The following is a 57,671-nucleotide window of genomic DNA, read 5'->3' as shown; positions in this document are numbered from 1 at the left end:
GGCCGTCCGTCCGCTGCTGGTGGCGCTGAACGCCGTGGTGCGCGGACGGCTGAGTCCGGACGAGGCCATGCGGCTGGCCACCGGCCCACTGGGCGGGCTCGATCCGGTCTCGCTGCGCTCGCTGCTGCGCACCTGGCGAGCCGCGCAGGAGGCCGCCGTGGTCGCGCCGCCCGCCGCTCAGCTGGCTCAACTGCTCAATGAGCCGGGCTGGCTGGCCGAGGCCGACCAGACCCCGGCCGTCCAGGCGGCGCGACGACTGGCCGAGCTACTGGCCGAGGTGTCCGAGTCGGTGGCCGCCGGCGGCCGGGTGGATCAGCTGTGCTGGCGACTGTGGCAAGGCACTCCGTGGCCGTCCCGGCTGGCCAGAGAAGTGGCTGCCGGCGGAGCCCTTGCGGCCCGGGCCGATGCCGATCTGGACGCGGTCTGCGCGTTCTTCGAGCTGGCCGCCGCAGGGGATCGCCGCGGCGGAGCGGCCGGAGTTCGGGCCTTCCTGGCCGAACTGGCCGCACAGCAGATTCCGGCCGACCATGAGCGCGAGTCCCGTCCGCGCGGACGCGGAGTGCCGGTGATGACCGCGCACCGGGCCCGCGGTCAGGAGTGGCCGCTGGTGATCCTGGCCGGTGTGCAGGAGGGGGTCTGGCCGGTCGGACGCCGGGTCAGCACGGTGCTCGACCCGGCCGTGCTGGATGCCGGCGGACTGCCGGTGACCAGCCACCGCGAGCGGCTGGCCGCCGAGCGGCGCCTGTTCCACCTGGCCTGCTCGCGGGCCAGCCAGCGGCTGGTGGTGATGGCCGCCAGCGGCACCGAAGGGGAGGCCGATGCGCCGTCCCGGTTCCTGGCCGAGCTGGGCGTCGAAGCCGGACGGCCCGACCCGGAGCCGGTCGGGCTGAGCCTCACCGGCCTGGTCACCGAGTTGCGGCGGTGGACGCTCAACCCGGCGGTGACCGCAGAGGAGCGCACCGTGGCCGCCGCCGAGTTGGCCCGGCTGGCCCGGCTTCGCGATCCCGGCGGACGCCCGCTGGCCCCGGCCGCCGATCCGGCCACCTGGTGGGGGATCGCCGAGCTCAGCCGTCCGGCCGAGCCGTTGGCCGCCCCGGCCGTGGTCCGACTCAGCCCCAGCCAGGTGGGCTCGGTGCTCACCTGTGCCCGCCGCTACTTCCTGTCCCGGCAAGCCCGGGCCGACCAGGATCCGGGCCTTCCGGCCGCACTGGGCAGCCTGGTGCACCGGCTGGTCCAGCAGTCGGTGGAGCACGGCTGGGGTCCCGACGAGTTCGCCGCCGAGCTCGATCAGCTGTGGCATCGGCTGCCGATCGAGGCCGCCTGGTTCTCCGCGACCGAGCGGGCCGAGATCGAGGCCGCGCTGGGCCGGTTCCTGGCTTGGCGGTCGGCGCGTGCGTCCGAGCTGGTCGGAGTGGAGTTGCCGTTCACGCTCAGTCTCGAGCTGCCGGAAGCCACGGTGGTCCTGGACGGCCAGGTCGACTGGCTGGAGCTGGCTCCCACCGGTGCCCGAGTGGTCGACTTCAAGACCGCCCGCCGGGCCCCGACCAAGGCCGCGGTGGCCGAGCTGGAGCAGCTGGGCATCTACCAACTGGCGATCAACGCCGGCGGCTTCGGGGATCGGCTGCCGGCCGGAGTGGCCAGCGTGGGGGCCAGTGCGGTCTACCTGCGGGTGGCCGAGCGGGCGTCCGGGCAGCCCAAGGAGTTGCTCCAGCCGGCTCTGGACGACGGCCCGACCTGGGTGCATGAGCGGGTGGCCCAGGCCGCAGCCATCGTGGTCGAGGGCAGCTATCCGGCCAGTGCCGGACCGCACTGCCGCGGCTGCGCGTTCGCGCCAGGCTGTCCGGCCCTGATCGAGGAGCCGCGGCGATGACGTTCTCGAACCCCGAACAGCTTTCGGCAGCCCTCGGTCTGCCGTTCTCCGAGGAGCAGCTGGCCGCGATCAGCGCACCGCTGGAACCGGGGGTGATCATCGCCGGTGCCGGCTCGGGCAAGACCACGGTGATGGCCGCCCGGGTGGTCTGGCTGGTCGGCTCCGGGCAAGTGCGTCCCGAGCAGGTGCTCGGCCTGACGTTCACCCGCAAGGCGGCCGGCGAGCTGGGCCTGCGGGTGCGACGCGCGCTGACCGGGGCCGGCGTGCTGGAGGATCAGGAGGCCGGAGAGGAGCTGATCCTCACCTATGACGCGTTCGCCGGACGCCTGGTCGCCGAGCACGGCCTGCTGCTCGGCGTGGAGTCCGACGCCCGGCTGATCACCGGAGCGGCCCGCTACCGGCTGGCGGCCCGGGTGGTGAACAACGCCTCCGGACCGCTGACCCAGTTGTCCCGACTGCGCCCGGCCATGGTCGTGGAACGGCTGCTGCAGCTGTCCGGCGAACTCCGCTCGCATCTGGTCGAGCCGGACGACGTGATCGCCCATGCCGCCCGGGTGCGCGAGCAGGTGGCCGCCGCGCCCCGCAACAACCGTGGCGAGGTCTATGCCGACCTGAAGCTGGCTCAGGCGGCCGCGGCCGAGCGGGTCGAGCTGGCCGAACTGGTCGCTGACTACGAACGGCTCAAGCGTGAACTCGGCTATGTGGAGTTCGCCGACCAGATGGCCACCGCTGCGGCTTTGGCCCAGCAGGTGCCCAGCGTGGGCGCTGCGCTTCGCCGAGAGTTCGCGGTGGTGCTGCTGGACGAGTACCAGGACACCTCGGCGGCCCAGGCCAGCCTGTTGCGCAGCCTGTTCTCCGGCTCGGAGCCGGACCGCGGTCAGGGCCACCCGGTGACGGCCGTGGGCGACCCCTGCCAGGCGATCTACGGCTGGCGCGGAGCGGCGGCCAACAACATCCTCGACTTCGCCCGCCAGTTCCCGCGGTCGGACGGACGCCCGGCGGCCGCCTACGCGCTGACCGTGAACCGGCGTAGCGGCCAGGAAGTGCTGGACGCCGCCAACCACCTGGCCGCCACCGTTCGGGCTGATCCGGCGCTGGCCGCCCATGGGCTCAGCCTCGATCTGGTGGCCCCTGCCGACACGGCACCGGCCCGGGTCGAAGCCGAGTCGTTCCCGACCTGGCCGGACGAGGTGGCCGCGATCGCCGACCGAATCGTCCGGCTGCACGACACCGGCGCGGTGGCGAGTTGGTCACAGATCGCCGTGCTCGGTCGCCGCAACAGCCAGGTGGCCGCGGTGTATGCCGCCTTGGCCGAGCGGGATGTGCCGGCCGAGATCGTCGGCTTGGGTGGACTGCTCGAGCTACCGATCGTCTCCGAGGTGGTCGCGACCCTGGCCCTGCTGGACGACCCCGGGGCGAACCCGGCCGCGGTCCAGCTGCTCACTTCGCCGCGCTGGGCCATCGGGCTACCCGATCTGGCCGCGCTCGGACGGCGTGCCCAGGAGCTGGTCGGCCAGACCGAGGAGCGGCCCAGCCTGCTCGAAGCGGCCTCCGACCTGGGCGCCGGCCGGTTCAGCCCGGTGGCTCGGCAGCGGCTGGCCCGGTTCGCCCGGGAGTTCCAGAGCCTGCGCCGGCACGCCGCCGACCCCGTCCCCGAGCTGGTCACTCGAGTGATCGCCACCCTGGGCTCGGTGGTCGAGGCCGAGGTGGCCGTGCGCGGCGGCAGCCGGCCGCTGGCCCGGTTCGTCCAGGCGGTCAGCGACTACGCCGAGGTGGACGCCGAGGCCGGGCTGTCCGGCCTGCTGGCCTATCTCGACGCCGAGCGTGAGTACGGCACCGGGCTCGAGCAGGGCCTGGCCAGCCAGCCCGACGCGGTCCAGGTCCTGACCGTCCACAAGGCCAAGGGCCTGGAATGGGAGGTGGTCTTCGTCCCGGGACTGGCCACCGATGTGTTCCCCAGCGATCGGGTCAGCGGCAACTGGCTGCGCAACGCTGCCGTGTTGCCCTATCCGCTGCGTGGGGACGCCGTCTCGCTGCCGGAGCTGCGCAGCCTCGACCCGGCCGAGCTGAGCAGCTTCGGTGCGGCCCTGGGGGAGCAGCAGCGGTTGAGCGAGGATCGGCTGGCCTATGTGGCCGTCACCCGGGCCCGGCGGCTGCTGGTGGCCACCACCCACACCTGGGAAGGGACGTTGATCAAACCGCGGGCCGAATCGGACTACTTCGCGGCCATCACCGAGCATGCGCAGCGAGTGGAGCGCGCGGAAGTGACCGAGGACGCCAACCCGCTGCTGGCCGACGTGGCGCCGCGGCATTGGCCGGTGCTCGGCGATCCGGAACGGCTGCGGCTGCTGCGAGAGGCCGCGAACCCGGCGGACGAGCCGCAGCCGGGGCTGCTGTCGGTCGATGCGGCCGAGCGTGCCCGCAGTTGGCGGCAGGCGGCCGAACGCCTAGTGACGGCCGAGTTGGCCGAACGGGAGCAGGTCCGCCGGCAGGTGCCGGCCTATCTGTCGGTGACCGCGCTGGCCCGGCTGGTCAAGGATCCCGATGGGTTCGCCGCGCAGCTCAGCCGGCCGCTGCCCCGACTGGTCACCGAGGCGCAGCGCTGGGGGATCAGCTTCCATCGCTGGTTGGAGGGACGGTTCCGCGACCAGCTGCCGCTGGTCGACGACGTCGAGGATGCCGAGTTGGCCGGAGCCGAGTTCGAGCGGCAGCGGCAGGCATTCGAGGCCGGTCCCTACGGGGCGCTGCAGCCGCTGGCCGTGGAGCATCCGTTCACGCTGGTGCTGGGTGGTCGGCTGATCCGAGGCCGGATCGATGCGGTCTTCGCCCTGCCTGATGGACGCCACCAGGTGGTGGACTGGAAGACCGGCGGCGCGCGGACGTCCGACCCGCTGCAGCTGGCCTGCTACCGGCTGGCCTGGGCCGAGTTGAACGGGCTGGAGCCGGCCGATGTCGATGCGGTCTTCTATGACCTGCAGGACGGCTCGATCATCCGTCCGGAGGCTTTGGGTGGACGCGCTGAGCTGACGGCGTTGGCCGGTCGGTTCGCGGACTAGCCTGAACCGGTGATCGATTGGACCTTGACCAGCCGCCTGGATCGGGCGCTGGAAGCACGAACCATCCCCGGCGGACTGGCATCGCTGTGGGCCGAGCCGGGAGCTCGGCTGTTGAGGGTGGGCAGTGGACGCGTCCGGCTGGCCGAGGCGGGGCTGTCCTGGGAGCCGTGCGCCGGCCCGTACGACCCGCAGCGGCACTTCTTGCTCGGCCTGGTGGAAGGCAGCCCGGTCTTCGTGGCAGCCGGTGCCGACGATGCGCCGAGCCTGCGTGAGCGGATGGAAGGCCTGCCCGACCCTGAGCTCGAACTGGCCTTCGCGGCCGTGGGCCTGGTCGGCTGGCATCTGCGTTCGACGTTCTGCGCCGAGTGTGGCGCGCGCACCGAGGCGATCGCCGGTGGCCAGGCCCGACGCTGTACCGGCTGCGCAGCCGAGTCCTATCCGCGCACCGATCCGGCCGTGATCGTGGCGATCACCGATCCCGACGACCGGTTGCTGCTGGGCCGCCAGGCGAGCTGGGCGCCGGGGCTCCATTCGGTCTTCGCCGGTTTCGCCGAGATCGGCGAGTCGCTGGAGCAGACGGTGCACCGGGAGATGGCCGAGGAGGTCGGCCTGGCCCTGACCGACGTGCGCTACCTGGGCTCGCAGCCGTGGCCGTTCCCGCGCTCGCTGATGGTCGGGTTCGCGGCGCGGACGGCGTCCGCGGAACTCACGGTGGCCGAGGAGGAGATCGAAGTCGCCCGTTGGTTCAGCCGCGACGGCCTGCGGGCCGCCTTCGCCAGTGGTGAGGTGCTGCCGCCCTCGACCACCTCGATCGCCGCCCGGATGATTCAGGCCTGGCTGGACGACGACTTGTCGCCGGAGGGGCTGTCCGGGGCGAAGATCTCGAACAGCGAACTGGTCACGTCGTAGTAGTCCTCAGTGAGGCCCAGCGGCGTCATGCCGAGCCGCAGGCAGACCGCCTGCGAGGCCTGGTTCTGCGGATAGGTGACCGCGAGCACCCGGCTCAGGCCGTGTGACCAGGCGTGGGTGAGCAGCCGGTCGGCCGCCTCGGTGGCATAGCCGTGGCCCCAGAAGTCGGGATGGAGATGCCAGCCGACCTCGGTGTGCTCCGACGGCTCTCCCGAGCCGCTGTGCGGGAGGAGCTTCAGCAGCGCCGTACCGATCGGACGTCCATCCAGCCGGATGGCCCAGACTCCGTGCAGCGGCCCGGGGTAGGCCAGCCAGCCGGCGATCTTGGCCTCGGCCTGATCCAACCCGGCGAGCACCTGCGGATGGGCACCCAGGTAGCGCATCACTTCCCAGCGGGAGTACAGGTCGAGGACGGCGGCGGCTTCGTCGGGCTGCCAGGGACGCAGAGTCAGCCGTTCGGTGGCCAGGTTCTCGATCATGACCGGCAGCCTATGACCAGTGCGGCTAGAGCCGTCCGGCCAAGCCGGACGCGCGTTGCGCACTGTTGACCACGGCGTGCCGGAGGGACTCGACCGAGCCGATCAGGGTCACTCCGGACTTGGCTCGGGTGATAGCCGTGTAGAGCAGCTGTCGGGTGAGCAGCGGTGAGTCGGGGGTCGGCAGGATCACGCTGACCTGCTCGAACTGGCTGCCCTGGGCCTTGTGGACGGTCATGGCGTGGATGGTCTGGACGCTGTCCAGCAGGAACGGGGACACGTCGTGGTGCAGCTGCCCGCCGCGGCCGAAGCAAACCCGCAGGCCGTCGTCGGCGGCCACCACCACGCCGGTGTCGCCGTTGAAGACGCCGAGTTCGGGGTTGTTCTGGGTGACCAGCACCGGACGTCCGGGGTACCAGGTGTCGAAGGGGTCGAAGCCGGCCCCGGCGGCCAACAGCCAGTCCTCGACCTGGCGCGACCACAGGGCCACCCCGAAGGGTCCGCTGCGGTGGGCGCACAGCAGTCGGTGCTGATCCACGGCGGCCAGGGCGTCGGCGACGCGTCCGGCGCGGGCGGCGTCGATCATGGCCAGGCCCGACTCGGTGACGGTCTGGCGCAGCCCGGTCTGGGCGGCCGAGCCGGCCAGGGTGATGCCGTCCAGGCCCGACTCGATCAGCTCGACGACCTGATCCGGGTCGCCGACCCGGACGGCCTCGGCCACGGTGGCGATGGCGGCCCGGGAGCGGTGGTTGCGGCGCAGTCGGACCACCGGCACTGCGGGGCCCTGGTCTGGGACCGGAGCGGCGACGATATCGGCCAGCACCGCACCGGCCTCCACCGGGGCCAGCTGATCCGGATCGCCGACCAGCACCAGCCGGGCCTGCGGACGCAGCGCCTCGAGCAGCCGGGCCATCAAGGTGACGTTCACCATCGAGGTCTCGTCGATCACCACGATGTCGTGCGGCAACGGGTTGCCGGCGTGGTGGGCGAACCGATGCCGTCCGCCGGGCACCCAGCCGAGCAGCCGATGGATGGTGGTGGCCTGCAGCCGGCCGAGTTCGGCGCCGAGATCGGCGGGCAGGTCGGCGGTCTCGCCGGCCAGCGCCTCCTGCATCCGCATGGCGGCCTTGCCGGTCGGGGCGGCCAGGGCGATCGAGACCGGGCCGGGGAGCACCCGCAGCAGCACGGCCAGCAGCCGGGCCAGGGTGTGGGTCTTGCCGGTGCCCGGTCCGCCGGCGACCACGGTCACCGACGCCAGGGCCGGGGCCAGGGCGGCCAGGCGCTGATCGGCATCGACCCGTTCGCTGAGCAGTTCCCGGTCGGCCGCGTCCAGCAGTTCGGCGCTCACCGGGGCCGGGGCACTGGCTCGCCGAGTGCGAAGCTGCTCGGCCACCACCGACTCCTCCTGCCAGTAGCGCTCCAGGTAGAGCAGGTCGCCCACCAGGCGCAGCGGACGTTGGCCGAGCCCATCGGGGCCGAGGGTGACCAGCGGACTGGCTGCCAGCAGCTCGCGCCACAACTCCAGCGGCGGCAGCAGCTCCACCGGCACCAGGGCGTCCGCTTCGTCCTCGGTGACCACACTCAACTCGTGGGCGTGGCTCAGCTCCAGGCAGGTCGAGCCGGCCCGCAGCGCCCGCACCGCCAGGGCCAGGCCGAGCTGGACGCGCTGGTCGGACTCGCCGAACAGGTGGCCGAGCTTCTGGGCGACGTGGACGTCGGCCCAGGACAGCGCGCCGGCCAGGTGGACGTCGGCGAGCAGGCCCGGGCGAAGCGAGGTGGCCGGATCGATCATGGACGCCCCCGATCAGCCAGCAGCTCGGACAGTTCCACGACCAGACCGGCCGGCGGGAACCAGCTGAAGTTGCCGGTGGGGCCGCCGCCCTCACCGGCCAGCCCGCGGACGAACAAGTAGCCGACCCCGCCCAGGTGCAGCTCGGGCCGATAGCCGCTCACTCGCTGGCCCAGGAAGCGGTGCAGCGCCACGCAGTACAGGATCGCTTGCAGCGGATAGTGGGTGCGGATCATCTCCTCGGTCATGGCCTCGAGGCTGTAGTGCTCCAGGGTCAGGTCGTCCCCGCCGAGCCGGTTGGTCTTGTAGTCGATCACCACGAACCGGGGCTGATCGGCCGGACCGATCCGCAGTACGGAGTCGATGCTGCCGGTCAGGAAGCCGCGCAACAGCTGGCCGGACAGGCTGGGGTCGGCCAGGGCGTCCGGGTAGCCGGCCAGCGGGTCGTCGGCCGGCAGCCAGCGGCGCAGCACCTGGGCCACCTCGGCCAGCGTGGTGGTGGAGTCGGCGCGGCCCAGCGGGAACTCGAAGCCGAGTTCGCTGAGCCGATCACCGATGGAGATCGCGGCCAGTGGACGGTCGTCGGTCAGCCGGCCTAGGGGAGTGAGCAGGCCGGGCAGCAGCGCCTCGGCCAGGGCCGGAGAGGTCACCCCGGGCACCGCGAACCTGGCGTTGGCGGCGTCGGTGGCGGCCAGCAGCCGCTCGGCCAGCGCGCCGCGGTCGGCCGGGGTCGGAGCGAACCAGTCCAGGTTCTCGAAGATCTCGTGCACCAGGGATCCAAAACCGGTGCCACCGGGCAGGGCGGCCATCGGCGAGGGACGCCCGGCCGGCACCGCAGCGGCGTCGGCCGCAGGGTCGGCCGGCGGTTCGTCGAGGTGCTCCAACTCGGCGTCCGCAGCGAACGGCGAGCGGGCGTGGACGGCCTCGGTCAGCCCGGAGTACGACGTCCGGCGCCAGGACTGGTCGATGCTGCGTTGCCAGGCCAGCGGGCCGTGCTGCAGGGCCGTCCGGGTGGGGGTGAGGTGGGCATCGGCGATCAGGCTGGGGCACTCCTCGACCACCACGCCGGCCGCAGAGAGCCAGGCAAGCTCGCGGGGGTGGCCGTCGCCGGGCGCGCTGTCCAGCGGGTAGCCAAGCTCCGGGGTGCCCGGCAGTTCGCGGCGCCGGAACAGCAGCCGGTGCAGCGGGGACGCCGCCGTGTTCCGCCAGGTCCGGGTCCACCACATGGTGACCTGACTCTGTGCCCTGGTCAGCGCCACATAGAGGGCGCGGAGCTGATCCTCGCCACGCTCGGCCTGGTACTGAGCCAGCCGCTCGAACCGGCCCGGGGCGGTGGCGCCACCCACGTCGAGCACCCGCACCTCGCCGTCGTGGTAGTCCAGGCAGGCGCCGTCGTCGGTGTCCGGCACCCACAGGTCAGCGGCCTCGGGCAACAGCACCACCGGGAACTGCAGCCCCTTGGCCTTGTGCACGGTGAGGATCTGGACGGCCTCGCGGTCGGTCTCCAGCCGGCGCAACCGGTCGGTGGTGGTGGTCGACTCGGTGACCTGCTCCTCCAGCCAGCCGACCAGCGCCGCGCCGCGGATGCCTTCGGTGTGCTTGGCGTGCAGCAGTTGGGCCAGATGCCGGTAGTCGGTCAGATCCCGTTCCCCGCGCGGACGACGCAGCACCCGGACCGGCAGGGGATCCTCCGCGGCGCCGACGGCTGCGAACAGCCCGGCCACTCCGGCCTCGGCCAGCAGATGCGACCACGACTGCAACTGCCCGGCCCAGGCGGTGAGCTGCGCCGAATCGGCCGTGGCCAGGTCGGTCAGATCGGCCCCGATGAAGTCGGTGAGGAAGGCGGCCCGCAGGTTCGCCCGTTGCGGCTGGTCGATGGCCCGCAGCAGGGTCAGCCAGTCGCCGGCCGCATGGCTGGCGAAGATCGAGTCGGCTCCGCCGAAGGAGACCGCAACGCCGGCAGCGGTCAGGGCATCGGCCAGCTCCTTGCCGCGCCGGTTCCGAGTGACCAGCACGGCCACGTCCTTGGGCTGCAGCGGACGCGGCCCGTCCGGAGTCACCACCTGCAGCCCGCTGCTGAGTAGATCGACCACCTGAGCGGTCAGATCCTGGGTGATCAGTCGCCGTGCCTCCTCGGCACTGGCCGGACGGTTCGGCGCATGGCATCGCAGTCGGGCCGGTGCCCGCCACGGCGATCCGTCCGGGGCGATCAGCCGGGACGCCGGCTGGGCGCACTCCACCGGCGGCACCTCGATCCCGGCACCCAGGCTGACCCCGGCGAACAGCGCGCTGACGGCGCTCACGACCCCGGGATCGGAACGCCAGTTCACAGCCAGCGAGTAGTGCTCGGCGGCGTTGGCCACGGCGTCCCGGTAGGCCTCGACATCGGCACCGCGGAAGGAGTAGATCGACTGCTTGGGGTCTCCGATCAGCACCAGCGGGACGTGGCCGTGGAAGGTCTGACGCAGGATCGCCCACTGCACCGGATCGGTGTCCTGGAACTCGTCGACCAGCACCACCCGGCAGCGCCGACGCAGCCGTTCGGCGCAGACCTGCCCGGTCGGGCCTTGCAGTGCCTGTTCCAGGCGCAGCAGCTGATCGTCGAAAGTGAACAGGCTGGCGGCCTGCTTGCGCCGCTCGAACTCGGCCCGGACGGCCAGCGCGAACTCACGCCGTTCGCCGGGGATGCCGTCGACGCCGCTGGGCCGCAGCTCGCTGGTCAGCCGCTCGACCGCCTCCCGGGCCAGGCTCTGGGCGATGGCCAGCGGGAACGGCGCGCCGTCGGGGTGCCGGGCGTAGCGGGCCAGGTACAGATCGGCGCAGACCTGGCCGAGCAGCCGGCTGAGATCCTCGGTGAGCCGGGCCTGGGTGTCCACCGCAGCCTGGACGCCGAGCTCGGCCAGCATGGCCTGGCAGAACTGGTGAATGGTCATGATGGCCGACCGGTCCAGTTCGGTCGCAGCCGCCTCCAGCCGGGCGATCCGCTCAGCCACGACCTGCGGCGTCCCGGTGGCCAGCAGCCGGTCGGCCGGGTCGGGGGTGAGGTCCGGGCTGCCCTGCAGGCAGGCGATGGTGCGGACGATCCGCTGGCGCACCTTGGCCCGCAACTCGGCCGAGGCGATCCGGCTGAAGCTGATCACAGCCAGCTCGTCGGCTCTCACCACGCCCTCAGCCAGGTAGCGCACGGCCAGGGCGCCGATGGCATAGGTCTTGCCGGTGCCGGCGCTGGCTTCCAGGACGGTGGTGCCGGTGGGCAGCCGACCGGCCGGATCGAACGGGATCATGGCGCCACCTCCCCGGCCAGGATCGGCGTCCAGATCGCATCGGCCAGGGCACCCAGCAGCCGGGGTTCGGCCGGATCGGCACCGGGGATCTCCACCTCACGCTCGACGCTCAGCACCGACGGGTAGCTGAAGAAGGCGTTCCAGGCAGCATCCTGGTCGTACTCCCAGTTGGTCCGATAGGCGGAGTCGGGCACCTCGTGCGGATTGCGTCCCGAGACCAGATAGCCGGCCCACTGCGCACCGAGCCTCGGCAGGGCCGGAAGCGGACGGCTCAGGCCCAGCTGGTAGAGCTCGAGGTAGCGGCCGAGCAGTTCGAGGGCGATCTCGGGTGCCGGGGCCTGGTAGGCGGCTCGGCGGCCCTTGCCGATCACGCGGGCCCGCCACGGTCCCGGTTCGGCCGCGGCCAGGCAGAGCAGCCGCAGCCAGGCCACCAGCCGGTGCCGGGCCTGCAGGCTGGAGAACTCCACACCGAGCAGCTCGTTGCCGTGGCTGACCACCCGTCCCGACAGCGGGACGAGCCGGTCGCCGACCGGCACGGCCAAGGCAATCTCATGCAGGGTCGGCTCGCCCAGTTTGGCGGGCAGTACGGCCACCGTCGAGCCGGCCTGCTCAAGCACCGAGTGCAGCTCGCGGCTGCCCAGCTCGAACGGCGGCACCTCACCACGCAGCCATTCGGCCCGCTGGACGGCCTCGAACGGCTGGCCGTCGCGCAGTCGCTGCAACACCCGGTTGCCGACCTGCCAGCGGGCCAGGTGATCGGGCTCGATCGGCAGGTCGTCCCCGGCCTGCGGTCGGTCACCCAGGCTGAGCCCGGCCCGGACCCGCAGCAGCGCTCGGGTCGGGTGGGCGAAGAAGCCGGTGAGCTCGTCCAGGCTGACTCCCTGGTCGAGGCTGAGCGGCGGCAACGGGTCGAGCTGGAACCGTCCACGGGTGCTGGTCAGCGGCTGCTCCTGGCCGGCCAGAGCGGCGCGATAGGCGTTCCGGTCGGCGCTGACCAGCCGGGATCGAGACGGGTCGGCGCCGAAGTAGGCCGGATCGTGGGGCTGCAGCGGGTGCTGGATGCTGATCGCCTCGCTGGCCCGGACGCCGGTGCCGGTGGCGGCCACGTCGTCCACTGCGGCCAGCAGGTCGAGCACCGGTCCGGCCAGCGGCACCTGCTCATTGGTGGCCTCGCTGCGAGCCCGGCAGATCACGATCAGCTGCTGCCGGGCGGCCTGGACGGCGTCGTGCAGCACCTGCCGGTCGAAGGCGGCCGGGTCCGGGTCGGTGGGCTGTGGATGCCGTCGCAGCAGGTTGTCGCCGTCGCGCGGGGCACTGCGCGGATAGTGCTCGGCGTCCCAGCCCAGCAGCACCACGACCCGGTGTGGGACGTGCCGCAGCGACTCCAACCCGGCCACGATCAGCGAGCCGTTGCCGAAGGTGGCTCGGGCTCGGGTGTTGGTGAACTCGTGCTCCACCACCCGGCGGAAGTCGCCGCGTCCGACCGGTCCGGGGCCGGCCGATCCGCTGAGTCGGGCCAGGCCGGACCACAGGTCGGCCAGCTGCCACTCGTCGGCGGCGGACGGGGCTGCCAGCGAGCCGATGGCCGCCCGACAACGCTCCACCCACTCGGCCACCGAGGCCGGCTGGCCGAAGGTGTCGACCACCCGGACGATCCGTCCGATCAGTTCGGTGAGTGCACCGATCAGCTCGACGTCGGTGGACTCGACGTCGTCCAGTGGCAGGACGGTCTTGGCCGTGACCAGGCCGGACTCGTCCAGGGCCACGCCGAGCAGCATCCGCTGCAGCCCGGCGAACCACGTGTTCTGCTCGAAGCCGACCAGGCCGAAGCGCTCCCTATGCCGTGCCGACAAGCCCCAGCGGATGCCGGAGGACTCGACGAGTTCGACCAGCCGGTCGCGCCGATCGGCGGCCAGCCCGAACTTGCGGGCCACCGCCGGACGCAGCGCCAGTTCAAGCACAGTGGACGCCTCGGCGCGCGAGTCGGGCAGCTGCAGCAGGTCCAGCAGCAGCCCGGCCAGCGGGTTCACCTGGCTGACCGAGCGGTCCGCCAGCTGGACCCGGAACCGATGCGCCGGATGGTCGGGGACGGCGAACGCGGCACCGATCAGCGGAGCGAACAGGTCCGGGGTGGGAGTGAGCACCGCCACGTCCCGCGGCTCCAGCCCGGGATCGGCGGCGAAGGTGGCGGTGAGCACCTCCCGCAGCACCTCGACCTGCCGATCGGGGCCGTGGGACAGATGCACCTGCACCGAGGCGTCGCCGGCCGGCAACGGCATGGACGTCCCGGCAGCGCCGGCCAGGTGGCTCTGCAGCCGACCGAGCAGGTGGTCACCGGCGGCCGAGTCGGCCTCGGGGGTGAGCAGCAGCAGATCCACCTCATGGTGGTTGCCGAGAGCGGTCAGCAGTTCGTCCGCGGCCGGGTCGAGCGGAATCGGGGCCAGCACGGCGATCCGCCGGGGCAGGCCGGGAGCCGGACCGTCGGAGAGTCGGGTCAGGGCCTCGCCGCGCCACTGGAGCGGATCGACGCCAGTGGCCTGGCCGAGCAGGCGGCAGAGATGCGCCTGCCAGGCGTCCTCCCGCAGTGGTTCGCCGGCCTCGTCGCTGTCGCCGCCGGCGAGCCAGCCGCCGATCAGCGCCGGACGATGCCGCAGGTAACCCGCGAACTGGAAGGCGATCCGCCGGCAGGCCGAGTAGTGCTCCGGCGCGGCGTCCAGGTGGCGGCGCAGCACCGCCAGCGCCGGGTCTTCGGCAGCCTCCCCGTCGACCAGCGACTGGATGGTCCAGGCCAGCTTCTCCGGTCGCCACGGGTCATCGGGGAGGATCCGACGCTCGAGGGCGGCCCAGCTGGCGAACTCGACGCCCGCGCAGATGCCCGGGTCGGCGCCGTACAGCGACAGCTGCTGCGAGATCCACCGCTGGAAGCCCGCTCCGGGCACTACGGCCAGGTCGAAAGCGAACGGATCCAAGCGCGGGCCGGACCACAGCTCGCCGAGCCGAGCCGCCAGGGCTTCGGCCGTCGGCAAGTGGTGGATCCGCATGATGAAGCTCACCCTAGGGGGCCGGACCGACGAAATGTCGTCCCGATTGCCTACAGTGGCAGGCGTGTTAGCCGATCCGGAAACGTTGCTGAGTGGTCTCGACCCTGAACAGCGGGCGGTGGCAACCACCTTCGGTCAGCCGCTGGTCGTGATCGCCGGGGCCGGAACCGGAAAGACCAGGGCGCTGACCCATCGGATCGGGTACGGCGTGGCCAGCGGCCACTTCCAGGCGTCCGCCGTGCTGGCCGTGACCTTCACCACCCGGGCCGCCGGTGAACTCCGCTCCCGGCTGCGCGGCCTCGGCATCCCGGCCGTCCAGGCCCGGACGTTCCACTCCGCGGCGCTGCGCCAAGCCCAGTACTTCTGGCCGAAGGCCTATGGAAGCGAGCTGCCGCCGGTCAGCACCGAGCGGCTGGGGATGGTGGCCGACGCCGTCCGGCGCCTGCGGCTACCCAACCCGGACACCGCGACCCTGCGCGACCTGGTCAGCGAAGTGTCCTGGGCCAAGGTGTCCAACGTGCTGGCCGCCGACTATCCGCAGCTGGCGGCCGGTGCCGGGCGGGAAGTCTCCGGGATGGATCCGGCCACGGTGGCCAAGGTCCTCGGCCGCTACGAGCAGGTGAAGACCGAGCGCGGCGTGATCGACTTCGACGACATCCTGCTGTGCACCGTGGCCCTGCTCAGCGACAACGCCGACATCGCCGAGCAAGTGCGCAACACCTACCGCCATCTTCTGGTCGACGAGTATCAGGACGTCAGCCCGCTGCAGCAAAGCCTGCTCGACCTGTGGTGGGGCGAGGGGAGCGACCACTGTGTGGTCGGCGACCCGGCTCAGACCATCCACTCCTTCGCCGGGGCGACGCCGGGCTACCTGACCGGCTTCAGCGTCCGGCATCCCGGTGCCGCCGTGATCCGGCTGGTCCGCGACTACCGCTCCAGCGAGCCGGTGGTGAAGTTGGCCAACCAGCTCTCGGTGAGCTCGCGGATCGCGGCGGTCACTCTGGAGTCGCAAGCCGGTCCCGGCCCCGAACCCCGCTTCGTGGGCTGCTCCAGTGAGGCGGACGAGGTCGCGGCCGTGACCTCCTGGCTGGTGGCGCGGCACGAGGAGGGAGTGCCCTGGCGTGAGCTCGCCGTGCTGTATCGGGTGCACGCCCAGTCGCCGGCCTATGAGGCTGCGCTGACTCAGGCAGGGGTGCCGTTCACCGTCCGCGGTGGGGAAGGCTTCTTCGACCGGCCCGAGGTGCGCCAGGTGATCTCCGCGCTGGCCGACCGGGCCCGCAAGGAGCCGGCCGCCGACGCCCTGACCGCCTGCCGGGCGGTGCTGAATGCCACCGGCTGGACCGACCAGGCCCCGTCCGGGCAGGGCCGGGTGCGGGAGCGCTGGGAGTCCCTGGCAGCCGTGCTGGCGCTGGCCGAGGAACTGGTGGCCGCTGGCAACGCCGACCTGGCCGGCCTGATGACCGAGCTCTCCGAGCGGGCCCAGGCCGAGCATCCGCTGGCCGCCGACGGGGTCACCTTGTCCACCCTGCACGGGGCAAAGGGCCTGGAGTGGCATTCGGTGGCCCTGGTCGGAGTGCAGGAGGGGACGCTGCCGCTGGCTCAGGCGGCCGGGCCCGAACAGCTGCAGGAGGAGGCCCGGCTCTTCTACGTCGGGATCACCCGGGCTCGTCGTGGGCTGCTGATCACCTGGTCGCGGTTCCGCAATGGCGGCGTGCGCCAGCCGTCCCGGTTCCTCAACGGGCTCACCGCGGCGGCGTCCCGCAACGTCGGTGCGCGACCGGCCCGTCGCGTCAAGCCGAAGACCGAGATGAGTGCTCGCTGCCGGGTCTGCGGCGGCGCGCTGAGCACCGGGGCCGAGCGTAAGTTGTCGCGGCACCTGAGCTGCGCGGTCGATTTCGACGAGGCGCTCTACGAGGAGCTGACCGGCTGGCGCAGTGCCGTGGCGGCGAAGCGATCATTGCCGGCCTACTGCATCTTCACCGACGCCACCTTGCTGGCGATCGCCGAGCAGTTGCCCCGCGACGAGCAGGCGCTGCTCGCGATTCCGGGAGTCGGCAAGGCCAAGTTGGAGTCCTATGCGGCCGACTTGCTGGCGCTGATCGCCAACCGCAGCTAGCCCTTGGTGAGTTCGAGGTCGACGATCAGGTCTCGCTTGAGGTCGGACTTCAGGCTGGCTGTGGCGCCGTTCACCGTCACGGCAACCGGGTCGCCGCCGCCGGGACGCCAGGTGGCCGTCCCCGAGCTGAACCGCCAGCCGTCGGGCGCCTGCACCTTCAGTCGGAACGCCGTCTCGGCCAGATCGGCCTGGCGAACCACCAGCAGTCGATAGCGGGCGGTGTTGCCGTCCGGAGCCGGAGTGAGGGCCTTCTCGACCCGCGTCTGCAGTTGCACGGATTGCTTCGCGCCGGGGGCCAGCTCGAAGGAGGTCGCGAAGACCGGACGTCCGTCCTCGGGGCGATCGACGAAGCCGGAGCCCTCCGAAGTCAGCTGAGTGCCGGGGGACCGGTAGACCCGCAGGTAGTCGCTGAACAGCTGGGTGGGCAGCCCGGGGTAGACCGCGGTGGTCTTGGCGAAGTCCAGCCGCAGTCGGGTGTCGGCCGAGCCATCGGCGGCAAGGGTGACCTGGTAGTCCATGGCCTTGCTCACCCCGAGGTTGGACTTGCTGGCCCGCACCATGGCGTTGCTGGACACCAGCAGATCGGTGGTGTCGGCCGGCGGGTTGATCGCCCCACCCAGGGCCAGGTCGACCAGCGCAGTTTGAGCGGTGGGGTCGGTGCTGAACAGCTGAATGTGCTTCTCAGCGGTGAGTTCGAGGATCACCTTCAGCAGTGGCTGGACGCGGTCGGCCGGCACCTTCTCGATCCGCTCGAGCATGGCCTTGACCAGGGGCACCAGCCCTTCGGCCTTGGCCACGCGGCCTTCGGAGGCCCGGTCGAACTCGACGAACTCGGTGAGCCGCTGCACGGCGTTGTCCGCGGTCAGCTTCTCGCTGGTGCCGGGTAGCTGCACCGGGCCGAAGACGGTGAGGAGTTCCTTGAGGGTGACGACGTCGATGGCGACCAGGCCGTCCACCTTCGGCTGCTTCATCGAGTCCCACAGCTGGAGCAGCTGCCGGGCGCTGGTCGGCAGGTCGATCCACCAGTTGGCGTCGCGGAACCGCAGCTGTTTGGTCATCCGCGCACCGGCCGGCGCCTCAAGGTTCAGGGTGTCGGAGGGGAGCCGGTAGATGCCCTGGTACTTGTCCAGGCGGAACCCGTCCGGGCCGATGGTGACCAGGCCGTAGGTGCCGACGAAGCCGCCGACCGGACGAAGCTCGGCGCTGTTCTGGGAGAGCAGGACGAACTGATGCTGGCTACCGAACAGGTAGTGCACCAGGTCCCGGGCCGGTCCGGCCGCGTCGAAGATGCCCTGATGGGACGCCACCAGGGACTTCAGCGCGGTGATGGCATCGGCCAGCGGTGGCACCAGGCCGTCGGTGGACAGACCGTCGACTCGCTGCCCGACCTCGGCCAGGTCGCCCAGCGCCGGCTCCAGGTGGGTCGGGGCGAGGCCGGCGATGGTGCGTAGCCGGTTGGTGTCACCCGAGTCGCCGATCCGGACGAGCAGGTCGGCCAGCTGCGCGCCGGCCGTGGATCCGGTGTCACCGATCTCGGTGAGTTGTGCGGCGGCGGCCACCTGAGGGCCGGCCCACGGGACGCCCCGGAGCCAGTCCGGGCCGAGCAACCCTCGCGCTCTGCGGAACTCCTGGCCGGCCACGGTGAACTGGTCCTTGGCCCGGGGTGCGTCGAACGTCGCCAAGGCGTCCACTCCGGCGCTGGCGGCCCTCTTCCCGGCGCTGGCCGCGTCCTGGAACTGGCCCTGCCACCACCAGCCCGCGCCGAGCACAGCGGCCAGGGCCAACGCCCCGATCACCGGCCCGAGCCACTTCCAGGAGATCCTCACGCGCACCACCGTAGCGAGGCGGGCCAGCCGTCCGGCTCAGGCCTGGCTGTCGGAGAAGCCGGGCAGATGGTCGCGCAGGACGCTGGCGAAGTCGGCCTGGACGTCCAGCTGGGCCAGTACCGCGATGCCGCCCAACCAGACCCGGTAGATCAGCAGGTAGTCCGGGGGCAACGAGATCCGGGTGGCCACCGAGCCGTCGGCCATGGCGTCCTGGACGCGCTGGAACTGCTGCCGGGCCCACTCCCGGTTGAAGCTGAACTCCGAGACCTGGGCCGGCTCCACGAACGGGGCCAGGTAGTCCAGCACCTCGGCCGCGTCCACCTCGGGGCCGATGAAGCCCTCTTCGATCAGGCCGGCCCGCATCAGCTCGGCCTCGCCGGCCACGGCCAGCCGGATCAGCCGTCCCATCGAGGTGGGCAGGCCGTTGGGGAGCCGACTGACCAGCCCGAAGTCGACGACGCCGAGGCGTCCATCGCTGGTGAGTAGGAAGTTGCCCGGGTGCGGATCGGCGTGCAGGATGCCGGCCAGTTCCGGGCCGGAGAACAGGAAGCTCACGTAGTCGAGGGCGGCCTGGTTGCGTTCGGCCTGCGGACGTCCGATCACGCTGGTCAGCTTCCGGCCCTCGATCCAGTCGCTGATCAGCACCCGGCGGGTGGCCTGATGGACCCGCGGCACCAGATAGCGCGGATGACCTTGGGTTCCTGCGGCCATGGCCGCCTGGTTGGCGGCCTCGAGGGTGTAGTCGACCTCCTCGGAGACCCGCAGCGACAGCTCCTTGCTGAGCGCGACCAGATCCAGGCCGCCGGTCAGGGTGCTGGCCACCCCGGACAGCCGCTGCATCTGCCGCAGGTCACTGGACAGCGCCACATCGGCACCGGGGTACTGGATCTTGACGGCCACCTCGGTGCCGTCGGCCAGCCGTCCGCGATGCACCTGGCCGATTGATGCGGCTGCCGCCGGGCGCTGATCGAGTTCGGGGAGCAGCCGACGCCAGTCGGCACCCAGCTCTGCCTTGAGGACGGCCTGAGCCCGGGCCGCCGGCATCGGCGGCGCCGCGTCCTGCAGTGCCCGCAGCCGGTCGCGGAACGGCTCGGCGATCTCCTCGGGCAGCATGGCCTCGAACAGGCTGAGCGCCTGGCCGAACTTCATGGCGCCGCCCTTGAGTTCGCCCAGCACCGAGAACAGCTGTTCGGCCGCGGCCTGCCGGGAGCGGGCGGCCACCTCCTCAGCCGGACTGCCGAGCAGCCGCCGACCCAGGTCGGCACCGGCCCGAGCGGCCGCGCCCAGCGGCAGGCTGAGCAGCTTGGACGCGCGGCCGAGGCTGCCTTGGGGCAGCACCGGAGGTTCGTTGGATGGGCCAGTCACCCTGCCAGTGTGCCAAGGAGCTCCGCATGCCGAGGCTGCCGACAGCGGCAGTCCGGATCCGCCGGCCAGCCGGTGGTGGCCCGGGTGAAGCCGGGGAGGCTGAGTTCGAGGGTCCGTCCGGCCAGTTCCGGTGCCTCGCCGGCCTGCCAGCGGGAGACCTCGGCGACCGCTTCGCCGGCGAGCCATTCCCGCACTCGCGGATCCGGGCTGACCGGAGTCCGGCACAGCTGGGCGAGCAGTCGGGGCCATTGTGGGTCGAGGTCGCTGCGGCGCAGATCCAGGCAGCGCAGGCAGGGGGTGTGTGGCGGCTCGATGAACGGGCCGATGGTGCCGTGGTCGGGCGCGGCGCGGACCACCAGGGCCGCCCGTCCGGCCTCCAGGAGTCGGTCGGTGAGCCACCGGTCGGGCTCGGCGGTCCGGCCGGCCAGCACGATCAGCGGCTGACCGGCACCCGTCCAGCCGCGTTGGCCCAGCGGGAGTGGGTGCAGTTCGGCGCGCTGCAGGGCCGCATGGACGCGCTCGGCCAGTGGCCCGCTGCCCCAGACCACCACCGGACGCACCGACTCGGCTCGCCAGGGACGGACCAGGCCGGACTCGGTCAGCCGGTCGACCACCCATTCCAGCCAGTCTCGGCCGAGCTCAGGGCAGAGCTCGGCGAGTTGGTCGATGCTGTGCGGTTGGCTGAGCATCCCGAGCACACCGAAGACATCGGACGGGACGGGCTCAAGAATCACCGCCGTTGGACCCACTCCGACCTGCAGCGACTGCTCACCGCGCCACACGCCGGTCAGGGGCCGGACCGCCTGCAGCAGTCGGCCGGTGGGGTTGCTCATGGCGCACAGTCTGGTGCGCTGCACGCTCGGTTCGGACGGCTTCAACGAACCGACAACATCACGCCGATCCGGACAACACCGTCCGGCTCAGCTAACGCGAAACGCCGGCCACCAGGGGCCGGCGTTTCGCAAGTGGTTCAGGCCTTGGGCAGGAACCGCGTCAGATTGGTGCTGCAGACCGGGCACTTCGCCTTGGCGATCCGGGTGCCCTTGGCGTTCACGACGACCTCGCCCTGAGCCTCACGGTGGTCCTTGCACTTCACGCAGTAGAACGATCCGGTGTAGGTGTCCTCAGCCACGTAATCCTCCTGTAGTTCGGCCAACCCACAACCGGGCCGGCGCTCAATGCTGGCTGGAGTCTATGCCCGAGTGGCCAGCCAGCACGGTTACCACGGCGGGGAGCAAGGAGAACCCCCAGTTAGCGGTGCGCTTGCCTTCCCCTGCGAGCGACCACCCCTGGGGGCCTCGGTAGAGAACGTAGTGCCCGCTCAGGTCGTGGTCAACTGGGCTGTCATTGCCGTGTCGTAGGGTGCGTGCTGTGACTGGTCAGGAGCCGATTGAGGTGCGTCGCAGCCGACGCCGCACCCGCACGCTCACCGTCTTCCGTGAGGGCGGACGGTTGGTCGCCGTGGTGCCGGAGCGGATCTCGGCTCGGGAGCAGAACGAACTGATTCCGCCGCTGGTGCAGCGCTTCCTGCGCCGCGAGGCGAAGAGGGGATTGCCGCAGGCTCCCGATGAGCTCAACCGGCGCGCTCTGGAGCTGTATCGCCGCTACCTGCGGCCGCTGACCGGAGAGGATCCACCCGGTTTCTCGGTGACCTGGAGCAGCCGTCAGCAGCACCGCTGGGGTTCCTGTTCGGCCTGGTCAGGCGAGATTCGGCTGTCCGCGCGGCTGCAGACCATGCCGTCGTGGGTCAGTGACTATGTGCTGCTGCACGAGCTGGCCCATCTGCACCAGCCGAACCACTCCGCCGAGTTCCATCGGCTGCTGTCCGGCTACCCGGACCGGGACCGGGCCAAGGCCTACCTGCTCGGCTACCAACACGGAGCCGGGATGGGGGAGTCCGAGACCCCGGACGCCGAGGACGACTACTCCTGATCGTCGCTCTCGTCGAGCAGCCGGGCCAGTTCCTCGTCCAGCGCGTCGCTCGGCGTGGCGGACGGCTGGAAGCCCAGCGGGTCGTCCAGGTCGGCCGCCGTGGGCACCAGATCCGGGTGTTGCCAGACAGCGTCTCGCGCCGCGCTTCCCTGCTTGGCCCGCAATGCCGCCCACAGATTGGCGGCGTCTCGGGTGCGGCGGGGCCGCAGCTCCAGCCCGAACAGGGTCTTCAGCGCCGACTCGGCCGGGCCACCGGTCGCCCTGCGGCGCCGCAAGGTCTCGGTGAGCGGTGCCGCGGCGGGCATCCGGGCTCCGGCCACCTGGGCCACCACTTCGTCCACCCAGCCCTCGATCAGGGCCAGCAGGGTCTCCAGCCGACCGAGCACCTCACGCTGGGCCTCGCTGGTCAGCGGGGCGAACAGGCTGCCGGCCAGCGCCTGACCGGCAGCTTCCAGCTCTTCGGGTGAGTTCACCGAGCCCAGTCGGCTCTCGATGGCCTGCTCCAGGGCGGCACCGTCGACGCTGATCTCCCGGGCGTAGTGATCGACCAGGGCCAGCAGCTGCGGGCCCAGCCAGCCGACCGCTCCGAAGAGTCGCTGACGCGCGGTCTCGCGGATCGCCCAGTACAGCAGCAGATCGGCTTCGGACTGCTCCAGACCTTCGCCGAAGGCGGCCAGGTTGGTCGGCAGGATCGCCACCTGCGGGCGGGCGGTCAGCGGGAGCCCGATGTCGCCCACCGAGACCACCTGTCCGGCCAGTTGGCCCAGCGCCTGGCCGACCTGGCCGGCGAACATCCCGGCCACCGAGAGGCGCAACATGTGCTCCAAGCCGGGGACCTCAGCGTCCACGAGTTCACGCAGCGCCCGGGACAGCTGGGTCACCACCGGACGCAGCAGCTCCTGCCAAGCGTCGAAGGTGTGATCCACCCAGGCCTGTCGGGTCCAGGCACTCGGTGCACTGGTCAGCCGCGGGAAGGCGATCTCCTCGTCCAGCCACAGGTCGGCCAGTCCGACTGCGTCCTTCAGCCGGGCGAGCAGAGCGGCGTCCGGCTCCAGATCCAGGCCGGACGAGCCGGCCGTGCGCTTGGCGATGTCGCGAGCGAATCCCCAGTTCATTCCGCTGGCCGGATCGGCATTGCCGAAGCCGGCCAACTGGGTCGAGAACGACGTCATCAACTGCTGCATCCGCGCCATCAGCTGGGCAGGGTCGAGCTGTCCATCAGCGCCGGGGGTGATCCCGAACTGGGCCAGGAAGCGCAGCAGCGCGTCGTCGTCCGGACTGCCCGGCTCGGTCATGTCATCTCCTCGGTGGATCGAGTCTCCATTCTCTCCCCGCCAACAAGCTTTCGCGGGCCACGAGCGGGTAGGGTTTCGAGGACGGGCCGCGGGCATCCGCCGTGGCCGGAGCATTTGCGAGGGGATTGATGACCAGGCAGACCTGGACGGCGACGCTGTCGGCGATCCTTTTCGTCCTGCTGGCCGCTGTCATCGCGCTGGTTCCGGTGCCGTACGTGACCTGGGCGCCCGGCGCCACTCACGACCTGCTCGGCCAGGTGGACGGCAAGGATGCGATCTCGATCACCGGCATACCCACCCGGCATCCCAGCGGCAAGCTGCGGCTGACCACGGTGGCGGTGACCTCGCCCGGAGGGGTGCTGAGCCTGCCGGAGGCGCTGATCTCCTACTGGCTGCCCTCGCGTGAGGTGCTGCCGCGCGACGTGGTCTACCGCCCGGGAGTCTCGGACGCCGACTTGACCTCCCAAGAAGCCGAGTTGATGACCGACTCGCAGACCACCGCGGTGGTGGCGGCCCTGCGGGCGGCCCGGGTGCCGGTCACCGAGATGCCGATGATCGCGGCCGTGCTGAACTCCGGGCCCGCGAACGGCATTCTCAAGCCCGGCGACTTGATCGAGTCGGTCGACAATCGCCATGTCGAGAGCAAGGAGAACGTCACCGAAGCCGTGCGGGATCGCAATGTCGGCGAACCGGTGACCATCACCTACTTCCGCGACGGCCAGCGCAAGCACTCCACGATCGTGACCCGGGCCACCGAGGCGGCCCCGAAGGAGCCGATCATCGGAGTCAAGCTGGCCACCGGCTACAGCTACGCGCCGAAGGTCACCTTCGCCGTCGACCAGAACATCGGCGGCTCCAGCGCCGGCCTGATGTTCTCGATCGCGATCTACTCCATGCTCAGTGATCAGGACCTGATCGCCGGGCGGGATATCGCCGGTACCGGAACGGTGGACGCCGAGGGCCGGGTCGGCGCGATCGGCGGGATCCAGGAGAAGCTGGCTGCGGCCGCTCGCGATCAGTCGAAGATCTTCTTGGCGCCGCGGGCGAACTGTGTCGATCTGGGCGCGATCCCGGACACGATCTCGGTGGTCGCGGTGGACAACCTGGGTGATGCGGTCTCGGCGCTGCAAGGCGGCGGTGTGGGGCCGACGGGAACAGTAACGGGGTGCGAGTGAACGACGCTTTGGTTGCCGCGCTGATCGAGGTGGAGCGCCATGTGGGGCGCTCCGGCTGGGACCAGCCGGCTCGGATCTTTGCCCTGGTCCCGACCAGGGAGTTCGTGGCTGCCGAGCCGTCCCTGGCTGCGCAGTTCGCTGCCGCGAACCCGGACGGATTCACCTCCATCGAGCAGGACGACTTCCACGCCGGGGACGACCTGGGTGAGACCCTGGCCCGGCTGGTCTGGCCGCCCTCGGTGAGCGGCTGCGTGCTGGCTTTGGAGCGGGCGTTCCTGCCCGCCGGATCCGAGGCCGAGCTGCCCGACGACCCGGCCCAGGCGGCTCGAGTGGTGGCCGAGCATCCCGACCGGCTCGACCTGCGAGTCGTAGTCGGTGTGACCAGGGACGGCACCCGGCATGCGGTGGCCCGGCTGCGCTCGGACGAGCAAGAGCTGCTGGAGGGTGCCGAGTTGGTCCCGGCGCTGGCTGATGCGCTATCGCATACATTGGAGTGACAACGACAGACGAGCCGGCCACCGCCGTGCCGGATGAGGAGACCAGATGAGCTCGAATGCCGTAGCCGGACTAAACAAGCGATGGTTACCGACCATCGCCATCCTGCTCGGACTGGTGATCGTGGGCTCGGTGTTCACCGAGCTGTGGACGCGCAAGCTCTGGTTCGATTCGCTGGGTATGCCGGTGGTGTTCGACGTTCAGTTGCTCACTCAGGTGTTGCTGTTCGTGACCTTCTTCGCCCTGATGGCGCTGGTGGTCGGGCTGAACATGTGGCTGGCCTTCCGGGCTCGTCCGCTGGCTCGCCGGACCGGTCAGAGCGCCATCCTTGATCGCTACCGGGATCTGTTCGAACTGAACCCCTGGCTCAGCATCGGGGTGCCGGCGGTCGCCATGGGAGTGATCGCGGGTCTGTCCGCGTCCGGCGACCCGCTGGTCTGGCTGGCCTGGTGGAATCGGACGCCGTTCGGCAACGCCGATCCCTACTTCGGGCTGGACGCCAGCTTCTACGTCTTCGACTACCCGGTCTACACCCAGCTGCTCGCCTTCGGAATGGGTGCCGTCTTCTTCGGCGCGATCGCGGCCTTGCTGGTGCACTTCGCGGTCGGTGGCATCGTCACCGGACGCGGCCGTACCCGCGGCGTGGACGGACGCGCCGCCCGGCTGCACCTGTCGATCCTGGCCGGCATCCTGCTGGCCCTGTACGGCGTGCAGCAGCTGCTGGATCGCTACGGGATGCTGGTGTCCCAGGGCAGCCTGTTCACCGGCATGCAGTACACCGACGATCATGCCCGGCTGACCGCCAAACTGGTGATCGCCATCATCGCCTTCATCTGCGCCGGGCTGTTCTTCGCCAACGGCTTCCTGAAGCGATGGACGCTGCCGATGGTCGGCCTGATCCTGATGCTGGCGTCGGGCTTGATCCTTGGCCTGATCTACCCGGCCATCGTCCAGTCGTTCACGGTCAAGCCGAACGAGCCGGACAAGGAGAGCACCTACATCCAGGCGAACATCGACGCCACCCGGAAGGCCTTCGACATCGCCGACGCCAAGGTCACCGACTATGCGGCCGTGGTGAAGGTGAGCCCCGGCCAGCTGAAGGAGGATGCCGAGGCGCTGCCCGGGATCCGGCTGATCGACCCGGCCGTGGTCTCGTCCTCCTTCGATCAGCTTCAGCAGGTCAAGGGCTACTACAGCTTCCCGGACGCCCTCGACGTCGACCGCTACCAGCTCGACGGTCGCGAGACCGATGTGGTGGTCGCGGCCCGCGAACTCGACTTGAGCCGGGTCGACCAGAACTGGAACAACCTCCACACCGTCTACACCCACGGCAACGGGCTGGTGGCCGCCTACGGCAACCGGCGCAGTGCCGGCGGTGACCCGGTCTGGATCGAGCACGATCTGCCCTCGACCGGCCAGCTGGGTGATTACGAAGGCCGGATCTACTTCGGTGAGGAGAGCCACAACTTCGCGATCGTCGGACGCGAGCCCGGCCAGGCGCCGATCGAGCTGGACACCCCGGCCGGCGGCGCGAACGGGTCGGAGGCCTACAACACCTACACCGGAACCGGAGGGGTGCCGATCGGCAACTTCTTCACCCGGATGCTGTACGCGGCCAAGTTCGCCGACCTGAACATCATCCTGTCCGACCGAGTTGGTTCGGCGTCTAGGATCCTTTACGACCGCACTCCCAAACAGCGGGTGGCCGAGGTGGCCCCGTGGCTGACTCTGGATTCGAACATCTACCCTGCCGTGGTGTCGGGACGGCTGGTCTGGATCGTCGACGGCTACACCACCAGTGCCACCTACCCGAACAGCCAGCTGGAGTCGTTGCGGGATTCGACCACCGACGCGTCCTCTGCGCTCACCGGGCGCCAGGTGGACGAGCAGGTCAACTACCTGCGCAACTCGGTCAAGGCGGTCGTGGACGCCAGTGACGGCAGCGTCTCGCTGTACGCCTGGAACGAGGCCGATCCGATCCTGCAGACCTACATGAAGGCCTTCCCGGGCACGGTGCAGCCGCGCAGCGCGATCAGCGCCGACCTGCTGATGCACCTGCGTTACCCGGAGGACCTGTTCAAGGTGCAGCGCCAGGTGTTGGCCCGCTACCACATGACCAACCCGGCATCCTGGTTCCAGGGTTCCGACCTGTGGCAGGTGCCGGCAGATCCGGCGCAGTCGGGTGGGTCGACCGGCAACGGGCAGAGCTCCCCGGCCTCCACTGGGGTGGCTGAGCCGCCGTACTACCTGTCGATCAAGTGGCCCAACGACACCTCGGCGGTGTTCAGCCAGACCGCGGTGTTCGTCCCGTATGCCCGCTCGAACCTGAGCGCCTACCTGTCGGTGATCTCCGAGGCGACCAGCCCCGACTACGGCAAGATGCGAGTGCTGCGGATGTCCGGCACCGTCCAGGTGGACGGCCCTGGCCAGACCTTCAACGCCATGACCAACGACCCGCGCTTCGCCGAACTGCTGCGCTCCTACCTGAACCAGGGTTCGGCCGAGGCCAAGTACGGCAACCTGCTGACCCTGCCAATGGGTAGCGGCCTGCTGTACGTGATGCCGATCTACACCACCCGTACCGGCAGCGTCGGTTCGTACCCGGTGCTGCGCTTCGTTGCGGCTCGTTTCGGCGACCAGGTCGGGATCGGGGAGACCCTGCAGGAGGCGCTGGACAAGGTCTTCGCCGGGGACGCCGGTGCCAACACCGGCGAGCAGCCGACCACCGATCCGACCACGTCGCCGACGACATCGCCGACCACGGGTCCGACCTCAAGTCCGACGGGGACGCCGTCTGCGCAGCCAACGTCCACTCCGACCGGCGGCGGTCCGGTGGACCAGGCCGGTGCGCAGGCTGCCATGCAGCGAGCCGACACGGCCTTCCAGGCCGCGGAGACCGCGCTGAAGTCCGGCGACCTGGCCGAGTATCAGCGCCAAGTCGAGTTGGCCAAGAAGGCTGTCGAAGAGGCGCTGGTCAAGCTCGGCAAGAAATAGCTCAGGCCTTCACGCTGACCGGCCAGCCGGCCTCCACCAGGGGCTGGTGCAGCCGGTCGGCGTCGCCGACCACGACCAGGGTCAGCTGATCGGGCGGGAGCAGCTCGGCCAGCGCTGCGGTGGCCGACTCGGGCGTGACCTGGGTGATGGCGTACGCGTTGGCGTTGACGAAGTCCACCGACACCCCGGCCGCGGTCAGTTGGGCGATCCGCTCGGTGACCGCCTGGGCCGTGGAGTAGCGCAGCGGGGCCACCCCGTTGGTGAAGCTCACCGCATCCTGCACTTCGGCCACGGTGATCGGCGCCGACACCACGTCCAGCTGCCGCCGGGCCAGGTCGAGAGCCTCGGGCAGCACCTCTGTGCGGAACGAGCCCTGGACGGAGATCAGGCCACCGTCGCGCAGGGGAGTGTTCACCAGGTGCACGCCATAGGTGAAGCCCTTCTCCTCGCGTAGCACCTTGTTCAGCCGGCTCAGGAAGGCGCCGCCCAGCGCGTGGGTGCCGACCTGGATGTCGGCCCAGCGGGGATCGCTGCGGTCGATGCCGAAGCCGCCCAGCCGCAGATCGGCCTGCACCGAGCCGGGTCGGTCGACCAGCCACAAGTGCGGACGACGCGGCGCCGGAGTCTGGTGCAGGAAGGCCGGTCCGGGCTCGGGCAGCCAGTCGCCGAAGGCGTCGGCGGCCAGAGCCGGCAGGTCGCGTCCGAAAGCACCGGAGATGACCAGCGTGGCGCCCTCGGGACGGTAGTGGCGGGCGTGGAACTCGACAACGTCGGACGGCTCGATGGCCGCCACCTGCTCGCGGTCGCCGCCCGGAGCCTCGGCAGCGCGGAAGCGGCGCTGGATGCAGGCGGCCCGGAACGACAGGTTCGCCCGATGTGCCGAGTTGGACTCGGCCTGCTCGATCTCGGCCAGCCGGAGCTGCTGATGGCGCCGGACGTCGGTGGGATCCAGCAGCGGCTCGCGCACGGCCTCAGCCAGCAGGGCCAGGCCTTCGTCCAGCCGGGCCACCGGGACGTCCAGGTAGAACTCGGTGGCCGAGAAGCCGGCCGCACCGGACAGTTCCGCCCCGATGTCCTCCAACGCCTCACTGAAGGCGGGGCCGGGGTGAGAGACGGTGCCCTCGTCGACGCAGCGCTGGGTGATGGTGGCCACCCCGTGGCGTCCGGACGGTTCCAGGCTCAGCGGACTGTCCAGCAGCAGGGCCACCGAAGCGATGTACTGACCTTCGCGGTGAGCCAGCAGCAGCTGCATCCCGTTGTCCAGCCACAGCCGGTCCGGCTCGCGGAACTGCCAGCGCATCGGGGGCTTCACTTCGGGGCGACGCTCGGGCCTACGCATCGGCCACCTCCGGTCGGTAGTTGAGTTGGGCCCGCTGTTCGGGTCGCAGATACTGCGCGCAGGCCTTGGTGACGTCGGTGCAGCCGAGCGACTCGATCTCGGACAGCCGCCAGTTGATCCGTTCCGGGTCGCCGTGCAGCAGGGTGTAGCTGCTGATCAGGTCGGCGCGGGAGTCGAAGCGGGCCAGTTCGGTGAGCCACTCGCGCTGGTACTGCGCCTTGACCCGGTCGAGTTCGGCCGGCGTGGGGCCGTCCTCGGCCATCCGCTGGAGTTCCTCGGCGAGGGCGTTCAGGGCCGGCTCCGGGTCGGTGCCGGGCAGCGCGCGCAGGCTGATCACGGCCATCGAGTTGCCGCCGACCAGGGGCAGCATGGACGCGTGGACGGCGGCAGCCAACTGCTCGTCGCGGACCAGCCGGCGGTGCAGGCGGGCGGTCTGACCGCTGCCCAGGATGGCCAACCCGAGCTCGGCGGCGTCAGCCTCGGCGGTGTCGCGGACGGGCAGTCGCCAGCCCAGGTAGCTCGCCGGTGCCGGGACGTCCACGTTCAGCGTGCGCTGGGGGAGCCCGTCGATCGGGCCCAGGGCCTTCGCAGGCTGCCGGGGCTTGGGGTTCCAGGACGGGAGACCGCCGAAGAAGCGATCGGCCTTCCGGAAGCCCTCCCGTGGAGTGAGGTCGCCGACCAAGGTGAGGACGGCGTTGTCGGGGCGGTAGTGCCGAGCGAAGAAGGCGGCGGCCTGCTCGGCCGTGGCCCGGTCCAGATCGTCCATCGAGCCGATGGTGGTGTGGCCGTAGGGGTGGTCGGCGCCGAAGATCAGCTCGACCAGGTTGGTCATGGCCTCGCCATAAGGGACGTTGTCGTAGCGCTGCCGCTTCTCTTCCTTGACCACCTCGCGCTGGGTGTCCACCTTGGCCTGGTCGAGGTGCTCGGCCAGCGTGCCCAGCCGGTCGGCCTCCATCCACAGCGCCAGGTCGAGCGCGCCCACCGGAAGGGTCTCGAAGTAGTTCGTCCGATCGAACCAGGTGGTGGCGTTCACCGAGCCGCCCAGAGCCTGCAGGGAGTTCAGATGCTCGCCGTTGCCGACCTGAGCCGAACCGGAGAACATCAGGTGCTCGAACAGGTGCGCCCAGCCGAACTCACCGGGCCGCTCGTCCCGGGAGCCGACGTCGTACCACAGGTTCACCGCCACCATCGGGACGCTGTGATCAGGGCTGACCACCACTCGCAGGCCGTTGTGGAGTCGGCGCTGATGGATCGGATAGCTCAGGTTGTCAGCAGCTGGCACATGGTCCATCTCATCACAATCAGCAAGCCACGCCCTGCCGCGGTCGCCTCGGCGGGGCCTAGATTGGTGCCGCCACTTGGTGAGAAAGGGACTCGACGTGTCTGAACTGGCTGATCAACTGCGTGCCGAGGACGCTGAGCTACGCTTCGCGGACTTCACCTTGGCGGACGCCTGGGAGCTCGGCTCGCAGCTGCGGGCCGCTGCGGTAGCGCAGAACCTGCCGATCGCGATCGGCATTCAGCTGGGTCAGCAGCGGGTCTTCCACACCGCTCTGCCCGGCAGCAGCGCCGACAACGACAACTGGCTGGCCAACAAGACCCGGGTGGCCCTGCACTTCGGCCAGGCGTCCCTGGCCGTGGGGGAGCAGTTCCGGGAGCGTGGCCGCGACTTCGACACCGGCTCCCGGCTGGATCCGCGCCTGTACGCCGCCCACGGCGGAGTGGTGCCGCTGAAGCTGGTGAGTGGCACCGTGATCGGTGCCGTCGGGGTCTCCGGACTGCCGCAGCTCGACGATCACGCCTTCGTCGTGGCGCAGCTGCGGGTCTTCCTGGCCAGGTAGCCTGGGCGCTGCACATACCCAGAGGAGTACCCGATGAAGATCTTCACCCCTGTCACCGCGGACGGTCAGTCCGGCTCCCACTTCGGACGTGCCCACTGGGCTGCCGTGGCCGAGGTCGCTGACGGTGTGATCAGCGACTGGCAGGTGCACGAGATCGCTTGGGATGTCGCCCACGACCAGGGCACTCACGGTGCTCATCACGCCCGGGTGGCGCGCTTCTTCAAGGAGCAGGGGATCGAGGCAGTGGTGGCCTCGGAGATGGGGCCGGGCATGGTCCGGATGCTCACCACCATGGGTCTGCCGATCCTGCCCGCTTCGCCCGGCGATGCGCAGGCGTCCGTCCTTGCCGGGATCGAGGCCGGCCCGATCACCGTCGCCGCTCCCGACCCGCGCGAACTCACCTTGAAGGCCAAGCCCGTCGAAGGCTGCTAGTTGGCCTACTCGCGCAGGATGTGCAGAGGTGGGTGGGCGGACGGGCCCCGTCGCGACCTTAGTGGACATCCCACGGGGCGGGCTCGATAGACGGACCGCCAGATGCTGCGGACGCGCTGATCAGGTGTCGAGGCTGCCTGGTTCACATACGATCACGGCGTCACCCCAGACCACTTTGACGCCTTGAGGCACCGGCGAACCCGACACATACGCAGCCAGCTCGAACTGCGCGACACCATCCAACGGCACCGAGACCAACTGTCGCTGCCCAAGCGACGTAGTAGCGAGTTCCTCCGCCGGACCTCCATCCCGACTTATGGTGAAAGTCACCTGACCTGCCCCCGAAGAGTCATCCAGGCCGACTGTCGCATCGAGCGCCGAACAGCTGTTGACCGAGTTCCACACCGCGCGGCTTCGGCGTCCATCGCCAGCAACACCCATTAGGTAGCTTCGGGGAAAGACCGAACCCCCAATATGGCCGGGGCCGGGCGCAAAGCCTGTGCATCCCCCGGTGCATGAGCCAACTCGGCCTTCTTTCTCCTCTTCGATCCGGCGGAGATTGACGAGGTAATACCGACCGCTCGGTTGTTCAATGCTGGTTGCAGCCTGGGTCGGTTCATCCTCCGGAGGGCCATCCGTATCCTCGACGGGTGCGGAGTTCTCGACCGGGCTACTTGACGGCACCGGCTCAGGCTCCTCCGCAGGTGTGCTGGGCGCAGGAGAGCCGCGATTCCCTGCTTGCGGCGGAATGGCGGGTGAATCGACCTGAGGAAGGGCAGAGCCGCCTGTTGAGGCATATGTCTGCCCGATCGCCTGAACAAGCACCGCAACCACAATTGCGAACACGACTCCGCCACCCACAGCAACGCCCTTGCTGACGCGTGCTGACGCCACTGAGACTAGAAGTCCGAGGACCGCGCCTGCGGCCCCTGCCACCAAGAACCACCAGAATGCCACGGGTGAAGTGAAGCAGAAATCTAGACGAGACGGGGGCAAGTATCGGCAGACGTTCCGACCGCCGGTGCCTTTCGACGGATCTGGTCTTCGGGTGAGGTTGCGGCTTTGACCGGTGAACGAGAGCCAACAGCCTTAGTCGTCGCACGGACGGCCCGCGAGCATGGAAAGCGCCGATTACGTGCCGCGTGCGCAACTGGCGGCCACTAATCCTGCGCCTCGCGGACAAGTGTCCTCGTGTGTTCCTACGTGACTAATGTGCCCCCAACTGCGCCCACACGACTCCGACGTCAGATCGTGAGTTCGCTGAGAACTCGCATCAAAGGCTTGGTAGCCTCTGAAGATGAGTGGCTCAACCGACGCGCAGTCCCGCCTTGAGGCAATACTCCTAGAGTTCGCAGGAGAGGTTCATCCCACCTGGCTGAAGGCCCAAAGCCTGGATGAGTATCTGAACTCGGGACCGTGGATGCACTCCGGCGAACACAGGAACGACGAGGTGCAGTCGCTCCTCAAGGAGGATCCACTCCTTGCCGCCATGCATCCTTCGCCGTACGTCGAGCACTTGGGGCCTGCGCATCGCCGGGTGAGGCGGGCAGAATCGGCAGACCCATCGTGGTGAGCATCCGGACCGTGCCCGGACCCATCTCCGAGGCCACCACTGCCATCGAGATACTCAGGGAGTTGGTCGAGCATTACCCTGACTTGATAGCGCTTAAAGCTGCGCCCGAGCGAAGTAAAGCCTTGCTGCTCACGGGAGACGCCTGCCGGAGACCTTAGCGGTCAAGATCCCACAGGGCTTCTTTGGATCCTGGGTCAACCCGGTGTTTGCGTTCTCTCGTCGACCTGGGATGCGACGACCTTGCGAGCTTCACGGCGCGACGTGCACGCAGAGGCACGATGGTCTGGCTGGTGACGATTACGCGGCTGGCAGGTCGAGGCGAGCGATCGAGCGAAGGATGCCGGCGGGGTGTTCGGCCTCGTGCCAGATGAACACGGGCTCGTCCGGCCGATCCAGGAACTCACCGACTGATGCGGCGTCGTCCACGACCGAGCCCATGTCTAGCTCAGGTGTGGCGTACGCAGCAGTGGCGGCGCTCAGCGGGACGTTCCAGTAGAAGTCAGTCCTTGAGGTGCACGATCGCACCGAGCTGCTCTTCTATCGCGTCGAGGAGCCGGGTCATCGCGGCCCGCAGGTCGCTCACTCGAAGGTTAGTCGTCGGCATGCCGCAACCATGACACGGACTCTGCGTGGGCGCACAGGGCGCCACTCCATGAGTCCCGACCACAGGCGTCGGGCTGGAAGGGCGTGGCTTCATAGGCCCGCCAGAGAGCAGGCAGTTACCCGTGCTCAGTGGGCTGCGGTGGCTGAGGTTGCCGATGGTGTGATCAGTGACTGGCAGGTGCATGAGATCGCTTGGGATGTCGCCCATGACCAGGGGACGCATGGTGCTCATCACGCTGATGCAGATGAGTCTGCTCCACCGTCTTGCCGGGAACCTATGCTGGCTCGCGGAGTGTCCCTAAGCTGTGCGCAAGGGGGAGTATCCATGTCGGAGACGCCGAAGGCCCAGGATCCAGATCGGCTCATGCTTGAGTTGGGTGGAGCTGAGGTGTTGAACCTTGAGAACGAGGTTCGAACACTTGAGCGGCACTCTCGAAACGTGCTGGGCGCGGGCTTCGCCGCCGCCACCGTCTCGCTTGCGTTTGCCTCACAGATGTCTCTCGAGGTCGGCTTCGTGCTCCTAACCCTGCTTTGGGGCTTGGCAATCGCGTGGCAGTTCAACTTGGCGGCTGAGGCCGCCGCGGTAGCGGAGGCGAGAGACTGTCTGGCCAGTAAGGTCAACGAGAAGCTCGACTTCCAGATCTACCAGAAGGAGCTAGTAGGCAACGTCGGCAGGGGTTCATTCGGCACCTGGATTGCATCAAGCCTGATCGCTTTCCTGTTTATTGGGAGTCAGGTCGCCGCTTACGTCAACATAGGCCACCCTTTCACCTTCGTCGACAACAACAACTCTCCAGTCAGCCACCTCCGGCGCGATGTTGCATTGTGGATTCAAATCCCTTCCACCATCCTGGCCACATTTGCCGCCCTCTGGACCTGGCTGGAGGTGTTCAGGTATAGATACCGCGCGCGACTGGATCTTCCGTATCGTGACAACGAGGTGCCCGACTGGGCGAAGACCCTGTTCCGGTGGCGCAAGGAGGGTGGCCAACGCAAGGCAGGCGAGTCCGCGAGTCTCGCGGATGCCGATCCCCAGCATTGAGTGGCCCTGTGAACACTCGATTCGTAGACCGTGTGCTCCTTGGGTGTGGCATCGTCGCACCCTGGATGATGGTTGGCAGCCTCTCGCTGATGACCTGGCGCCAGCGTGAGTTCCTAAGCGGGCTGGGTTGGTCGCCAACCCACCGCAACCCGATCCAGTGGCCAAGCATCCTGCTCTTGGGCCCGGACGGTTGGATTGTGGGACTCACCTTCGTGACCTGCGGGTTGCTCGTCATCCTGTTCAGTGCTTTCGTCTTCAGGTCTGACCGGGGACGCTTGATCCGAGCGGCCTCCATCATGCTCGGCGCCACTGGCGTGGTTCTCACTCTGCTAGCGATCCCCCCGGTACCCCGGGCTGCCGTGCAATGGGCATCCCTTCACGACCTCATCTACCCACTCTTGCCTCTCGCATGGATCGCTAGCGCAGTGCTGCTAAGCCTCGGGATCGGGTCCAACGAAACATGGCGGACCGTCCGGAACGTCTCGGTAGCGTTGTTGGTGATGTTCTTGTTTTCTCTCCTTCTCACGGGTGTTCCCCAAATCGCTCAACTTGCCCGAAACTTCGCCTTCGGGGCTCAGCTTGCCTGGCTTAGCCTCCTTTCGATTGCGTTCGCGGCCCGGGCTAGCTCAGACACACCGAGTGGGCTCTCCCGTCGCTAGGTGACCTGAACGGGGGCTCAGTCCGTGGGGGCAAGCGTTGCCCTGCCGCGGTGCCTGGCGTTGAACGATGTCTAGCCAGCAGCCCAGCAATGAGCCGCTCGTGACCCCATTCGTTTGTCAGGGCTGAGTGAAGTCCTTGGCTTGCGCTTCCGACACATCAGCGTCGTGTGATCGTCGATCAGGCGGTCCGAGCAGGGCTGTCGCCGTTATGTTGGGCATGCGTCAGGTCCACGGACCCACCCCGGAGTCCGCCAGGCCCGGCGCAGGGGGCACAGCGTGACTACTCGGCAGCTCGACAACCTGGCCGTGGCCACCGCGACGACGAGCGAGTACCTGGCGTTCGTACGCCGGCTGTACGAGGGGGAGCGGGGCTACTGCGCGACCAGTGAGTTCACGCTGATGAGCGCGTTGGAGCGGTCGACCGGCTTCTTCGCCAGCTGTTGGCTGCGCCCCGTCCTCGTCCACTGCGGTGGGGTTCCTGTCGCCGCGGGCATCCTCGTCCACGACCGGGCACTCGGGGTGCTGCAGATCGCGTTCTTCGAGGCGCTTCCCGACGTCCAGGCTGCCGTGGACGCCCTGCTGGCTGAGGCGTGCGCCGAGGCGCAGCGTCGCGCGCTGGACGGCGTGGTCGTCGGGCTCAACGGTCATCTCAGCGTGGGCGTGGGCATCCTCACCGACGGCTTCCACCGCGGCACCTTCTCCTCGCCCTGGAACAAGCCGTACTACGCCTCGTACTTCTCCGACCTCGAGCGCCAGGGCCTCACCGCCTTCGGCGGCCAGGTCTCCGAGGCCGTGCGTCGCGTGCGCGCCGCGGCGACGGCGCCCGCTGAGGGCGTGGCGGTTCGCCCGACGGACGGGCGTCACTGGGATGCCGAGCTCGAGACGTTCCGGGAGCTATGCGATGCGACCCTCGGCACAACACACCTGTACGCGCCCACCACGACTGGGCACTTCGTGGACCTGATGGGGGACCTCGTGCCATTCCTGCGGCCCGAGAACCTGCTGTTCGCCATGGCCGGGGGCCGTGAGGTGGGGTTCGTGTTCTGGCACCCGGACTACAACGAGGTGCTGCCGACGGGTCGTCCGCTGTCGGTGCCCGGCATCGCCTGGCGGTTCTTCACCCGCCGTCGCCGCATCCGTACCGTCGTGGTCAACGCGATTGGCGCGCTGGCCGATGCTCCCCATGGAACGACAGCGGCGCTGCTGCGAAGGCTGGCCGACGAGGTTGACGGACGCTACGACACGTACGAGACGTGCTTCGTGTGGGACGGCAACACGGCGTCGCGCGGCATCAACAGGTACATCGCTGCCCACCCGACGCGCCGCTACGCCGTCTGGATGACCCGATGATCACCGTCCTCGAGCACGCGGCCGACCTTCCTGCGGAGTGGGACGACGTGGTGGGCGACAACCTCTACCTGCGACGCGACTTCCTGGCGTTCATGGAGACCTGCGAGGACTGCCGACAGCGCTACCACCTCGTGTGGGACGCGGCCGGTCACCTGGACACGGTGTTCATGACGTACGTGCGTGACCACTACAACCTGGCGATGTTCACTCCACGGCGGTACGAGGTGACGATGACGTTCGTCTACGTCCCGCTCTCGGTGACGCGCCCGGGCATCGCGTGGGGCGCCTGCCGCGACGAGGCGCTCGCGTACATCCGAGGCATCCGCGGCTATGCGATGCTGCTCAACCTTCCGCCGGGCGATTACCCCGGCTTCGCGACGGGCCTCACCTGCCCGAAGTGCATTCTCGACGTGGCCTGGCCGACGTTTGACGCGTACCTGGCCGGCCTGAGGAGTCACTACCGCAACCGCTACACGAAGGCGCTGCGTCGATCGAGTGGACCAACGCTGCGCTGGCTGGACGACAACAGCGAGTTCGACGAGCAGCTGTACGAGCTGTACGAGCAGGTGTACGACCACTCGTCGCTCAAGATCGAGAAGCTGCCGATCTCCTTCTTCCGGGGTCCGTTCTTCCGGATCTTGGTGCTCTCCGACGACGACGGCCCGCAGGGCTTCGTTCAGTTCCTGCCCAACGGCGACGAGCTGATCTTCGAGTTCGTGGGCTTCAACTACGCGACCAACCGCACGTACGACACATACCTGCGGCTCCTGCTGGAGATCGTCCGGTACGGGATCGACGAGGGCTACTCGTCGATCGACTTCGGCCAGACCGCCGACGACACCAAGCTCAAGCTGGGAGCCCAGTACACGATGCTGTACGCCGCGCTACACCACTCGAACCCCCTGCTGAACTCGATCGGGAAGAAGCTCGCCCCGGCGCTGCAGTACACGCCGATCACCACGGACTTCCAGGTGTTCCGCGCCACACCGCTCGCTGAGGAACGGCCGAGCGAGGCCCCGCTGCTCGAAGAACCCGACACCGAGGACGCCGCATGAAGGTCCTGCTCGTACGTCCGCGGCCCGACCCGCGGTCGATCAACCTGCAGTCGTTCATGATCTGCGAGCCGCTCGAGCTGGAGACGCTGGCCGCGCACCTGCAGCATCTCGGCCACACCGTCGACCTCGTCGACCTCATCCTCGAGCGCAAGCCGCTGACGTGGTTCGTGACGCAGGCGTCGTACGACCTGGTGGGTCTCACCGGCTACATCAATCACGTGCAGGTCATCAAACAGCTCGCCCGCGACGTCAAGAGGGTCTCTCCCCGCACTCGCGTCGTGGTGGGGGGCGTCCACGCCGAGGTCTTACCCGGCGACTTCGCAGACCCCGCCGTCGACCACATCGTGTGGGTCAACGGCGCTCGAACCATCGGAGAGATCGCGTCCGGCCTCTCGGCGGCCGAGGCCGCTGCTTTGCCTGGGGTCTGGGGATCCGGACGGCCACGCCCCGTGCTCGTCCACGACAAGCGGCTGTTCCCCGACCGGCAGATCACGGCGAGGTACCGGGACCGGTACAACTACATCTACCACGACCGTTGCGCGACGCTGAAGACGTCGTTCGGCTGCCCGTTCACCTGCCGCTTCTGCTTCTGTACCCAGATCGCGCCCTATGCGGAGCGGGACCTAGACGAGGTCATGGACGAGCTCGAGCAGATCGCCGAGCCGAACGTCTTCATCGTGGACGACGACTTCCTATCGCGTCCGTACCGGGTCAAGGCGTTCTGCGATGCGCTCGACGCGCGCGGCATCCACAAGCGCTTCATCGCGTTCGGCCGCGCCGACTACATCGTCAAGCACCCGGAGGACGTCACTCTGCTCGCGGCCCACGGCTTTGACGCGTTCTTCGTCGGCATCGAGTCGTTCCGTAGCTCCGAGCTCGACGACTACGACAAGCGCACGTCCGTGGAGCAGAACGTCGCGGCTGTACGGGTGCTGGAGGCGGCCGGCGTGCAGTGCTACGCCGGCATGATCACCGGCGAGGACTGGGGGCGGGCGGACTTCGACTCACTCGTCGAGTTCCTGAACCAGTTCGAGCACCCAATGGTCAACATCCAGCCGATCACCCCGATGCCGGGCACTCCGTTGTACGACGACGAGGCCGGTCGGATCACGTTGCCGCGCGAACGGTCGGAGCGCTGGGACATGGCCCACCTCGCGTTCGCGCCCACAGCCCTGAAGCCCCGGGCGTACTACTGGCAGCTGCTGCGCGCGTACTACCGCACTTCGGCGAGCGCCCCGCAACGCCGCTACATCAAGGCCAGGTACGGAGATCGCGTGTACCGGCGGGTCTTCAACGGTGCCATGAGCATCACCTGGCAGTACCTCAAGCTCATCGTTCGACCGAACTGAGAGACCGACTGTGAACCGCAAGATGCTGCTCATTCAACCGACGATCTACGACGAGCGTGGGGTGCCGGTGAAGAAGTCGAAGCTGTACTTCGTCGGGCTCGGGATGCCCCTGCTCGCGGCCTTGCTGCCCGACGGGTGGACGGCTGACATCTGCATCGAGACCATCGAGGACATCCCGTGGGATACCGACGCCGACATCATCGGCCTCGGTGGCATGGGCCACGCGGCCAACCGTGCCAAGGACATCGCGACGGAGTTCAAGCGCCGCGGCAAGACCGTCATCATGGGCGGCCCGATGGTCAGCCTGGTGCCGGAGCTGGCGGCCGACTACTGCGACGCGGTCGTCATCGGCGATGCCGAAGAGACCGTCGTGGAGCTGTGCCACGACCTCGAGAGCGGCACCCTGAAGCCGCGCTACTCGGACAAGGTGAAGGGCACGCTGATCACGCCGCTGCCGAGGTACGACCTCGTCGTGGGCAAGAAGATCGGCGACTTCCTGCCCGTTCAGGCGGGTCGGGGATGCCCCCACACCTGCAAGTTCTGCTCGATCTACTGCCTCTACCGTGGGCACTACGCGCGGCGCCCCGTGGACGACGTCATCCGCGACATCCAGGCCATCAAGGACCTCGGCTTCTCGAAGTTCCTGCTCATCGACGACAACATCGTGTCCCATCCCACGTACCTGGCCGAGCTCTGCGAACGCATCAAGCCGCTCAAGATGACGTGGATGAGCCAGTGCTCGATCCGGATCGCGGACAAGCCGGAGCTTCTGAAGCTCGTGGCCGAGAGCGGCTGCCGGGTCCTCAGCTTTGGGCTCGAGTCGATCAGCAAGGAGTCGCTGCTGGCGATGGACAAGAAGTGGTGCGACCCAGGCGACTACGCGCGAGTGCTGCGGGTGGTGACGGATGCCGGCATCGAGATTGCCAGCGAGATGATCGTGGGCATCGACACCGACACCCGCCAGTCGCTGATGGAGACGATCGACTTCGTGACGGCGAGCGACATCGTGGCCCCGAAGTTCTACTGCCTCACGCCGATCCCTGGCACGGATCTGTACAACGAGCTCAAGGACACCGGCCGGATCACCGACCCGGACGTGCTCTCGTATACCCCTGCCCGCGCGGTCATCGACACCCCCAACCTCAAGGCCACTGAGGTGCAGGAGCTGTTCTGGGCCATCTACCGGCAGGTGTACACGGTCTCCGCGATCCTGCGGCGCACGGTCCTCCACCGGCGCATGCTCGCTCGCCCGGGGCAGACGCTGTTCTTCCTCATGGTGAACCTCGTCTACCGCTCGCAGATCCGGCGCGGGATCAGCCCGAACATCCTGTGATGGCGACGGATGCTGGACCTGCCTCTTCACCATCGGGGACCCAGAGCGATCATGCGACGGCATCGCCCGCGCGCTGATACGCACCTGAGGAGAATGGCCTCGTGACTGATGAGACTGGCGCTCTTCGCCTTCTGTATGGCTCAGAGACGTTCGTCATCCGAAAGGACCCCGACCACCCGGGCTGCTGGCGCTACTCGTGGGTGAGCGGGCCCAATCCCGGCTATGGCTTCACTCAGGCCTGTTCTGATGGTCTCCAGCCGTCGCTTTCGGATCATCGGGCTGCTGTCCGTGACTTCCTCAGTTCGATCAATCCAGAGACCGGATACCTCGACTGACGCCCGCCTCCGCCGAGGAGTCTGCAATCAGCCATTCCCGACAGTCATGAACGTCCACGCGAAGAGGTGCTGCCTCGAGTTCGCCGGGTGTTCGACGTCAATGGCTGGGTGATGATCCAGGCGCGCTCCTGAGCACTCGTTCATGCCGCATCGCGGTGTTCGGGAAGGCCGCAGTCCAGTGGGGCAGGGCATGATTGGGTGGTGATCACCATTGCGGATCTCGTGGATGCGGTGGACCAGCGGTTTGCTGTGCGGCCCCCGGAGTTTGTGGTGTGGCCCGATCCTCATCAGGGGCGGTCGCCCGCGGACGAGGAGTACTCCCGCGCGACGAACCCGGAGCGCTGGCGGATCCTGGGTGCGCGGGTGGACGCGTGGGTCGCCGCGGTGGTGGCTGCGGGGCTTGCCTCGGTGGAGCAGGTTGCCGTTGACGACATCCGTTGGGAGGAACCTCCATACACCCGCATGTCAGCAGCGGTGCGCGTGACTCCGTCCGCGGCGGGTGCTCGTCCGTTCGTTGTTGCCCGTAGCCAGGTTGGTGATGTGCCGGCGACCGGCATCACTCTCGGGTGGGGTGATCCGGCTGTTCTCGTGGGGCTGTTCCCTAACTGCGGCTGCGATGGCTGCGATGACGGGGCACAAGGTGAGCTTGACTCGGTCGATCACCGCCTCTCACGCATCGTGTCGGGCCGATACCGTGGGTCGGCCCACGGGAGCCGCCAAGTCACCGAGGGGGCCTGCTTCGGGTGGAGCGCCGCCGGCGAGGTCGAGGCCGTGCTTGGCGAGTCAACCGGCGGGGACGAACTGTCCGGAGCCAGCTGGCTCGCCTGACTGTTCGGAACCATGCAGGCACCGCCGATCGACCTCTCGCTGAAGGCCAAGCCCGTCGGAGGCTGCCAGCCGGCGTACGTCCGGAAGTTGCCCGTCTACGGCGATGAACGTTGGCTTCCACTGTGGCGCCGCGGGAGCCATAATGGCTCCATGCCGAACATTCAGATCAAGGACGTACCTGAGGACACTCATGCGGTCCTGCGGCAGCGTGCGAGTCAGTCTCACCAGTCGCTTCAGGAGTATCTGCGCTCGCGACTGATCGCCGAGGCCGCCCAGCCGACCCTGGATGAGGTGCTGGCCCGAGCCGGCGGCCGAGCCGGCGGGTCGCTGCCTCTGGCGGATGCGGTCAGCGCGCTGCGGTTTGACCGTGCTCGTCATTGACGCCAGCGTCCTGGCCGTCGCACTCCTGGACGATGGCGCGGACGGCGATGTCGTCCGGCACCGGCTGCGTGGCGAGCAGCTCGCCGCGCCGGCACTGATCGACCTTGAAGTGGTCTCGGTGTGGCGCGGCCTGGCTCGCGGTGGGCGCCTGGATCCTCGGCGGGTCGGGTTCGCCCTCGATGACCTCCGCGATGTGCCGCTCCAGCGTGTCGAGCACACGCTGCTCCTCGCGCGCTGCTGGGAGCTGCGGGACAACCTCACGATCTACGACGCTGCCTACGTGGCGCTCGCGGAGGCTCTCCAGGCGCCCCTGCTCACCGGTGACCGGCGTCTCTCCAGGTCCACCGGTCCACGCTGCACCTTCGAAGTCATCGAGACCACCCACTGAACGTCCGGCTCTGCCGCAACTGGTGCGGCAGGTTCTGCCGATGTCTGTCTTGGCTTGGACCGTAGGGATGGTCGGGTTCTGGACCGCGCTGTGGCCGAGCGCACGCTGGCCAAGGCGACTCAGGAACGCGACGCCATTCGCCGTTGGAACGGCCGCGCTTGTCCTGGCAGTCCTGGTCCTCAGCTGAGCCAGCAACGCATATCCGCATCTGCCGCACCGCAAGTGATCGGACCGCTCGCGATGGCAGGATTCGCTACATGCCCGCCTCTAGTCGATCGGTACGCCTGACGCCTGGCCAGTTGGGCTACCTGATGAGTGCTCCGTATCTTGATCCGGCACTCCGATCTTTGGTCGATGAGTCCGTCTCAACTCAGCTCCACAACTCATTGAGCATCGGTAGCGATGCAGCCGAAGACCTCCGGTCTGCCCTAACGTTGCGCCTCGCCGCGGTCGGCTTCGATTCGAGCTACGCCCTCACCGCGGAGGGCAGGTTGGTTGAATACCTTATCGATGCCCTTGCTGGGTCCTAGCCGCCTGAGCAGCGGATGCCGGACATCCGCCACTGCCGCGGTCGGCTAGGCCGGGAGGATCGCCCAGTCAGGGTCCGGGTCGTCATCGACCATGCCGACATCATGCCGTGCCGGTCACCTGACCGCCGACAATGAGGGCCGACAGTGACGGTCGTACCTGCGACCCTGGGTGGCGAACCATCGGCGTGAGCGGTCGGAGAAGACGCCCACTCGAGCAGTCTCGGCGACTCGACGGATCCCCGGTCGTGCGCCATATGTGGACTCGCTAGCGTGAACTCCCGCGCTCAGGGAGCTGCCGCAAGGTGCGACGCCGCTGAGCGGGCCGCGTCGTGGAGGGTCACGCGGGTGGAAGATCTAGGCGAGCGATCGAGCGAAGGATGCCGGCGAGGTGTTCGGCCTCGTGCCAAATGAACACGGGCTCGTCCGGCCGACCCAGGAACTCACCGACTGATGCGGCGTCGTCCACGACTGAACCCATGTCCAGCTCAGGTGTGTCGTACACGGCTGTGGCGGCGCTCAGCGGGACGTTCCAGTAGAGGTCGTCCTCGAGGTGCACGATCGCACCGAACTGCTCTTCTATCGCGTCGAGGAGCCGGGTCATCGCGGTCCGCAGGTCGCTCACTCGAAGGTCAGTCGTCGGCATGCCGCAACCATGGCACGGACTTTGCGTGAGCGCACAGGCGCCACTCCACGAGCCCTGATCACAGGCGTCCGACTGGAAGGGCGCGGCTTCGTGGGCCCGCCAGAGAGCAGGAAGCTGCCCGTGCTCAATGGGCTGCGGTGGCTGAGGTTGCCGATGGTGTGATCAGCGAGTGGCAGGTGTATGAGATTGCCTGGGGCATCGCCCACGACCAGGGCACGCATGGTGCTCATCACGCTCGGGTGGCGCGTTTCTTCAAGGAGCAGGGGATCGAGGCTGTGGTGGCCTCGGAGATGGGTCCGGGCATGGTCCGGATGCTCACCACGATGGGTTTGCCGATTCTGCCCGCTTCAGCTGGTGACGCGCAGGCGTCCGTCTTGGCCGGGATCGAGGCCGGCCCGATCACCGTGGCCGCCCCCGACCCCCGCGAACTCACCCTGAGGGCCAAGCCCGTCGAAGGCTGCTGGCCGTCGCCTGACCGCCAACGCTCGACCATGCCGATGCGAGCGTTGGTCCGTTGAGCGGTTGTGGTCTTCAGGCAAGCCACGCGTCGCACAGATCGCTCACCAGGGGAGGGCCCCAGATGTAGAGGTCGACAACATCCTCGTCGTCCATGAACCAGCCAAGACGGATCGGTCCGAGCTGGGTATCCAAGATGATGCTGTCCTCTTCGTCTACCGGCGCGGTGGTGATGACCGAGATGACGGCCTTGCCGATCGCGGTGGTGAGGTCCCCGCGCAGCTTCCGGGTGAGGTATCTCGCGAACTCTCGCCAGTCGTCCAGGTCGAAGGACGTTGACCACTCGACAGCGTCGTCCGGCAGTGTCGGCTGTGCCCGCCCTAGGCTGGCTGCGGCCAGCCGCTTACTTGCTGCCGTGTGCTTCCGGGTGCGGTCGTTGGCGGCCTTGGTGGCCTGCCACGCGACCCACGGCATTTCCTGCGTTCCGGGGGACGCGCTGACGTGCTCGTCAATCGTTGGCAGGGCTGGGTTAGGTCGCACCCACTCGAAGACCGCGGCACCGAAGACGGCCCGCAATGGTGACTGCCACGCAGGGATGCCGACTTCGTAGGGCTGCCAAGGCTCGCTGGACGTCTGGACCAGGACTCCGCCCGTCCGCAATGTCCGCGCACCCACGATGGTGGCAAGCTCCGGGCGAGCGCCGACGAAGGCCGGACCGAAATAGTTCAACCAGAACACACCCGGCAACTCGGCTTCAACGACGGTGTGCAGCGGGCGCGGACGCCACAGCCCCGGCGTGACGCACCCGTAGGCGGCATCCATAGCCACGACCATGCCTTCGAAGAAAGCGGCGACAGCCGCGATGGCAGCCGACTCGGCGACGGTATCGGCTTCCCAGCGCTGCTCGATGCGGTGGCCGGTCAGCGAGAACGCCCATTCACCGTCCTCCTGCTCGCCCACCCAACCCCCACGACCCGGCGACAGGTCGATTTCCCCGAACTCCATCGCATCGCCCTCGTCGCGACGAACCGTCAGCCAATCGATCGGCAGACCTGTCGCCTCGACCACGGCCTCCATCGACGGCGTCACCTTGATCCGTGCCGGGTCGCCGCCCACACGCCGCGGACGCAGATACGGAAACTCGTCGAAAACCCGGGCGACAGCAAGCGCCCGCTCCATGCTCCTGTCAGCGAAGGACCGGATCGCGAGGTCAAGACCATCCACCGCTGAATAATGTCAGTCGAGCTGCTGCTGGACCCAGCCGATGACTGACCATTCGGGCATAGCGCTCGCGATGCGGTCGGCGCGGGGCTGGTCGGCGGTTGGTCCCTACCTTGCGTCGGCGTGAAGCAAGGGTTGCGGGCCGAACCCGTTCCAGCTCATCGGGCGGATCTCGCCGCGGAAGGGGTCGGCGTGTTCGGCGGGGACTTCTGAGCGCCGCACCGGCCACTTGGTCTCGAAGCGGGCGCTGGTCTCGAACTGCAATCCGCATGCTTCGGCGGCGGTCGTGAGCGCTCCACGTGACACGTCACGCAGGTCCGCTACCTCAGTGGCCGACTCCTCGTTGAGCAGTCGCACCGGGGCACTCAGCGTCCGGGATTCAGGGCCATCGCCGGACTTGACGAGAGCCATCGGCAAACCGCGCTCGTATTCCCGGGCAGCGTCCGCCAAGGCTCGAAAGGCAGTTATGAGCGCCCCATGTGCAACTTCGCAACGCCTAGCAGCCGTTGTCGACTTCGAGATGTATGCATCCGGCCACTGAAGGCGGACAGCATGCCGAGCCAGATCGAATGCGTTGTCCTGAGCTTCCTGCCGCAGGCTATGGAGGAACCGCACGTGTCCCACCAGGTCTTCAGGCAGCACCAAGTCATCAGGGGTCTGGGCGGGCAGTCGGTCGAGAATGTGCTCAATGTCGGCAATGCAGCCGCAGAGGCGCCTATCTAGGCGTTGTTGCCGTCGCAAGTCCTGTCCGCACTGGGCAATGTGCCTTCGGTGCCGAACGGAACTCAGAGCCCACATGATGCCCGCCGCCACGGCTCCCGCAATGGCGATGATCTCGCCTACCACTTTGACCTCCTCAAGAAGCGAACGCATCGTCTCAGCCGCCACCGACAGGCCCCAAGCGCGGGCCTAGGTGTCGGGAAGAGATGCCTCGGGCGAGGGCCGCAGGGCGGTTGTTGTGGATCGTTCTGACCTCGCAGCCGGCACCAGAAGCGCTGGACGACCTGATTAAGCGTGTGGACGTACCTTGGGGTTCTACGGGCGCGTGGCGAACCGTTGTGACATCAAGCTGTTGAGTCGGGCTCACGAGACAGGTCGAAGCGACCTCCTGTCTAGGACCTCCATCTGGATCCCGGCCGTCTTGCAGAGCCTTGCGGCAAGGTGCTGCGCCTCATCGGGAATGTCGCTGACGGATGCCATCAGGTGCAGGTTTGCGCCGAGCGTGACGCTGTGGGCCACATCGGCGGTCACCTGCTCTTCTGTGAATGCTCGACCATTGGACTTCACCTCGCCAGCGAAGAGGAGACCGCCGGTTGTTCCGACTAGGTCGACCTCAAAGAGACTGCCGTCCAGAGCCTCCACTGCCAAGCCGGGCAGAACGAAGGTCTGCTCTTCCCGCCGGCGGAGGAGTGCTGCCACGATGAGGTGGGGCATAACGCCCTGGTCCACGGCCCTATCCGCGAGGCTGCCGAGTTGGTAGTGGATCCGCGGCCCGGAGGCGTCCAGGGAGTAGGGCTGTCGGGCGTTGCACTCGGGGCAGTGTGGGCGATCCGTGGACTGACGAAGTGGGACGAAACTCCGTAGGCCACAAGCGTCGCAACGAACCTCAAAGCCGCGGCCTGCCCATCCGGCATCGCACAAGGCCTCGGCCGCTCTTGCGGCCCTTGGAGGAGGCACGCTGCGGATGCCCCGGATCGCGCGATAAGCGCGCCTGGCGGTTCCGCCCCAGCGCTCGGCAAGGTCATTGAGATCATCTTCGCTCAGGCGTCCGTTGGTCTCTGTCTTGAGTTCGGCGACGAGAGCGTGCTTTCGGGGGGTGGCCAGTTCCAGCGCGACTTCGTATATGTCGGGCATCAGGAGCTGTGATGACCGGTCTGCCAAGGCAGCGCCGAGCCGGCCTTTGTCGGAGAGCTTGGCCGACCGCGTGCTCTCGCGAATAGCGATCCAGGTCGCTTCCTCCAGGCTGGGAAGGGTGATTTGGAAGTCATATGAAGGCATGGTTGTCGTAGCCACCTGTAGCCCGCCGTCCCGCCACTCACCGTTGCGGATCACGGCCTCCGCGACGGCGGAGCGTTTCGGGAGTCGATCGAGGGCCGGACCTCGCAGCGCCACGAGCGTCCCTGCGGACCCCCGCCAGGACACGGGTGACTCCAGATGTAGGCGGCCTCTTCCCGCTCCGGCCTGCACCTCGACTTGCACTTGCTTCCCGTATGTCCGCCCCGAGAGGAACCACCATCGGAAGTCATAGTTGTCTGCCAGGCGATAAGTGAAGGGAGGAACCCGATACTCCGCTGGCCACCGGAACCCCGTCTTGATGTCCATCGATGCCGCCGGCTGAAGGCCGAGGCTGTGTGCGGCAGCATGGACGGCCGCTGAGTCCCTCGAGATGCTGAATACGACGACATCGGGCGAGAACTCGGCGGGGCGTCGCAGAAGTCCCTGGACCTGCTTCCCGAAACCGAGCCAGTAGCCGACATCCTTCAAGGGCAGAAGAACCATTGGCGTCGCGCTGGTCTTCGACGAAAGTGCACGCAGGTTCCAGAACCAAAGGAGGTCGGTGACGGTTCTACCTGGAGTGAGCCAGATCATCGCGGGCGTTCGTCCCGCGCCACCGCCCGACGAGCATGCTAGTTGAGCTGCGGTGCGATCGATGGCGGTGGTGCCCGTCAGGGCTGCACGAGCAACCTGATCAGGCAGTTCCTCACGGCGAACCGGCCACGCGGCATCAGCCATCGCGTCGAGGTGCTCCGGACTAACGTCACCGGCCAAGACGGTCTCCCACAACGAGCCGTTCGCCGAGATGACTGATAAATCCTTGGCGCCATTGACCACCAAAGGGTGACACGTGGCAGAACTCGGCCCGGTGCGATCGATGTCACGCAGATGCACAAACGGCAGTCGGAGCTGGCTGGCGGCTCGGCGCGCTGTGTCCTCGGGAACGTCTACAGTCACCGCGGCGTCAAGGTTCGCCGTGGCCGCAACCTGGCTCCACCAGCCTCCAACGCTGCCATCTCGACTAACGGGCAGAATCACCTCGCTGATGCCACCCCATCGAGTGGTCGCCTCTTGAACTGCCCGACGCAAACCTGCCCGGCTCCCGGCTTTGATCAGATACGCGACCCTGGCCGGGTAGAAGGATGCGGTGATCAAAGTGGGCCCAGAGAAGCCCACAGCGGGAGCAGCCATGAATGAAGGATGCTACGGAAATGCTGCAAGTGGTGCGCGAAACAGCCTGCACTCCGCGGGATGTCGGCTCGAGTGCGCGAAATGGTCTACGCGAAGTCCGGAAACCCTCTGGCTGATGGGGCGGGAGGACGCTCAAACCAGGCCCGATGGTGACCATTCGCCGGGGGCTGAAACGGGTTCTTTCGCCAGTGCCGCCGCACCACCCGCTCACGCCAAGTGGCCCTGACTAGACATGCTAGTCAGGGCCACTTTTCGTAGCGGGGATAGGATTTGAACCTATGACCTCTGGGTTATGAGCCCAGCGAGCTACCGAGCTGCTCCACCCCGCGTCGGCTCTGCCAGTCTAGGTGACGGCGGACCGATCACCCAAATCGGGTACTTGGCAGCAGTGCGAATCGCCCAGCCTGGGTCGACGGACGGGTGGACGGGGCCGGTTCGGTAGAATCCTTGCGCTCCCTGTGCCGAGCGGGGACCTAGCTCGTGGAGGGCAGATGACCGACGCCAACTCGTCCAGACGCGCACCGATCCGGCTGATCAGCCGGGGACTGGTGGCAATGGGCATGGCGATGATGCTTCTGCTCGCGGGCTGTTCGGGCAGCGTGGTGCCCAGTCCGACCGCGCCGGAGCACACCCTCACGGTGGCGGCGACCCTCGAACCGGCCGCGCTGGACCCGTGGCACAACACCGCAGCATCCATTCCGCAGGTGCTGCTCTACAACGTCTACGAGACCCTGGTGAAGGTGAACTCCGAGGGCGAGCTCAAGCCGCTGCTGGCGCAGACCTGGACGGTCAGCACCGACCGGCTCACCTACACCTTCGTCCTGAACCCGGCGGCGAAGTTCGCCTCCGGCAAGCCGGTGGACGCCGCAGCCGTGGTCGCCAACATCGAACGGATGAAGAGCGATCCGAAGCTGATCGAGACGCTGCGCGCGCAGCTGGCCGTGATCGCGGGCGCCAAGGTGATCGACGAGCATCAGGTGGCGATCACGCTGACCCATCCGTCGGTGATGTGGCTGTATGACATGTCGTCGAGCTTGGGGATGATCCTGGATCCGTCCTTCACCGGCGACCTGGCCAACGCCACCGCGGGCTCCGGCCCCTACTACGTGAAGGCCCACGACAAGGGCCAAGACATCGTGTTGGCCAAGAGTGACAGCTACTGGGGGACTCCGGCCCGCTACGACGACGTCACCTTCCGCTACATCGCCGACCCGAACGCGCAGAACGCGGCCATGCTCAGCGGCGACCTCGACGTGATCTCCAACCTGCAGGCGCCGGACTCGCTGCCGCAGTTCGCCGACCCCAGCCGCTTCACCGTCACCAAGGGGACGACCAACGGCGAGGTCGTCCTCGGCCTGAACCACAAGAGCAAGGCGCTGGCCAACCTGAAGGTGCGCCAGGCGCTGACCGCGGCGATCGACCGTCGAGCCCTGCTCGACACGGTCTGGAACGGTGAGGGCACCTTGATCGGGTCCATGGCCGTCCCCACCGACCCCTGGTACGAGGACCTGTCCGGCCTGAACCCCTACGACCCGGCCAAGGCCAAGCAGCTGCTGGCCGAGGCGGGCTACGCCAAGGGGCTCACCTTGCGGATGCGGGTGCCGGTGGTGCCGTACGCGGTGAAGTCGGCCCAGTTCGTGGCCAGCCAGCTGCGCGACGTCGGGGTGACGGTGAAGGTCGAGGAGCTGGACTTCACCCGCTGGCTGAGCGAGGTGTTCACCAACGGCGACTACGACATGACCATCGTGGCCCACGTCGAGGCCCGTGACCTGGGCAAGTTCGCCAACCCGAACTACTACTGGCACTACGGCTCGGCCGAGTTCGCCGAGCTCTATCGCCAGGCGGACGAGGCCGCCGACGATCAGGCCGTGGCGAAGATGAAGCTGGCCGTCCGCTACCTGGCCGACGACTGCGCGGCCATCTGGCTGTTCGCGCTGCCGAACCTGGTGGTCACCAAGAACACTGTCGATGGAGTGCCGGCGAACGCCACCACGCTCAGCTTCGATCTCACCACTATCGCCAGCCGCTGACGCGGCCATCCGTCGATGGGCCTGCCACTACGAATCCTGCGCCGTGTCGGCGTCTTCGTGGCGAGCCTGCTCGGCGCCTCCCTGCTGATCTTCCTGGTCACCAAGGCCCTGCCCGGCGATGTGGCCCAGGTGATCCTCGGCACGGACGCCACCCCGGAGGCAGTCGCCACGCTGCGGTCTCAGCTCGGTCTGGACCAGCCACTGGCCGTCCAGTACTTCTCCTGGCTCGGTGGGCTGCTCACCGGTGACTTCGGGCACTCCCACCTGTCCGGGGACCCAGTGCTCGGCCTGCTGGCCCCGCGGATCGCGGTGACCATGTGGCTGGTCCTGATCGGACTGGTCGGCTCGATCCTGCTGGCCATCCCGGCTGGGATGATCGCCGCCCTCAAGCGGCGCTCCTGGGCCGGCACCCTGGTCAGCGTCTCGGCCCAGATCGGCATCGCCATCCCGGTGTTCTGGGGCGGCATCCTGGCCGTGGTGGTGTTCGCCGTCTGGCTGCGCTGGCTGCCGGCCAACGGCTACGTCCCGCTGCTGACCAACCCTGCTCAGTGGGCGCTGCACCTGATCCTGCCCGGCCTCACTCTGGCCGGCGTGCAGGCGGCGGTGCTGACTCGCTACGTCCGCTCGGCCTTCCTTGAGGTGCTCAACGAGGACTACTACCGCACCGCCCGCTCGGTGGGCTGGACGCCGATGCGCGCCCTGCTGCGGCATGGACTGCGCAATGCCGCGATCTCGCTGGTCACCGTGGTCGGACTGCAGCTGTCCTCGGTGCTGGTCGGGGCGATCGTTGTGGAGACCGTGTTCAGCCTGCCCGGCCTGGGTTCGTTGCTGCTGGACGCCGTCGCCCAGCGCGACCTGTTCGTGGTGCAGGGCACGGTGATGTTCCTGGTCGTGGCCGTGCTGACGATCAGCGCCCTGGTCGACCTGTCCTACCTGCTGATCGATCCGCGCCAGCGCACCACGGCCGGAGGCCAGCGATGAAGCGCGCACAGCTGATCACCGGGCTGATCCTGGTCGGCGCGGTGATCGTGGCCGCCCTGATCTCCCTGGCCTGGACGCCGTTCGACCCGATCCGGGTCGTGCCCGGCCAGCGGCTGCAGGGTCCCGGCTGGCCGCACCTGCTGGGTACCGACGGCTTCGGCATCGACATCTTCTCCCGGCTGCTGGTCGGCGCCCGGACCACCTTGATCGTGGGGATCATCTCGGTGGGGATCGCCGCGGTGATCGGAGTGCCGCTGGGCATGCTGGCCGGCCAGGTGGGCGGCTGGCTCGATCAGCTGGTGATGCGGGTCTCCGATGTGGTCTACGCCTTCCCGGCGCTGCTCCTGGCCATCCTGCTGGCTTCGGTTTTCGGAGCATCCACGCTGACCGCCATGGTGGCCATCGGAGTGGCTTCGATCCCGGCCTTCGCCCGGGTGGCCCGGGCCGGCACCCTGCAGGTGGTGGCCTCGGACTTCGTCCTGGCCGCCCGCGGCGCGGGGACGTCCCGGTGGGGGATCGCGGTGCGTCATGTGGCCCCGAACATCGCCCCGGTGGTCGGCGTCCAGGCCTCAGTCGGCTTCGCGACCGCGATCCTGGCCGAGGCGGCGCTGTCCTACCTGGGGCTGGGGACGCCGCGTCCCACCCCCACCTGGGGCAACATGCTGCGCGACGCCCAGCAGTACCTCTTCGTGGCTCCGCTGCAGGCCGTCTGGCCCGGACTGGCCATCGCGGTGGCGGTGCTCGGCTTCAACCTGCTGGGCGACGGCCTGCGCGACTATCTCGACCCGCGGCTGCGGGAGGTGCCATGAGCCTGCTGGAGATCAGTGACCTGGGCATCGAGTTCGGACGCCGCCGGGTGCGCGCCCTGGACGGGATCAGTTTCACCATCGAGCCCGGCCAGCGGCTGGGTCTGATCGGCGAGTCCGGTTCGGGCAAGACCGTCACGGCGCTGGCCGTCATGGGCCTGCTGCCGCCGAACGCCGTCGTCAGCGGCTCGATCCGGCTGGCGGGCGACGAACTGCTCGGCCTGGACGAGGGGGAGCTGGCCAAGCGGCGCGGCAAGCTGGTCTCGATGGTCTTCCAGGAGCCGATGACCGCCCTCGATCCGACGATGCGGGTCGGACGGCAGGTGGCCGAGGTGCTGCGCCTACACACCGGCACCGAGTCCGGCCCGGCCCGGGAGCGAGTGGTCGCCATGCTGGCCGACGTCGGCCTGGACGATCCACAGCGGGTGGCCGACGCGTTCCCGCACCAGCTGTCCGGTGGCCAGCGGCAGCGGGCCATCTTGGCCATGGCCCTGATCAACTCCCCGGAGCTGGTGATCTGCGACGAGCCCACCACGGCGCTGGACGTGACCGTCCAGGCCATGGTGCTGCAGAAGCTCGACCAGGCCCTGACCGCCTCCGGGGCGGCCTGCCTGTTCATCACCCACGACCTGGCCGTGGTCTCCCAGGTCTGCGATCAGGTGATGGTGATGCTGGACGGCCGGATCGTCGAGGCCGGCAGCGTCGAGAAGCTGTTCACCAACCCGGAGCATCCCTACACTCGCGGCCTGGTCGCCACGGCACGGCTGGACCAGGTGCCGCCCGGGCAGCGGCTGCCGGTGGTCGAGGACTTCTACTCCGGAGGCCACCGATGACCGAGCCGGTGTACCGCGCCGAGGCCCTGACCAGGTCGTTCACCACCGGTGGACGCACCGTCCGGGCGCTGGCCGGGGTGGATCTGGAGCTGGCCCGCGGCGGCCGGCTGGGCATCGTGGGGGAGTCCGGCTCGGGGAAGTCGACGCTGGTCCGGCTGTTGGCCGGGCTGGATCGTCCGACCAGCGGCACTGTCTGGTTCGAAGGCAAGCCGATCTCCACCCTGCCCGAGCGGGAGCTGGGCTTCCTGCGAGCCTCGGTGCAGTTGGTCTTCCAGGATCCGCGCTCCTCGCTGAACCCACGGATGCGGGTGGGCCAGATCATCACCGAGCCGCTGCGCTCGAAGCTGGTGCGCCGCCAGCTGCCCGCCGACGTCGATCACCAGGAACGGCTGGCCGAGGTGCTGACCGCGGTGGATCTGCCGCTGGATGCCGCCGACCGGTTCCCGCACGAGTTCTCCGGCGGACAGCGGCAACGGATCGCGATCGCCCGGGCACTGGCACCCAAACCGGAGGTGCTGATCGCCGACGAGCCGGTGTCGGCGCTGGACGTCTCGGTGCGGGCCCAGGTGCTGAACCTGCTCACCGATCTGGTGGCCTCGGCCGGACTGACCTTGATCGTGGTCAGCCACGACCTCATGGTGGTCCGGCATCTGTGCGATCAGCTGGCCGTGATGCGCGCCGGACAGATCGTCGAAGCCGGCCCGGCCGAGTCGGTCTACACCGATCCCCAGCAGGACTACACCAAGGCGCTGCTGGCCGCGGTGCCGCGGATCCGCAGCACCGGACCGCTCACTCCGCCTCGAGGCTGAGCCGCTCGACGACCTCGTCGTGCAGCAAGGAGTTGGTGGCGATGGCGCCGGGCCCGTGCGGGCCGTCCTTGCCGTCCAGACTGGTGAACCGGCCGCCGGCCTCGGTGACCACGATCGAGACCGCGGCCATGTCGTGCAGGGCCAGCTCGGGCTCAGCGGCCAGATCGACAGTGCCTTCGGCCAGCAGCATGTAGCTCCAGAAGTCGCCGTAGGCCCGGGTCCGCCAGCAGTCGCGGAGCAGGTCGACGAACTGCTGGCCGCGTCCGGCCTCGATCCAGCCACCGATCGACGAGTACGACAAGGACGCGTCCTCGATCTGGCCGACCCCGGACACTCGGCACGGGACGCCCTGGAGCAGGCTGCGTCCGGTGAACGCGCCACCGCCCTTGCTGGCCCACCAGCGGCGAGCCAGGGCCGGAGCCGAGACCACACCGGCGACGACTTCGTCCCCGACCATCAACGAGATCAGGGTGGCCCACACCGGCACCCCGCGGACGAAGTTGGCGGTGCCGTCGATCGGATCGATCACCCAGCGCCGGGGTCCCCAGCCGGAGTCGGGTCGCTCCTCGCCGTGTACGGCATCCCGCGGACGGGTCCGGGACAAGCTGGTCCGCAGCGCGTCTTCCACGGCGGTATCGGCGTCGGTCACCGGAGTCAGGTCAGGTTTGGCGGTCACCTGCAAATCACTGGCCTTGAAGCGGGCCAACGTGATGGCATCGGCCTGGTCGGCCAGCACATGGGCCAGGCGCAGGTCATCGAGCAGGGCTTGATCGGGCATGTTCAGCAATCTAGCCGAACGCGCGCTCCATCCTGCGGAACGACTCCAGTCGCTCAGCACTCAGACGTCCGTCGGCGACGGCGGCGTCCAGGGCGCATTCGGGCTCGGTGGAGTCGTGGCGGCAGCCCCGCGGGCAGTCCTCGACGATGTCGGCCAGGTCGGAGAAGGCCGCGATGAACGAGTCCGGGGTGACGTGGCTCAGCCCGAAGGAGCGGACGCCCGGAGTGTCGATCACCCAGCCGCCGGGATCGGGCAGGGCCAGGGCGATGGCGCTGGTGGAGGTGTGCCGGCCACGTCCGGTGACCTCGTTGACCTCGCCGACCTCACGGTGGATGTCCGGGATCAGCGCATTGACCAGGGTGGACTTGCCGACCCCGGAGTGGCCGACCAGGACGCTGCGGTGGCCGGCCAACAGCCGGCGCAGCTCGCTGAGCTCGGAGCCGGGCTCGGTGGTCACCACCGGAACCCCCAGCGGACGGTAGGCGGCGATCAGTTCGTCCGGGCTGCCCAGATCGGCCTTGGTGAGCACCAGCACCGGATCCAGGCCGGCGTCGTAGGCGGCCACCAGGATCCGATCGATCATGCCGACCCGGGGCGGGGGATCGGCCAGTGCGGTGACGATCACCAGCTGGTCGGCATTGGCCACGATCGGACGCTCGAACGGGTCATCGTCATCGGCGGTGCGGCGCAGCACGGTCTCCCGCTCGTCGACCTCGACGATCCGGGCCAGGCTGCCCTCGTCCCCGCTGGTGTCGCCGACCAGGCGGACCCGGTCGCCCACGATGACGGCCTTGCGGCCCAGGTTGCGGGCCTTGGTGGTGCTGACCACCTGGTCCTGGCCCTCGATCAGGCAACGGAAGCGTCCCCGGTCGACGGTGACCACGATCGCGGGAACCGCCTTGTCGTAGGTGGGCCGATCCTTGGTGCGGGGACGGCTGCGGCGTCCGGGACGGTCGAAGCCGGCGTGCGGGTCGCTGGTGATGCCCTGGCGGCTCATCGATCGGCCCCGATCAGGTTCTGCCACATGCCCGGGAAGTCGGGCAGGGTCTTGGTGGTGCAGGCGACGTCGTCGAGCAGCACTCCGTCCACCACCAGCCCGACCAGGGCGGCGGCATGGGCCAGGCGATGATCGGCATGAGTGGCGAAGCTGCCGCCGTGGAGCCGGGACGGCCGGAACTCCAGCCCGTCGGCGGTCTGCCGGACGTCGGCGCCGAGTTCACCCAGCCCGGTGCTGAGCGCGGCGAGCCGATCGGTCTCATGGCCGCGGATGTGGGCCACCCCGCGCAGCCGGCTCGGCTCGGGGGCCAGCGCGGCCAGGGCCGCAGCCACCGGGGTGAGTTCGCTGACCTTCGACAGGTCCAGGTCGGCGCCGCGCAGGCCCTGGGTCCCGGAGACGGTGAGCTGTCGGGTGTCGTCCGGGCCGGTGGACAGCGTGAGCTGCGCCCCGAACGCGGCCAGCACCTCGGCCAGTTCCTCGCCGGCCTGGACGCCGTGCGGCCAGTGCGTGGTGAGTTCGCCGCCGGTGACCAGGGCGGCCGCCAGCAGCGTGGCGGCATTGGTGAGGTCGGGCTCGACGGCCTCGTCCAGTGCGGCGATCGGGCCGGGGGAGACCTGCCAGCTGGCCGGGCCGGTCTGGACGGCGGCCACGCCGCGGCGGGTCAGCAGAGTGACGGTCATCTGGATGTGCGGCAGTGAGGGCAACGTGGGCCCCGAGTGAGTGACGGCGATGCCGTCGGGGAAACGCGGAGCGCCCAACAGCAGCGCCGAGACGAACTGGCTGGAGCCGCTGGCGTCCAGGCTCACGGCACCGCCGCGGAATCGTCCTCTGGCAACGCTGAACGGCAGGCTGCGCGGCTGGCTGACCTCAGCGCCGAGCTCGGCGAGAGCGCCCAGCAGCGGCTCCATCGGACGCTGGCTGGCAGCCGGGTCGCCGAAGAACTCGGTGCGCTGCTCGGCCAGGGCGGCCAGCGGCGGCAGGAAACGCATCACGGTGCCGGCCAGGCCGCAGTCGATCCGGCCACCGCCGGTGAGCTCGGCTGCCGGGGTGACCTGCAGCCGGTCGTCCACCTCGTCGATCCGAGCACCCAGAGTGGTCAGTCCGGCCCGGATCAGGCTGGTGTCTCGCGACGCCAACACCCCCGACAGCATGGACGGGCCGTCAGCCAGGGCGGCCAACAGCAGGCTGCGGGCGCTGGCGGACTTCGATCCCGGGACTCTCAGTTCGCCGCGAACCGGTCCGGCGGCGAGCGGGGCTAGCCAGGGTGTCGGACTCAAGAATGCACTTCCAGGGCGCGTCGGACCTTGCCGGCGGCTTCCTTGGCGGTCCGCTCCAGGTTAGCCTTCTGCTCAGCGGCCAGCTTGCGCTGCTGGCGGACCCGCCAGGCCAGGCCGGGCTTGCCTTCGGTGTCAACGGCGGCCAGCAACACCCCGCCGAGCAGGGCCACGTCGGTGCCCAGCTGGGCCTTGTCGACGCTCTGCCGCCACGGCTTGGCGACCACCACCGAGGGCAGGATCGTGGTGGCCAGGACGGCAGCGCCGCAACGGCGTCCGATTCCGGTGGCCAGGCCGAGGCCGCCGGCCACCTGGGCGGCTGCCAGGCAGCGGGTCATCGACACCGCGTCAGTGGGGATGTAGCTGCGGACGCCCTCGGGCAACGCGTCACGCAGCCGCGGGGCGAGTTCCAGAGCCGGCTCGGCCAGCTCGGTGTGGTCGGCGGGCTTGATCAGCGCTTGCACTCCGTTCACGACGAAGTAACTGGCCAGCATTGACCGGGCGACAAACCGCAACAGACTCATGCGTCATTCCTACCCTCTAGCCCACGGTGTGCCAAGAGTGCCGGGTCGATCAACACGGCGCGGCGTAGGGTCGTGGGCATGTGCGGACGGTACGCGCTCAGCCTCGCTGGGGTCGAATTGGCCGACTTCTTCGAGATCGATGAGGTCGCCGGTCCGCTGCCGCCGCCGTCCTACAACATCGCCCCCACCGATCCGGTGCTGGCGGTCCTGGAGCGCAACCGGGAGCAGGGGCCGCAGCGGCTGCTGGCCGAGGTGCGATGGGGGCTGGTGCCGTCCTGGGCCAAGGATCCGTCCGGGGCGTCCCGGCTGATCAACGCCCGAATCGAGACCGCGGCCGAGAAGCCGTCGTTCCGCAAGGCCTACGCCAGCCGGCGCTGCTTGCTGCCGGCCACCGGCTACTACGAGTGGCAGTCCGAGCCCGGGCCCGACGGCAAGCCGATCAAGCAGCCGTACTTCATCCGTCCGGCCGACG

Annotated in this window: 47 protein-coding genes, 1 tRNA gene and 1 pseudogene (2 of these 49 cut by a window edge); 27 read left to right on the top strand and 22 right to left on the bottom strand. The window is 68.9% G+C overall.

Going from position 1 to position 57,671, the window contains the following annotated elements; genetic code table 11:
• The 3 genes in view from ATK74_RS07075 to nudC are tightly spaced (at most 9 nt apart) and all read left to right on the top strand, a layout consistent with a single transcriptional unit that may run on beyond the window.
• On the top strand, window positions 1-1,870 hold the 3' portion of the coding sequence (locus tag ATK74_RS07075; RefSeq protein WP_098460376.1) for an ATP-dependent helicase. The gene continues 1,190 nt to the left of window position 1, outside the view; 1,870 of the gene's 3,060 nt are visible here — the last part of the coding sequence; its start codon lies off the left edge, out of view; it ends in the stop codon at window positions 1,868-1,870.
• Window positions 1,867-4,926, top strand: a complete 3,060-nt coding sequence (locus ATK74_RS07070) for an ATP-dependent helicase (protein WP_098460375.1) — start codon at window positions 1,867-1,869, stop codon at window positions 4,924-4,926. The genes ATK74_RS07075 and ATK74_RS07070 overlap by 4 nt, the downstream gene beginning before the upstream one ends.
• Before the next feature lie 9 nt (window positions 4,927-4,935).
• Window positions 4,936-5,835, top strand: a complete 900-nt coding sequence (nudC, locus tag ATK74_RS07065; protein ID WP_098460374.1) for an NAD(+) diphosphatase — start codon at window positions 4,936-4,938, stop codon at window positions 5,833-5,835.
• On the opposite strand, the gene ATK74_RS07060 is transcribed toward nudC, so the two are convergent.
• Genes ATK74_RS07060 through ATK74_RS07045 form a run of 4 tightly spaced genes read right to left on the bottom strand, consistent with a single transcriptional unit; the run spans window position 5,754 to window position 14,425 of the window.
• Entirely contained in the window at window positions 5,754-6,314 is a 561-nt protein-coding gene (locus tag ATK74_RS07060) for a GNAT family N-acetyltransferase (protein ID WP_211283306.1), read from the bottom strand. The two genes, nudC and ATK74_RS07060, sit on opposite strands and share 82 nt — an antisense overlap.
• 25 nt (window positions 6,315-6,339) lie before the next feature.
• Window positions 6,340-8,103: an exodeoxyribonuclease V subunit alpha gene (recD, locus tag ATK74_RS07055; protein WP_098460373.1), complete on the bottom strand. Its 1,764-nt coding sequence runs from the start codon at window positions 8,101-8,103 to the stop codon at window positions 6,340-6,342.
• Complete coding sequence (locus tag ATK74_RS07050) at window positions 8,100-11,384, bottom strand: UvrD-helicase domain-containing protein (RefSeq protein WP_098460372.1); 3,285 nt, start codon at window positions 11,382-11,384, stop codon at window positions 8,100-8,102. The genes recD and ATK74_RS07050 overlap by 4 nt, the downstream gene beginning before the upstream one ends.
• The gene (locus tag ATK74_RS07045; protein ID WP_098460371.1) at window positions 11,381-14,425 is read right to left on the bottom strand and encodes an exodeoxyribonuclease V subunit gamma; all 3,045 of its coding nucleotides are present in this window, start codon (window positions 14,423-14,425) and stop codon (window positions 11,381-11,383) included. The genes ATK74_RS07050 and ATK74_RS07045 overlap by 4 nt, the downstream gene beginning before the upstream one ends.
• Here ATK74_RS07045 and ATK74_RS07040 point away from each other — a divergent pair.
• The gene (locus tag ATK74_RS07040; RefSeq protein ID WP_169923770.1) at window positions 14,424-16,541 is read left to right on the top strand and encodes an ATP-dependent DNA helicase UvrD2; all 2,118 of its coding nucleotides are present in this window, start codon (window positions 14,424-14,426) and stop codon (window positions 16,539-16,541) included. The genes ATK74_RS07045 and ATK74_RS07040 overlap by 2 nt on opposite strands.
• Here the strand turns inward: ATK74_RS07040 and ATK74_RS07035 are convergent.
• From ATK74_RS07035 to ATK74_RS15350, 4 genes are all read right to left on the bottom strand, one after another.
• On the bottom strand, window positions 16,538-18,367 hold the full coding sequence (locus ATK74_RS07035) for a DUF4012 domain-containing protein (protein WP_169923769.1): 1,830 nt from the start codon (window positions 18,365-18,367) through the stop codon (window positions 16,538-16,540). The two genes, ATK74_RS07040 and ATK74_RS07035, sit on opposite strands and share 4 nt — an antisense overlap.
• Window positions 18,368-18,403: 36 nt before the next feature.
• A complete protein-coding gene (locus ATK74_RS07030; protein ID WP_245840807.1) occupies window positions 18,404-19,732 on the bottom strand; it encodes an ABC1 kinase family protein in 1,329 nt (442 codons plus the stop codon).
• Window positions 19,729-20,565, bottom strand: a complete 837-nt coding sequence (locus ATK74_RS15575; RefSeq protein WP_245840804.1) for a hypothetical protein — start codon at window positions 20,563-20,565, stop codon at window positions 19,729-19,731. The genes ATK74_RS07030 and ATK74_RS15575 overlap by 4 nt, the downstream gene beginning before the upstream one ends.
• Window positions 20,566-20,702: 137 nt before the next feature.
• The gene (locus tag ATK74_RS15350) at window positions 20,703-20,864 is read right to left on the bottom strand and encodes a DUF5679 domain-containing protein (protein WP_098460367.1); all 162 of its coding nucleotides are present in this window, start codon (window positions 20,862-20,864) and stop codon (window positions 20,703-20,705) included.
• A gap of 239 nt (window positions 20,865-21,103) precedes the next feature.
• Here ATK74_RS15350 and ATK74_RS07020 point away from each other — a divergent pair, with 239 nt between their 5' ends.
• Window positions 21,104-21,664 carry a M48 metallopeptidase family protein gene (locus ATK74_RS07020; protein ID WP_245840802.1) on the top strand — a complete coding sequence of 187 codons (561 nt, stop codon included), beginning with the start codon at window positions 21,104-21,106 and terminating at the stop codon, window positions 21,662-21,664.
• Here ATK74_RS07020 and ATK74_RS07015 read toward each other — a convergent pair.
• A complete protein-coding gene (locus tag ATK74_RS07015; RefSeq protein ID WP_169923768.1) occupies window positions 21,655-22,959 on the bottom strand; it encodes a zinc-dependent metalloprotease in 1,305 nt (434 codons plus the stop codon). The genes ATK74_RS07020 and ATK74_RS07015 overlap by 10 nt on opposite strands.
• Before the next feature lie 128 nt (window positions 22,960-23,087).
• Between ATK74_RS07015 and ATK74_RS07010 the strand changes: the two genes are divergently transcribed.
• From ATK74_RS07010 to ATK74_RS07000, 3 genes are read left to right on the top strand one after another with little or no spacing between them, the layout of a single operon-like run.
• Complete coding sequence (locus ATK74_RS07010) at window positions 23,088-24,134, top strand: YlbL family protein (RefSeq protein ID WP_098460364.1); 1,047 nt, start codon at window positions 23,088-23,090, stop codon at window positions 24,132-24,134.
• A complete protein-coding gene (locus tag ATK74_RS07005; RefSeq protein ID WP_245840799.1) occupies window positions 24,131-24,631 on the top strand; it encodes a PPA1309 family protein in 501 nt (166 codons plus the stop codon). Before ATK74_RS07010 ends, ATK74_RS07005 begins: the two co-directional genes overlap by 4 nt.
• A 46-nt stretch (window positions 24,632-24,677) precedes the next feature.
• Complete coding sequence (locus ATK74_RS07000; protein WP_098460362.1) at window positions 24,678-27,623, top strand: UPF0182 family membrane protein; 2,946 nt, start codon at window positions 24,678-24,680, stop codon at window positions 27,621-27,623.
• A 1-nt stretch (window position 27,624) separates the two neighbouring features.
• Here the strand turns inward: ATK74_RS07000 and ATK74_RS06995 are convergent, their stop codons facing one another.
• Both ATK74_RS06995 and ATK74_RS06990 read right to left on the bottom strand, forming a co-directional pair.
• Window positions 27,625-28,962, bottom strand: a complete 1,338-nt coding sequence (locus ATK74_RS06995; RefSeq protein WP_098460361.1) for a M16 family metallopeptidase — start codon at window positions 28,960-28,962, stop codon at window positions 27,625-27,627.
• Window positions 28,955-30,253 (bottom strand): M16 family metallopeptidase, encoded by a 1,299-nt coding sequence (locus ATK74_RS06990; protein WP_098460360.1) that lies wholly within the window; start codon window positions 30,251-30,253, stop codon window positions 28,955-28,957. Before ATK74_RS06990 ends, ATK74_RS06995 begins: the two co-directional genes overlap by 8 nt.
• A gap of 88 nt (window positions 30,254-30,341) precedes the next feature.
• Here ATK74_RS06990 and ATK74_RS06985 point away from each other — a divergent pair, with 88 nt between their 5' ends.
• Window positions 30,342-30,803 (top strand): heme-degrading domain-containing protein, encoded by a 462-nt coding sequence (locus ATK74_RS06985; RefSeq protein WP_098460359.1) that lies wholly within the window; start codon window positions 30,342-30,344, stop codon window positions 30,801-30,803.
• Window positions 30,804-30,836: 33 nt separating this feature from the next.
• On the top strand, window positions 30,837-31,235 hold the full coding sequence (locus tag ATK74_RS06980) for a NifB/NifX family molybdenum-iron cluster-binding protein (RefSeq protein ID WP_098460358.1): 399 nt from the start codon (window positions 30,837-30,839) through the stop codon (window positions 31,233-31,235).
• 120 nt (window positions 31,236-31,355) lie between these two features.
• On the opposite strand, the gene ATK74_RS15150 is transcribed toward ATK74_RS06980, so the two are convergent.
• Window positions 31,356-32,081, bottom strand: a complete 726-nt coding sequence (locus ATK74_RS15150; RefSeq protein WP_143483587.1) for an NPCBM/NEW2 domain-containing protein — start codon at window positions 32,079-32,081, stop codon at window positions 31,356-31,358.
• Window positions 32,082-32,532: 451 nt separating this feature from the next.
• Between ATK74_RS15150 and ATK74_RS06970 the strand changes: the two genes are divergently transcribed.
• A complete protein-coding gene (locus ATK74_RS06970; RefSeq protein ID WP_098460356.1) occupies window positions 32,533-32,808 on the top strand; it encodes a hypothetical protein in 276 nt (91 codons plus the stop codon).
• Between the two features lie 297 nt (window positions 32,809-33,105).
• On the opposite strand, the gene ATK74_RS15345 is transcribed toward ATK74_RS06970, so the two are convergent.
• Complete coding sequence (locus ATK74_RS15345; RefSeq protein WP_169923767.1) at window positions 33,106-33,246, bottom strand: hypothetical protein; 141 nt, start codon at window positions 33,244-33,246, stop codon at window positions 33,106-33,108.
• Between the two features lie 490 nt (window positions 33,247-33,736).
• Between ATK74_RS15345 and ATK74_RS06965 the strand changes: the two genes are divergently transcribed.
• From ATK74_RS06965 to ATK74_RS06925, 9 genes are all read left to right on the top strand, one after another.
• On the top strand, window positions 33,737-34,453 hold the full coding sequence (locus tag ATK74_RS06965) for a hypothetical protein (protein ID WP_143483586.1): 717 nt from the start codon (window positions 33,737-33,739) through the stop codon (window positions 34,451-34,453).
• 65 nt (window positions 34,454-34,518) lie between these two features.
• The gene (locus ATK74_RS15740; protein ID WP_425440113.1) at window positions 34,519-35,112 is read left to right on the top strand and encodes a DUF998 domain-containing protein; all 594 of its coding nucleotides are present in this window, start codon (window positions 34,519-34,521) and stop codon (window positions 35,110-35,112) included.
• Window positions 35,113-35,388: 276 nt separating this feature from the next.
• Window positions 35,389-36,462 (top strand): hypothetical protein, encoded by a 1,074-nt coding sequence (locus ATK74_RS06955; RefSeq protein ID WP_098460353.1) that lies wholly within the window; start codon window positions 35,389-35,391, stop codon window positions 36,460-36,462.
• On the top strand, window positions 36,459-37,517 hold the full coding sequence (locus ATK74_RS06950) for a GNAT family N-acetyltransferase (protein ID WP_098460352.1): 1,059 nt from the start codon (window positions 36,459-36,461) through the stop codon (window positions 37,515-37,517). The genes ATK74_RS06955 and ATK74_RS06950 overlap by 4 nt, the downstream gene beginning before the upstream one ends.
• Window positions 37,514-38,866 carry a B12-binding domain-containing radical SAM protein gene (locus ATK74_RS06945; protein WP_098460351.1) on the top strand — a complete coding sequence of 451 codons (1,353 nt, stop codon included), beginning with the start codon at window positions 37,514-37,516 and terminating at the stop codon, window positions 38,864-38,866. The genes ATK74_RS06950 and ATK74_RS06945 overlap by 4 nt, the downstream gene beginning before the upstream one ends.
• Before the next feature lie 61 nt (window positions 38,867-38,927).
• Window positions 38,928-40,199, top strand: coding sequence for a B12-binding domain-containing radical SAM protein (locus ATK74_RS06940; RefSeq protein ID WP_211283305.1), 1,272 nt, complete (start codon window positions 38,928-38,930; stop codon window positions 40,197-40,199).
• A gap of 536 nt (window positions 40,200-40,735) precedes the next feature.
• Window positions 40,736-41,362, top strand: coding sequence for a DUF6226 family protein (locus ATK74_RS06935; RefSeq protein WP_098460350.1), 627 nt, complete (start codon window positions 40,736-40,738; stop codon window positions 41,360-41,362).
• Between the two features lie 150 nt (window positions 41,363-41,512).
• Window positions 41,513-41,743 (top strand): FitA-like ribbon-helix-helix domain-containing protein, encoded by a 231-nt coding sequence (locus ATK74_RS06930; RefSeq protein ID WP_098462098.1) that lies wholly within the window; start codon window positions 41,513-41,515, stop codon window positions 41,741-41,743.
• A complete protein-coding gene (locus ATK74_RS06925; protein ID WP_098460349.1) occupies window positions 41,730-42,131 on the top strand; it encodes a PIN domain-containing protein in 402 nt (133 codons plus the stop codon). The genes ATK74_RS06930 and ATK74_RS06925 overlap by 14 nt, the downstream gene beginning before the upstream one ends.
• Before the next feature lie 867 nt (window positions 42,132-42,998).
• On the opposite strand, the gene ATK74_RS06915 is transcribed toward ATK74_RS06925, so the two are convergent.
• Entirely contained in the window at window positions 42,999-43,304 is a 306-nt protein-coding gene (locus tag ATK74_RS06915) for a hypothetical protein (RefSeq protein ID WP_098460347.1), read from the bottom strand.
• Between the two features lie 131 nt (window positions 43,305-43,435).
• Between ATK74_RS06915 and ATK74_RS06910 the strand changes: the two are divergent.
• Window positions 43,436-43,822: pseudogene (locus tag ATK74_RS06910) on the top strand (NifB/NifX family molybdenum-iron cluster-binding protein); the annotation flags it as partial.
• Window positions 43,823-43,835: 13 nt separating this feature from the next.
• Here ATK74_RS06910 and ATK74_RS06905 read toward each other — a convergent pair.
• From ATK74_RS06905 to ATK74_RS06890, 4 genes are all read right to left on the bottom strand, one after another.
• Window positions 43,836-44,984: a hypothetical protein gene (locus tag ATK74_RS06905; RefSeq protein WP_098460345.1), complete on the bottom strand. Its 1,149-nt coding sequence runs from the start codon at window positions 44,982-44,984 to the stop codon at window positions 43,836-43,838.
• A 105-nt stretch (window positions 44,985-45,089) separates the two neighbouring features.
• The gene (locus tag ATK74_RS15145; protein WP_143483584.1) at window positions 45,090-45,869 is read right to left on the bottom strand and encodes a hypothetical protein; all 780 of its coding nucleotides are present in this window, start codon (window positions 45,867-45,869) and stop codon (window positions 45,090-45,092) included.
• 195 nt (window positions 45,870-46,064) lie between these two features.
• On the bottom strand, window positions 46,065-48,167 hold the full coding sequence (locus tag ATK74_RS06895) for a hypothetical protein (RefSeq protein ID WP_143483583.1): 2,103 nt from the start codon (window positions 48,165-48,167) through the stop codon (window positions 46,065-46,067).
• Between the two features lie 255 nt (window positions 48,168-48,422).
• Window positions 48,423-48,496: transfer RNA gene (locus ATK74_RS06890), tRNA-Met, on the bottom strand.
• Between the two features lie 162 nt (window positions 48,497-48,658).
• Here ATK74_RS06890 and ATK74_RS06885 point away from each other — a divergent pair.
• Genes ATK74_RS06885 through ATK74_RS06865 form a run of 5 tightly spaced genes read left to right on the top strand, consistent with a single transcriptional unit; the run spans window position 48,659 to window position 53,626 of the window.
• Window positions 48,659-50,197, top strand: coding sequence for an ABC transporter substrate-binding protein (locus ATK74_RS06885; protein ID WP_211283304.1), 1,539 nt, complete (start codon window positions 48,659-48,661; stop codon window positions 50,195-50,197).
• 15 nt (window positions 50,198-50,212) lie between these two features.
• On the top strand, window positions 50,213-51,178 hold the full coding sequence (locus ATK74_RS06880; RefSeq protein ID WP_098460342.1) for an ABC transporter permease: 966 nt from the start codon (window positions 50,213-50,215) through the stop codon (window positions 51,176-51,178).
• Window positions 51,175-51,987, top strand: a complete 813-nt coding sequence (locus tag ATK74_RS06875; protein WP_098460341.1) for an ABC transporter permease — start codon at window positions 51,175-51,177, stop codon at window positions 51,985-51,987. Before ATK74_RS06880 ends, ATK74_RS06875 begins: the two co-directional genes overlap by 4 nt.
• On the top strand, window positions 51,984-52,817 hold the full coding sequence (locus tag ATK74_RS06870; protein WP_098460340.1) for an ABC transporter ATP-binding protein: 834 nt from the start codon (window positions 51,984-51,986) through the stop codon (window positions 52,815-52,817). Before ATK74_RS06875 ends, ATK74_RS06870 begins: the two co-directional genes overlap by 4 nt.
• Window positions 52,814-53,626: an ATP-binding cassette domain-containing protein gene (locus ATK74_RS06865; protein ID WP_098460339.1), complete on the top strand. Its 813-nt coding sequence runs from the start codon at window positions 52,814-52,816 to the stop codon at window positions 53,624-53,626. The genes ATK74_RS06870 and ATK74_RS06865 overlap by 4 nt, the downstream gene beginning before the upstream one ends.
• Here the strand turns inward: ATK74_RS06865 and ATK74_RS06860 are convergent.
• The 4 genes from ATK74_RS06860 to ATK74_RS06845 are packed head-to-tail and all read right to left on the bottom strand — an operon-like array spanning window position 53,607 to window position 57,199.
• Window positions 53,607-54,404 (bottom strand): inositol monophosphatase family protein, encoded by a 798-nt coding sequence (locus ATK74_RS06860; protein ID WP_098462092.1) that lies wholly within the window; start codon window positions 54,402-54,404, stop codon window positions 53,607-53,609. The two genes, ATK74_RS06865 and ATK74_RS06860, sit on opposite strands and share 20 nt — an antisense overlap.
• Before the next feature lie 10 nt (window positions 54,405-54,414).
• A complete protein-coding gene (gene rsgA, locus ATK74_RS06855) occupies window positions 54,415-55,401 on the bottom strand; it encodes a ribosome small subunit-dependent GTPase A (RefSeq protein WP_098460338.1) in 987 nt (328 codons plus the stop codon).
• A complete protein-coding gene (aroA, locus tag ATK74_RS06850) occupies window positions 55,398-56,678 on the bottom strand; it encodes a 3-phosphoshikimate 1-carboxyvinyltransferase (protein ID WP_098460337.1) in 1,281 nt (426 codons plus the stop codon). The genes rsgA and aroA overlap by 4 nt, the downstream gene beginning before the upstream one ends.
• Window positions 56,675-57,199, bottom strand: coding sequence for a DoxX family protein (locus tag ATK74_RS06845; RefSeq protein ID WP_098460336.1), 525 nt, complete (start codon window positions 57,197-57,199; stop codon window positions 56,675-56,677). The genes aroA and ATK74_RS06845 overlap by 4 nt, the downstream gene beginning before the upstream one ends.
• A 78-nt stretch (window positions 57,200-57,277) precedes the next feature.
• Between ATK74_RS06845 and ATK74_RS06840 the strand changes: the two genes are divergently transcribed.
• Window positions 57,278-57,671 carry the 5' portion of an SOS response-associated peptidase gene (locus tag ATK74_RS06840; RefSeq protein WP_098460335.1) on the top strand. The gene runs 302 nt beyond the window's last position, so only the first 394 of its 696 coding nucleotides appear in the window; the start codon lies at window positions 57,278-57,280; its stop codon lies off the right edge, out of view.

The organism is Propionicimonas paludicola, assembly GCF_002563675.1.
GTDB classification, from domain to species: Bacteria; Actinomycetota; Actinomycetes; order Propionibacteriales; family Propionibacteriaceae; genus Propionicimonas; species Propionicimonas paludicola.
This window is presented reverse-complemented; position numbering and strand designations above follow the sequence as displayed.

Bases quoted from the DNA above. Each gene is read 5' to 3' on its own strand.
- ATK74_RS06895 (WP_143483583.1), bottom strand. From the start codon at position 48,167: ATGGCTGCTCCCGCTGTGGGCTTCTCTGGGCCCACTTTGATCACCGCA.
- ATK74_RS07015 (WP_169923768.1), bottom strand. From the start codon at position 22,959: ATGACCGAGCCGGGCAGTCCGGACGACGACGCGCTGCTGCGCTTCCTG.
- ATK74_RS07010 (WP_098460364.1), top strand. From the start codon at position 23,088: ATGACCAGGCAGACCTGGACGGCGACGCTGTCGGCGATCCTTTTCGTC.
- ATK74_RS06915 (WP_098460347.1), bottom strand. From the start codon at position 43,304: ATGCCGACGACTGACCTTCGAGTGAGCGACCTGCGGACCGCGATGACC.
- ATK74_RS06945 (WP_098460351.1), top strand. From the start codon at position 37,514: ATGAAGGTCCTGCTCGTACGTCCGCGGCCCGACCCGCGGTCGATCAAC.
- ATK74_RS06930 (WP_098462098.1), top strand. From the start codon at position 41,513: ATGCCGAACATTCAGATCAAGGACGTACCTGAGGACACTCATGCGGTC.
- recD (WP_098460373.1), bottom strand. From the start codon at position 8,103: ATGATCGATCCGGCCACCTCGCTTCGCCCGGGCCTGCTCGCCGACGTC.
- ATK74_RS06865 (WP_098460339.1), top strand. From the start codon at position 52,814: ATGACCGAGCCGGTGTACCGCGCCGAGGCCCTGACCAGGTCGTTCACC.
- ATK74_RS07070 (WP_098460375.1), top strand. From the start codon at position 1,867: ATGACGTTCTCGAACCCCGAACAGCTTTCGGCAGCCCTCGGTCTGCCG.
- ATK74_RS07060 (WP_211283306.1), bottom strand. From the start codon at position 6,314: ATGATCGAGAACCTGGCCACCGAACGGCTGACTCTGCGTCCCTGGCAG.
- ATK74_RS15740 (WP_425440113.1), top strand. From the start codon at position 34,519: ATGATGGTTGGCAGCCTCTCGCTGATGACCTGGCGCCAGCGTGAGTTC.
- ATK74_RS06990 (WP_098460360.1), bottom strand. From the start codon at position 30,253: ATGGACCATGTGCCAGCTGCTGACAACCTGAGCTATCCGATCCATCAG.
- ATK74_RS06995 (WP_098460361.1), bottom strand. From the start codon at position 28,962: ATGCGTAGGCCCGAGCGTCGCCCCGAAGTGAAGCCCCCGATGCGCTGG.
- ATK74_RS15575 (WP_245840804.1), bottom strand. From the start codon at position 20,565: ATGAGCAACCCCACCGGCCGACTGCTGCAGGCGGTCCGGCCCCTGACC.
- ATK74_RS06875 (WP_098460341.1), top strand. From the start codon at position 51,175: ATGAAGCGCGCACAGCTGATCACCGGGCTGATCCTGGTCGGCGCGGTG.
- ATK74_RS15345 (WP_169923767.1), bottom strand. From the start codon at position 33,246: ATGGGCTCGGTCGTGGACGACGCCGCATCAGTCGGTGAGTTCCTGGAT.
- ATK74_RS07050 (WP_098460372.1), bottom strand. From the start codon at position 11,384: ATGATCCCGTTCGATCCGGCCGGTCGGCTGCCCACCGGCACCACCGTC.
- ATK74_RS07000 (WP_098460362.1), top strand. From the start codon at position 24,678: ATGAGCTCGAATGCCGTAGCCGGACTAAACAAGCGATGGTTACCGACC.
- ATK74_RS07040 (WP_169923770.1), top strand. From the start codon at position 14,424: ATGATGAAGCTCACCCTAGGGGGCCGGACCGACGAAATGTCGTCCCGA.
- rsgA (WP_098460338.1), bottom strand. From the start codon at position 55,401: ATGAGCCGCCAGGGCATCACCAGCGACCCGCACGCCGGCTTCGACCGT.
- ATK74_RS07045 (WP_098460371.1), bottom strand. From the start codon at position 14,425: ATGCGGATCCACCACTTGCCGACGGCCGAAGCCCTGGCGGCTCGGCTC.
- ATK74_RS06980 (WP_098460358.1), top strand. From the start codon at position 30,837: ATGAAGATCTTCACCCCTGTCACCGCGGACGGTCAGTCCGGCTCCCAC.
- ATK74_RS06860 (WP_098462092.1), bottom strand. From the start codon at position 54,404: ATGCCCGATCAAGCCCTGCTCGATGACCTGCGCCTGGCCCATGTGCTG.
- ATK74_RS06845 (WP_098460336.1), bottom strand. From the start codon at position 57,199: ATGAGTCTGTTGCGGTTTGTCGCCCGGTCAATGCTGGCCAGTTACTTC.
- ATK74_RS06870 (WP_098460340.1), top strand. From the start codon at position 51,984: ATGAGCCTGCTGGAGATCAGTGACCTGGGCATCGAGTTCGGACGCCGC.
- ATK74_RS06950 (WP_098460352.1), top strand. From the start codon at position 36,459: ATGATCACCGTCCTCGAGCACGCGGCCGACCTTCCTGCGGAGTGGGAC.
- ATK74_RS06970 (WP_098460356.1), top strand. From the start codon at position 32,533: ATGAGTGGCTCAACCGACGCGCAGTCCCGCCTTGAGGCAATACTCCTA.
- ATK74_RS06880 (WP_098460342.1), top strand. From the start codon at position 50,213: ATGGGCCTGCCACTACGAATCCTGCGCCGTGTCGGCGTCTTCGTGGCG.
- ATK74_RS06885 (WP_211283304.1), top strand. From the start codon at position 48,659: ATGACCGACGCCAACTCGTCCAGACGCGCACCGATCCGGCTGATCAGC.
- ATK74_RS06965 (WP_143483586.1), top strand. From the start codon at position 33,737: ATGTCGGAGACGCCGAAGGCCCAGGATCCAGATCGGCTCATGCTTGAG.